The organism is Polaromonas sp. P1_G1, from assembly GCF_056405595.1.
The window spans coordinates 1-53,072 of record NZ_JBFUBU010000033.1; the positions used below are offsets into that span (position 1 = coordinate 1).

Sequence of the window (53,072 nt, forward strand, 5' to 3'; positions counted from 1 at the left end):
GGCCGCGCGCTCCCTGCGCGCGCGGCCGGGTTGCTGGTTAGGCCTTGCCGATCAGGACCGTGTATTTGCTTTCGTGGTTGCGCACCTCTTCGACGTAGCCGTTGAATGCGTCTTCGATGGCGCGCTCGGCGCGCTCCAGCTCGTAAAAGAATTTCACAGAGCCGGAAGCCAGGCGGTACTTCAGCCGCGCAGTGAGGGCATAGCCGCCACCGTTTTTGAAGATGCGCACGCCCAGCGTGAACTTCTGCGGGATCTTCATTTCGCCGTTGGCGCCGGCGGTCGCGTCGATGACTTCGTTGTAGGTCAACTGGACCTGGCCGTCCTGCAGGCGCTTTGCAGATGCGAAGTTGATACCGGTGCTTGCCTGGATGGTGGTCGCCACGTTGAGCAACATGCCGGCGTCATCGCCGGCGATGTCGGCAAAGTTGTCTTCGATGAACTCGGCAAAGTCGGTTTGCGACATCGGCTTGCCGCTGTTCTCCAGCCAAAGCTTGAACTCGGGCGTGAGTTCGGCCTTGAATACCGCACGGTGGTCGCGCCAGCCCGGCATTTCAACGCCGCGATGGTCATTGAAAACGGCGGTGATCGTGCGCGCGTCCACGTCGGCGTAGACGTAGCCGTTGTTGGGCTTCGCCTGGTCGGTCAGGTATTGCAGCAAGCTCGGCACGTCGCCCAGGCAGACCGTGCCGCTCTTGCGCTTCGGCGTCGGGTTGGCCTTCTCGATGGCATTGGTGATTTCCTGCTGCTGATAGCCAGAAGGCAGCACCAGGAAATGGGCTTCGCCAATTTTGTGCGGTGCCATCGAGGCCGCCATGAGGGTGGCGGCCAGCGCGGCGGCGTCCTGCTTGATGATTGGGGTATCCATGATTTAGGAAGCTTTCTTGAGGTTGGCGGACGTGACGCCGTTGGTGGAGCCCACTTCGCGCAGCTCGAGGCTGTGCTGACGTGGGTGGTTGCGGCTGGTTTCACCGTCTTCGGTGAGCCAGAAGAAGTCGCTGGGCTGCTCGGGTTTCGGCAGTTCCAGCTTGCGGTCGGCGGTGATCGTGATCTTGTCGACCGATCCCGCAGAGCTGCTCTTCGTGGCTGGGGCCACTTTGACCTTGAGGGTCAGCGAACCGCCGCGGCCCGTGTTTTGGACGGTGCGCAGCAGTTCGGCCAGGTCGGCGGTCAGTGCCGCGTGCGTGGAGCCTTCGTTCAGCTCATTGAGCAGAACGGAAAATGCCTTTGAGGACATATGTGCTTTCGGTAGTGGAGAAACGGTTGAGGAATCCGCGCTCAGGCTTTAGCGCGGGAGGAAATGGAGCCCTTGCTGAAGACGCGCACGCCCGGCAGGTTGGTGTTGGCACCCAGGCCCTTGACGTAGGCGCGCATCTTCACGCTGTCCACAGTCACGAGGCTGGCCAGCGCTGGGTTTTCAGCGATGTGCTTCACCAGCTTGGCGATGTCCAGCAGCTCCCAGTCGTAGGTGACCGACTTGCTGACGCCGGCGACGCGGGCGGGCGCGGAGTAAGTCGAAACCATGCTGGTGCTGGCCGTCGATGCCGCGCGCAGGTTCGCGGCCTGCACGGTGGCCTGTTCGTCAATCTGAGCGGAAAGCTGGCGCTCTTGCCGGGAGGCGAGGTCGCCGGTCTCCACCAGCATGCCGATTTGCTCCTGGATGGCCTCCACCTCTTCGGCGTTGCCACTCTGCTGAGCTGCAACGGCCTGTTGCTCAAGCTCTTCGAGCTTTTTGGCGTCTTCGCGGGTACGGTCGGCCGCAATGTCAGCCAGCCGCTGACGCTCGGCGATGGCGCGGGCCTCGACTTCGCGCGCCTGATCGTCAATGATCTTTTGCGCGGCGGCGGCTTCTTCATCCCGCTTCTTCTTCTCTGCGGCCGCCTTGCGCTCTTGCTCTTCGCTGAACGCCAGCATGGATGCCTTCAGCGTTACCTCGGCCTGTTTCAACAGCGACATGGGACCCTTGAAAAGGGCGTTGATGGCGTCCAGTGCCTTGTTCATGGGGCCGGTGATGGACGTGCGCTGCGCTTCCATCTTGTTCCACTTGCCCTTGATCGAAGCCAGCTCTTCGGCCGCCAGGGCGAAGTCTTCCTGGCTGGTGATGACGAAGCCTTCGGCCATGCGGACGGCGTTGTTGGCGGTGCGCTGGGCCGCCATGGTGTCGGGCATTGCCAGGGCTTTCACGGGCGTGAAGATGTCGTCGGCGGGTGCAGCGGTATTACTGTTGGCCGCAACTGGCGCGTCCAGGGTGTCGGTGGTCATAGGGAGTGCCTTTCTTTGAAGCGATACACGTTGAGGAGGGAGAGGAAGACGGCGAGGTCGCTGGGTTCGAGGAACTCCCACAACTTGTATTTGCCGTCTGGGAAGAGCTGCAGCGCGCCGCGGCGGGCCTTGCGTCGGTCGCCCCTGGCCCGCAGCAGTTCGCTGTAGGCAGCCGTCTGGAGGCCCACAACCGGGCTCATGGCGACCGTGCTTTTCAGGTCGATGTCCCACAGGTCGCGGTTGATCGTGTAGCGGCGGTCGATGGTGCCGGCGTAGTGGTGGACGGGGTGATGGAGCTGGGTTTCGTTCTCGAGCACCACGGGGCGCAGCTCGGCCTTGAACTTGACGTAGCCGGCGAGGTAGCCCGCGATTGGCTCCAGCCCCGCCTTGCCTTCTTCCGATTCCTGGTCGAGGTCATCGTTGTCCAGCAGTTCGCAGGCGCGATGCACGGCCGTGCCCAGCGCAGCCTTGGCTTCCAGCACCTCGGCCGGCACGCCGTGGAAGGAATAGAGCGGCTTCAGGATCTGCGTGACGCTGGGCAGCACCACGCCGTCCACCGTGTACCGGTGGCTTTCCGCATCAAAGTGAAGCTGGCTCATTCCATTGCCAGCAGTTCGGCACGCACGGTGTCGAATTGCTCGAAGGTGAGGTCATCAAGGGACAGTGCGCCCAGGCGCAGCAGCATGGCCTGCACTGCGCTTTCGGGAAGCTCCAGCGCGGCGATCTTGGTCTTGATGAACTTGACCTGGCTGTCGGTAGGTTTTGAGAGTTCACCGGTGCCCTTGTCGGCGGCGGCCGCGGCGTTGGTGAAAAGTTCACCGGCTTGGCCTGTGGTAACGGGCTTTGCTGCAGGTTCCGACGCTGGCGCCGCCGGCGCTGCTGCCGGTGCGGCGGCGCTGGCGGCCTTGGCGGACTCGCTCTTGGAACGTGGCGCGGGTGCGGCGGTGCCGGCGGCTTCCTTGGCGAAAGCCTGCTCTGGCGTGGTGTCGCCTTCCTTGATGGCGGTCATGAGGCCGCGCAACGTCACCAGGTGTTCGAGGGTAATGTCCTCAATGCCGGCAATCTCAAGGCGCTCGTAAATTTGGGCGGGCAGGATGCCGAAGCGCTGGAAGCGGGCAATCGCATCAGAGCGGCGATTCGCCAGCGTCTTGATGTCACCCATGATGCACTGACGGGCGGCGTCGTACATATCCGCCCAAAAGGCCTTCGGCACGCCCTTCAGGATGGCATTGCGCAGCGCGATGGAGCATGCCGCGTTGGCAGTCACGCCGATCATGTCGGACTTGTAGCGCTGCCCGTTCGCGCCAGTGATGCGCCGCTGCACTTCGTAAGTGATGGCGACGTTGCGTTCGAGGTCATGGAACACGCCTTGAGCGGTCACAAAATCGCCCTGATCGCTGACGACGCGGGCGCCGGCGCGGCTGTTTCCCCAGGCGCTGGCAACTACCTCGGCGAATCGGGCGCTCGGGCCTTCAATGGTCTTGGTCACCCACTGGTTGGTGTCCTTGTCCTTTTCCTTGCGCGGCAGGGCGTAGACGCATTCACCGGCTATCTGCTCGTTGAGCGTCACCATCTGCAACACCTCGTTGCGGAACCTCACCACGCTGCGCGGGTATTTGTGCGCGGTGGCAATTTGCATGTCGATTTCGCCCTTGTTGAGCAGGGCCACGGTGCCGCCATCGGCCGTGAGGATGTCGTTCTCTTCCATTGGGGAGCCTCGGTAGTTGATGGGGTCAGTTGAAGGTGGGGGGATTGCGCGAATACGCGGTCTTCTTGAGCTGCGGCTTGGCGCAGTAGTCGATGGCGTTCTGGACCGTGACCAGGTTGTCGGCGTCCCAGTCGGGGATCTCGATGCCGAACTCGTCTTCGAGTCCCATGATGGTTTCCACGCGGTCCAGGCTGTCGCCGTTGGTATCTGGCGCAGGCGAGTTCAGCGACGCGGTGTTGACGATCAGTGCTTCGTCCACGGCGTGCTGGTTTGCCAGCACCTTGCGGACGCGTTCTTCTATTGATGGCGTTGCCATGGGTTCCTCCGGTTAAAAAAAGTGGCGATACAGGCCGATGCACAGGCCGCCGGCGGCGCCCACGGCAACGAACAGGGTCATGGGCGGCACGCGGCGGTACCACGCCTGCGCGACGTAGCGCACGTCGAACGTGGGCTTGAAGGTGGAGGGCAGCCGGGGAGGCGCCTGCTTGGTTGTGGGCGCGCTCATAGCACCGTCACCGTAATGACCCGGGCGGCCGGGTACTGCCTGTTGGCCTCGGCCCAGGCATCGCCAGACGAGGCGAACAGGTCAATGCCCGCCATCACGCGGTCGCACAGATAGACCTTGATGCGACAGAGCTTCATGACTCTTCGCCTTCCAGGCTGGTGGCACCTGCCAATGCAGCAGCGTCGGCGCGCATAGCGTCGGTCAGCACGACGGGCTGCGTTTCCTCCCGGCCCATGTCAACGCCGATCCAGGGCTCGGAGCCGTCTTCGTCCACGTCGTCGAAAATGCTGCGAGTGCCGTCCGCATTCATGAACGTGCCGTCAGCAGCGAAGTAGCTGCCCTGGGCGTTTACGGGCTGGCCCGCCACAACACCCGGAGGCAATGGCTTGCCCGTCCTCACGTTGACCGCGCTCATTAGTAAACGCCCCGGCCGTAACGCGACTTCGCACCCGTCAACAGATCATCTTCGTATTGACGCTGGGCGCCGCTCGTCTTGTAGCGGTGCATCGCCATGTCGATGTCGATGCGGTCTGCATTGCCCAGTGCCTGGTTTGGAAGCGCAGCTTCACATGCGGCCTGACTTACGCCGCAGCGGGCCTGCAGGTCTTCGAGCATGTCGGCCGCTTCGTCAGCCAGCAGCGGATCGTTCAGGCATTCGATCTGCTCGGTGTTCAAAGGCTCATGCCCCTTGGCCATCAACTCTTTGTCGATTTCCTGGTGGTTGACCACCACGTGGTGAATTTCGCTTTGGGGTGGCGCGAAGGGTGCGAGTGCTGCGCGGATGGCATTGGGTAAATGGCAGTTGGTGGGCGTCACTGCCCGCACTGCTTCTGCCTCCTTCAGCGTGTTGAAGAGCGGCGCCGTGGGCGCGCCGTCTTGAGCTGCTGTGTCCATTTACTGACCTCCGAAAGAGCCCGGGATTGGGCGTTTCGGTAAATTATTCCGCAAAGAATAAATCTAGTCAAGCGTAAAAGAATAAATGGGAATAAATCTTTACAAAGAACGACAAAAAACCCGCCGCAGCGGGTTGGATGGTCAGGCGCTATGAGGCGCTGGAAGCGGGCTAGACCAGTGCCAGCAGCACCCAGCCCAGGAATAGGCCGCCAACGGCCCCTACGGCCACGCAGGGGGTAGTCTGGTAGCTCTTGGCCTCGGAGTAGGCGAAGCCGGCCACGGCTCCGATGATGAGGAATATCGCGCCATTAGCGCCGCCTCCGCCGGCCGACTCAGAAAGTGCCTCATCCACGCCGTACCGATCGGCAAAGCAAAGTCCGCTAAGCAGCGCCAGATATGCGAACGTTGCTATTTTTTTCATAGCTTTCGACCGTTCCAGACCCACACCACGCGGCCCAGCACCTCCACACTGTGTTCGCCGTCCAGCACGTCCACGGTTTTGACGTTGGGGTTGTCGCTGCTTATCTCGTAGCCGCCGCCCAGGCGCTGCCGCACGCGCTTGATGAAGAGTCGGTCTTGAGCCTGCAACACGAAGATGCCATCGACATCCACTGTCTTCACGCCGCCATCCACCAGCAGCACGTCGCCGCTGGAGAAGGTCGGGAACATCGAATCGCCGTAGGCATTGATGAAGCGCAGGTTGTCCGGCTTGCTCAGCTTGCGGATGGACTCGTGCACCCATGTTTTTGAGAGCTGCAGGGCGCCGACCATCACGTCCTCTATGTGGCTGATTTCACCTGCGCCCATAGAGGCACGCACAGAGAGTAGGGGAACGGTGAGCGAATCGCCTGGCGTGTCCTGTTTCGCCTTGGCCGGCTGAGCCGGCGCGGTCTGGCTTTCCCACTCGCCGTCGCCGACATCGAGCCAGTAGGCATTGATCTTCAGCGCGCGGGCGAGCTGCAGCAGGCTGGAAGGCTTCTGAACGGTGCCGCGTTCGATCTTTGATATGTCCGACTGCTTGACGCCGGATAAGTCGGCGAGCGCGTCCTGCGATAGGCCGCGGGTCTTCCGGGCGAATCGTAGGCGCTGCGCGAGGGTTTCGAATGAGTCAGGTGAATCCACGGGCGCATTTATGCACACTTGCATATTCATAAAAGACTACCTAAAATAGTCTCAAAGGAATAATTGCATGGAACCCAAAGACTTGGTACTTGCCATACGCGCACACGGGCTCACCCAGAGCCAGATCTTCGAAAAGACCGGTATCCCCCAGCCGACGGTCTCCAAGATCGAGCGGGGGGAGGTTGACGACGTCATGTCGCGTAACTACCGGGCGCTGGAGTCGCTTCACGATGAACTCGAGCAAGCGGCCCGCGTGAAGGCTGCCGGGCTGGCAACGGCACAGCAGGAGGGCTGACAAATGGACGACGACGTGATGTTCTCCCGGAGCGCGCCGGGCGAAAAGACAGAGGTGCGCTTCATGCTGCCCAAGCCGCTGGCCCAGGCGCTGGACGCACTCGCGTTCGCTGACGACAACAAGGGACGCCCTGAACTCATAGAGCGTGTTTTGAAAGAGTTTGCTGAAAAAGAAATTCATAAGTCGATCATCCGTGTCCGCATGCTCCGGGGCAATCCAATGCTCACGGAGTCCTCCGGAGAGCAGGGGGAGTTGTCGCAATGACGGCCTTGGTTTCAAAGGGGCAGTGGTTCCGGTTGCCCAGCGGCAAGGTGGTCGAGGTGTGCGGCACAAAAGGCCCGCGTCACGTCGAAGTGGTCTTGCGCTACCTGGATGACGACGGCGCGATGGCGCCTGGCGAGTTCCAGCTTTCCCTCGAATTCCTTCTCAAGCACGGTAAACGCGTCGTGGTGGCGCCGCCGGTCCTCGTATGAACCAGTGGCTCAACAAATGTCACTTCGGTGATGTGCGCGATGTGCTGCGCCAGATGATCGCTGCCGGCGTCAAGGTAGACACCATCATCACAAGCCCTCCCTACTGGGGCCTGCGCGACTACGGCGCCGAAGGGCAGATTGGCCTTGAGCCGACCATCCACGATTTCATCAGCACCATGACTGAGGTGTTTGCGCTTGCTAAGCAGGTGCTGGCAGATGATGGCACGGCCTGGGTCAACATGGGCGACTGCTACGCCACGTCGGCGGGCAAGGTCAACACTTCGCCGGGTGGGGGCACGCAAGGTGAACGATGGGCAGGCGTTCGACCGGACGCTCGGCGAGACCATGGACGCCCCACGATGAACGGCCGTGGCGAGCCTCAGACCCAGCGCACGGCGGAGCGGTCAGGCCATGAGGGTAAGCATGCCTTCCGCATTGGCCCCCTAACACAGCCAAACCGCATGCCTCAACCAGGCTTGAAACCCAAGGACCTGGTGGGGCAACCATGGCGCCTTGCTTTTGCCTTGCAGGACGCGGGGTGGTGGCTCCGTAGCGACATCATTTGGAGCAAGCCGAACCCCATGCCCGAGAGCTGCAAGGACCGGCCTACGAAGTCCCACGAGTATCTGTTCCTGTTGGCGAAGTCCGAGCACTATTACTTCGACTTCGATGCCTTTCAAGAGCCGGTCAGCGGCGGCGCAAAGCCCCGGAAGAGCATTCCGCCAACGGCTGGATGGATGAGCGGCAAGGGGGCACACGACACCCTGGTGCACAACACGCCGAAGGCGGCCGCCAGCACCGGAGTCGGCTTTGGGCGCGGGTTCGACCAGCAGCCAAAGGCCAGGGTCAAGAACAACGCCAGCATGGACGCCGCACTGTCTGGGACATCCCCACGCGGCACCCGCAATCGCCGCACTGTCTGGGACATCCCCACGCAGGGCTACAAAGGCGCGCATTTCGCAACCTACCCCGAAGCGCTGGTAGAGCCCTGCATCCTGGCCGGCTCCCGTGTGGGCGGCACGGTCATGGACATCTTTTTCGGTACCGGCACGACGGGACAGGTCGCTCAGCGTCTGGGCCGCAACTGGATCGGCATCGACATCAACCCGGCGAACAAGCCCCTGCAGGACGAACGCCTGCGGCATGGCCCTTCGCTGCAACTGGAGGCAGCATGAAAACAGCAGTCACCCGGACCAGCATCGACAGCTACCACGCCCACAAGGGAAACAACTACGCCGGTCAGTTCGAGACCATCTTGGCCACGATGCAGCCGGACAAGGTCTATAGCCGCCGACAGATCGCAGTCCTGACGGGCATGGAGACCAGCACCGTCGCGGCCCGCGTGAACGCCATGGTTGCCGATGGTCGCATTCAGGTGTCTGGGCGCATCAAGTGCCCCCACACCCACATCAACGTGGAGGGCATCAAGCTGCCCGCCGTTCGCATGCCTACAGAGCAGTTGGAGTTCCATGCCTAGCCGCATCATTCGAGAGTCCATCTTGAGCAGCGAAAGAGTCGCCATGCTCAAGCCCGCGGAGGAGGTGTTCTACCGCCGCCTTCAGTCCATCGTGGACGACTACGGCCGTTACGAGGCCAGGTTGAACCTGCTGCGGCCGAAGTGCTACCCGCTGCAGGTCGATAAAGTCAGCGAGGACGACATCGCCGGGTGGCTGGCCGCGTGCCAGGCCGCCGACCTTATCCGCGTCTACGAGGTGGCCGGCAAGCAGTACCTGGAAATCCTGCGCTTCGGTCAGCAGCTCCGCTCAAAGAGCAAATGTCCTGATCCGCCATCAATTGATAGCAACCGTGAACAGCCGCCGGCAGTTGTGCACTTAGGCGTATCCGTATCCGAAGTCGTATCCGAAGTCGAAGTCGTAGTCGAGAAGAAAGGTTCGCGCAAGCGCGCACCGGCTTATGACGCGGCGGGATATGCGATTCCGGACTGGCTGGACGCGGACACATGGCAGCGCTGGTGCAAAGACCGCCGGGAGCGCAAGAAGCCGATCACGGAAGAGGGCGCCCGGCAACAGGTCAACAAGCTCGATGCGTACCGGCTTGCAGGCGTCAAACCCGAACTGGTGCTGAACCACGCCATTGAGGGCGGGCACCAGGGCCTGTTCTACCCCATGCCGGGCCAGGGCAAGGGCGGTGCCGGCGGCAGCAGGCACGGCGCTGCGGCGGCCGCCATCTTCGACCATGGCTTGCAACGGGGAGCCCCAGGTGCTTAAGCCCGCCCACATCACCGACCAGCAGTTCCAGGCCGCGCAGCAGCCCGTGGACGAAACGACCGTCAACAACGTCTTCAAGGTCATGCACGGCTACTACGGCAACCTGTTCCTGTCCAAGTTCGCAACCGGTGTCGTTGATGACCGTGGTCGCGACAAAGGCGTGGGCAGCGCGCGCACGGTTTGGGCGCATGCCTTGCGGGCCTTCCCGGACGGCGTGGTACTGACCGCGCTTGAGCGGTGCCAGGTCCAGCATGCGGACTTCCCGCCCAGCCTGCCGCAGTTCGTGTCGCTGTGCAAGGCGTGTGCGCCGCGCAAGACCTATCAGCCTGAAGTGCCGGCCATCGGCATGAGCCAAGAGCTGCGCAGCCGCAACGCCGCAAAGGCTCGGGAAATCTTCGAGCGCCACGCCGCCCGCGCTGCAGGTCGCCCGGTCGGCGCTGCCACGGAGCAGGGATTGCCGGGCCTGAAGGCACTCATTGCCGGCGCCGTGGCGGCCGCCGGTGGCGACGAGGTTGCCGAGCTGCGGCGCCTGGACCGCATGTATGCCACGGAGGCTGCATGAACGGAGTCCTTACGACCGACGAACAGTTGCAGCTCCGCGCGCTGCGCCTGCTGCACGACGGCCTGCCGCATGACCCAGCCGCGGTGCAGTGGGCGCGCGTCTTGGTCTCGCCCGAGCTGACGCCCGGGCCATCTTATGAACTTCAACGCGCCGGCTTCACGCTGCGCGAAATCAGCCTGGGGGCACAGTGACATGCAGAGATTGTTTAGCAGCACGGGACACGGACGGCCTCTGGTGGCTGTACGACAGCCCGAAGTGCCTTTATTGCACGGCGCGGTTGATTCAGCGCATCGGCAAGACCAGATCCCCGACGAGCGCAGAAATCGCTGCACGCCGGCGTGTCGTGCTTGCGGATGCAGTCGCCTGGGGTCACAGCGAGGCGGAGATTCGGGAGTTGGCCAGCAAGAAGGTGCTGGCGGCCGAGCCGCTGCCGGAGGGGAAGCGTAAATGAGCGAACACCAGTCTCAGAAGGCGTTCTTCGAGTGGGCCGCCTACCAGCGGTTTCCCGGGATTGAGCTGATGCACGCCATACCCAACGGTGGGGAGCGGCACGGCGCAGTGGCTGGGAAGCTGAAGGCCGAAGGTGTTAAGGCCGGCGCACTGGATGTGCAGTGGCCTGTGGCGCGCGGTGGATACATCGGCCTGGCTATCGAGTTTAAGCACGGCGATGGCGTGCCCACCAAGGAACAGCGTGACCGAATTACCGGCCTGCAGTTGGCAGGCTGGTGTGTGGCTGTCTGCTGGGACTGGCAGGCGGCCGCGCGCGTGGTCAGCGGGTACGCCGGGATGCTCTATGTCTATCAGGCTCCAGCGGAGACAGGTAAATGAACGCTTCACAACTCCGCCTCTCGCGGGGCCACCGCGCGCGCGCGGCCACTAATCGCGCCAAGCTGGAAGAGCACATGGTGAACCGCGTGCACCTGCGGTCCACAACGAGGCAGTCCATCAGCCTGCCGAATGGCGTGCGCCTGATTGATTCCAGCTTCACTGACTTCGGCCGGGAGTTCAACGTGTTGATCGAGGCGCCCACGCACATGGAGTTCATTACCAAGTCCGGTGACTTCTTCGAGGTCATCAGCGTAGAGCGGAGGCGTGGGCAATGAGCGAAATCATGCTGGTGCGCCAGCCTGACGACACCTTCATCCCTGAAGCGGACAAGGCGGCCGCCCGCCGGCTGATCTTCGGGATCATCGACGGCCTGGGCGAATTCGGCCAGAAGCAGTGGCGCCGGTTCTGGAACATGGTCTTCCGGCTTGAGCCCGGGGAGATGGTCGAGATTGAGACCCACAAAGAGCGCCTTGGGTGGTTTCACCGTAAGCACATGGCGATGGAGCAGCGCGTGTTCGAGGCTCAGGAGAAGTTTGAGACCTTTGACGACTTCCGCGTGTGGCTGAAGGTGGGCAGCGGCTTCGTGAACTGGTACCCCGGCCCAAAAGGCGGCGTTATCCCGGTACCGAAGTCCATCCGCTACGCCAAGCTCGAGCAGGGCGATATGGAGCAGGTCCACGACGACATGGTGAAGTTCCTGCGCAGCGAGCACGCGGGCAAGACGCTTTGGCGGCACCTCCCGCCCATGCAGCGCGTCGAAATGATCGAGACCATCTTGGGGGGCTTCGAGTGGCAGCACTGAAGAAGCGCCGGCCTGTGGTCGGCCTCAACCCCATCGAGCGGGCCCTGATCGCCCGCGAGTGGCAGCACACGGCCCTGGAAGCGCAGATCCTGTCCCTGGCCGGCCAAGACGCCGACAAGCTGGTCAACAAGGCCGGCCGCATGCTGTTCGTTGTGCTGGGCGCCTGCATCGCCGAGGGCGTGGAGGCCAACACCCCAGAAGTCCGCATCTTGCGCGGCGCCGTCAATGCCGTGCATGACCAGGCCGGCGAGAAAGTCATCCCGGCCCTGCGCCGGGCCTCCATCGTCAACGGCCTGCAGACGGCCGCGGCGCTGATCCCTGAACTGAGCCGCAAGGCTTTGGTGGACGCCGCGTGCGACCTGGCGCTGAAGCTGCGCGCCGGCGACGTTCGGCTGTCCGATTTTGAAGCGATTCTCAACCCAGCAAAGGAGCTTGCACTATGACTACCCCTGTACTCATCAAACCGACTATCGGCCGCCGCGTCTGGTACTGGCCGGCCCAACACGAGGGAGCACACAGTCACCATAGCCACCTCCCGCCGTTTCACGTTCATGACCCATTGCAGCCGCATGACGCCGGCATTGCCTTGGTGCACGGCGACAGAATGGTCAACCTCTCTGTGGTGGACCACGCCGGCAACACTCATGCCCGCATGTCCGTTCTGCTGTTGCAGGGTGACGACGAGAAACCCGCCTATGGGATGGCCTACGCCCAGTGGATGCCGTACCAGGTCGGCCAGGCCAAGGCGGCGACCTAACCATGCAGTCCAAGAACAAGGCATCGCAGACGGTGGCCGAGCGTGAATATGTCCGGCTGGTCAAGCTGCTGCCTTGTTCCGTATGCGACTGCGGGGGCGGGGAGGGCGCGCCCAGCGACGCCCACGAAATCAAGCAGGGCCAATGGTGGACCTGCATTGCCTTGTGCGTGTCGTGCCACACCGGCGCCCTGATGGGCTGGCACGGCCAGAAGCGCGCCTGGCTGCTGCGAAAGATGGACGAATTGGACGCCCTTGCAGTTACGATCGCGCGCCTTTTTGCCGTTAAAAAACTACCACAAGGAGCGAGACAGTAATGGAAGATGACCAGCAAGTCGCCACCTTCACGAGCGGCACCGCGGCTCTGAGCTTTGCCTACCGGCACAGCCACGGCGACTACCCGCCCAACATGCTTCACCGCATGCAGGTAGCAGCCGCGAGGCAGATGGGCAAGCCCCAGATGATCCGCACCGCGCTCGACGCGGCCGTAACGGCCGGATGGATTCGGCACATCATCGAAGGCGGCCACGGTGTGCCAGGCCTCCCGGAGCCATACCGGAGCGTGATGCTGGCCAAGTTCGCTGTGGACTCTCGCATCAACCTGACAGCAAAGCTGGAGGTGCTGGAGCACGTGCTGGCGCTGGCGTTGGGCGAGGGTCTGCACAAGCGTCGCATGGTCGACCTGTGCGTCCAGCGCTACTTCGGCGGCACCATCATGGGCAGCGACGGCGTGCGCCGGCCCATTCGCCAGCACCAGGTGGCCGACTGGTGCGACGTGAGCCAGCAGACCGTCAGCGCCACCTACGTGAAGATCAAGGGCTGGTTGGAGGCGCGGGAGACCGTCGCCATGGGGTTGGTTGAGCACGAGCTACGCAGGAAAGGACGGATTGCATGAAAGTCATCTTTAGAGACTTGAACCCGGCCGTGGTGGCCGCCGTTGCCCAGGCGCTGCCCGAGTGGGACGCGGCCGTGGGCAACATCCTGACCGCTGGACCTGCCGGCGCCATCGTGAGCCCGGCTAACTGCATCGGCCGCATGGACGGTGGGATTGACCAGGCCTACATCAATCACTTCGGCTGGCGCCTGCAGGCCGCGCTGTGCTGGATTCTGGTGGACCGGCATGGCGGCCGCCTGGAGGTGGGCGAGGCTGTTTCTGTGCCGACCGGCTTGCACAGCGACATCCCCCTCATGATTTCAGCGCCCACGATGGACTGGCCGCCGGGCGATGTCAGCACCACGGACAACGCCTACAAGGCCTTCAACGCCGTGTTGCACGTCGCCAAGGCGCTGAACCTGCAGTCGCTGCTGTGCCCAGGGCTCTGCACGCTGACGGGCCGCATGGAGCCGGCTGTGTTCGCCGCCCAGGTCAGGCGGGCTTGGGACGAACATCAAATGACGGCAATTGAAAACAGGTGATAGCAAATGATTGCAAAGAAACTCACCTTGATCTGTCTGGCCGCGCGTGGCGCGCTGCGTGAGCTGGGCCGGGAGCGCAACGCGGTGCACGAGGCGCACCAGCAGGCATGCGCCGATGGCTTGGCCTTCCAGAGGCAGCACTACACCGAGGCGGGTGAGCGACGCAGGCGTGGGTTGGACTGGACGTCTGCTGAGATGAGGCACGCAGCCAAAGCGGACAGGGCGACCAGCGGCATGGAGATTGCGCGTCGGTACCGTGACTTGACAGGGCCAATGGTGGGCGATTCGACCCCCCTTGAATCGACTGGTAAAAGCGGGCCAAATTCAGGCTAATTTTAGTAGTGCTGGGACTGCCCCCAGCGCCTTTTGGTGTGACGGTAGCTCAGTTGGTAGAGCCCTGGCTTGTGATGCCGGTGGTCCTGGGTTCGAGCCCCAGCCGTTACCCCAAAGTGCTTTGTCCAACCGTTTTCTGTCCACCAATGTTGGACGAGTCCGGGCATTGGACAAACCGCCAGATCCGCTATGGCAAGGAACCCCGCCGCCAGCCACGGCATACCTGAAGGAGTGCAGTGATGAAGCAAAGTTACCTGTCCCGCGGCTTTTTGGCCGTTGCCATGCTGGGCTGCGCGGTCGCCGTCGCCTGCTACGAGCGATTGCAGCCCTTGTTCGCTGTGGTGGCCGCAACCGGCCGCGCGCTGAAGAACATGGTGCTCGACGGCTTCAAGCTCGCCGCCGGCGCCAAGGCCGAGAGGGAGCGCTCGGTGCTGCCCTTTGTCCAGGCCAAGGCCTTCAAAGCCCGCAAGGACAAGCGCGAACGCCCCGAAGTGTCCGGCTCCTGGCGGATGTGCCCCTCAACCTGATACCGGCCCACAAGGCCATTGAGAAGAAAAGGCCCGGCAACCCCGGGCCTTTTGCATTCACGAATGTTGGTTCTGGCGGCGGGGGGTTATTACCTGTCGTCTTAAAGGACCAGAGCCTGCATTTGTGAGTGGTGAGCCGAAGATGTAGGCAGCACTAGGCTGACAGACCTGACGTGTGCTTACGGCCGAGCGGGATTCATTGGCCCCCGGTCCCTCCATACGCAGCGCCACGAGGCGGGCGAGTCTGTTCACGGTGGTTTTGCTCATGATGTGGCCGAAAGGCCTTAAGCCCGTCTGGTTTGCTCCAGGCGGGCTTTCTTATTTGGAAGAGGTGGTTGCTATGGCGAAGAAACCGCAAGCACCTGCGAAGACGCGCGCACCCGCCAAGAAGGCAGCGGTGGCGCCCAAGGCCGTGAAGGCCGTAGCAGCCCCAAAACAGGCCGCTAAGTCCACCAAAGCACGCTCAGTGAGCACTTCCGCGCCGCTGAAGGCCCCGAAGACCCCCGTTAAGCCGGCAGCGCGCGCATGGGTGAAGCCAGCGCAGGGAACGCCAGCATCCGCGATGGTGGAAGCGCCGGAGGCGGCAAAGCCGGCCGAGAAGGACGAGCTGGGCCTGCTGACGGTGAAGCAGGAGGCCTTTGTGATGGCCTACATGGAGAGCGGCAACGCCAGCCGCGCCTACAGGGAGGTGTACGACGCCGAGCACATGAAGCCCGGCACCGTCTGGACCGAAGCCTGCCTGTTGCTGCAGAACCCCAAGGTAGCCAAAAGGGTGCGAGGCCTGCGGGACCAGATCACCGAGCGCCTGCTGATGACGAAGGCCGACGTGATTGCCGAAACGACCAAGCTGGCGACTTTCGACGTCCGCCGGCTGTTCGACGCAGACGGCGCGCCCATTCCTTTCCATGAGCTGGACGCTGACACGGCCGCCTGCATTGTCGGGATCGAGGTGTTGGAGGAATTCGAGGGCGTGGGCAAGGACCGCAAGTTCATCGGCTTCACCAAAAAGTACAAGGTGGCCGACAAGAAGGGCGCCCTGGACATGCTGGCGAAGCATCACGGCATCTACGAGAAGGACAACGAGCAGAAGCTGAACCCGCTTGTTGAGCTGCTGAAGGGCATGGGCGGCAAGTCCGCGTTCCCCGTGGTGAAGGACGCGCCCAAGTGAGCCAGGCTGTCAGCACGGGCATCCCGCTCGACTTCATCCCAAGCACGCCCGAAGAGCTGGCCGCCTGTCTGGGCGACTACAACTGGCGCGTCGGGAGCGGGCAGCTCTACAAGATCATGGTCAAGACGGACCAGGACGACCAGGGCACAGTCGTCCCTTTCAAGCCCAACCGTGCCCAGCGCCGGCTTATCTCGCGCCTGTGGCACCGCAACATCATCCTGAAGGCCCGCCAACTGGGTTTCACGACGCTGGTTGCCATCTTGTGGCTGGACCACGCCCTGTTCAACGACAACCAGCGCTGCGGCATCATCGCGCAGGACCGCGAGGCAGCCGAGGTCATCTTCCGCGACAAGGTGAAGCTGGCCTACGAGAACTTGCCCGTGGCCCTGCGCCTGGCTATGCCCCTGAAGCGGGACAGCGCGGCCGAGCTGCTGTTCGCCCACAACAACAGCAGCATCCGCGTGGCCACCAGCATGCGGTCTGGCACCATCCACCGCCTGCACGTGTCCGAGTTCGGCAAGATTTGCGCGAAATTCAAGGACAAGGCCAAGGAAGTCATCACCGGCTCCCTGCCGGCCGTGCCGCTGGACGGCATTGCCATCATCGAATCGACGGCCGAGGGCCAGGACGGCGAGTTCTACGACATGACGTCGCGCGCCATGGCCCAGGCAGAGCTGGGCACGCCCCTCAGTGAGCGCGACTACCGCTTCCATTTCTACCCATGGTGGGAAGAGCCCAACTACCGCATCGTGTCGAACACGATCATCCACGCCGAGAAGGACAAGGAGTACTTCGAGGCCGTTGAGTTCGCCATGAACACCGTGCTGGACCACGAGCAGCGCAACTGGTACATCGCCACGCGCGACGCCGACTTCAGCGGCGACCCGGAAAAGATGTGGCAGGAGTACCCCAGCACGCCGGCGGAGCCATTCCAGGTGTCCACCGAGGGCACCTACTACGCCGAGCAGCTCATGGCCGCCCGCAAGTCGGGCCGAATCGGTTTCTTCCCTCACGTGGACGGCATTCCGGTCAACACCTTCTGGGACATCGGCGCCGGCGACGGCACGGCCATATGGCTGCACCAGCGCATAGGCGGCGAGAACCGCTTCATCGGCTTTATCGAGGGCTGGGGAGAGCCGTACAGCTTCTTCACCGGCAAGCTTCGCACGCTGGGCTACGAGTGGGGCACCCACTACCTGCCGCACGACGCGGACCACAAGCGCCAGCAGGGCGACCAGGTTGTCGCGCCCGTTGATGAGCTGCGCAAGTCGGAGCTGGGCGGCCGCTGGGACGTCGTGCCGCGCGTTGGCGACGTGGTGCACGGCATTCAGGCCATGCGCTCCGTGTTCGGCCAGTGCACGTTCAACGAAGCCACCTGTGGCCCCGGCCTGATCCACATGGCCCGCTACCGCAAGGAGTGGAACACCCGCCTTGGGTGCTGGAGCCAGAAGCCCCGCCACGACGAGCACAGCGAAGCCGCTGATGCCATCCGCCAATTCGCGCAGGGCTACACGCCGCCGCGCATGGTGCAGCGAAAGAAAGCCCGATCAACCAATTGGAGGACTGTATGAGCGCAACACTTCTAGGCCCGCGTGGCACCCCTTACGTCGAACTTGGCGGCGAACGCGCCTGGCGTCAATTCACCAAGGGCGACATCGTGGTGAGTCTGCAATGGATCGACCTGCAGGCGCAGGACCCGAACTTCCCCGAGGCCGGACCCATCCCGTGCATGTGCATCTTCCACGCCTTCAGGCGCATGGAGACCGGCGCGCACATCATCCCGCAGCGCTATGCCTACATCTACGGCGCCAGTGAGGGCAAGCCTACCGACCACTTCTATCGGGCTGTCATCGACGCCTGCGAGACCGTGGGCTTTGACCGCAACGACAAGGCCGCCCAGTTCCGGATGATGGACGCGGTACTGGAGGCCATGCCCGACCTGATCCGCATGCCGAGCGACATGCCCGACGCGTTGGGCCTGAAGAAGCTCCGCCTGGGCGGCGTGGAAGCCACCATCAAAGTCAATGGCCGCGTGGCCCACCAAGAAAGGGTCTGACCATGTTTGAAGCCCGAGCCAGCACCGCGCGCGCGTCGCAAACCGTTGACGATGACCAGGTTGCAGAGCCGACCGAAGACGAAATCACGGAGCGCCGGCACCACGCCTTGATGGAACTGCTGAAGGATGAGTCCGAGCTGCAGGCTGAAGAGCGGCTCCAGATGGCGATTGACGAGGACTACTACGACCACCTGCAATGGCGGCCGGAAGACGCCGAAGAGCTGATCGAGCGCGGCCAGGCTCCCGTGGTGTTCAACGAGTCCCGCCAGACCATCGACTGGATCTGCGGCATGGAAAAGCGCATGCGCAAGGACTACAAGGTCTTGCCGCGTGAAGAGGGCGACGAGAACGGCGCCGAGCTGAAGACCAAGCTCATCAAGTACACCGATGACGTCAACATGACCCATTGGCACCGGTCGCGGTCGTTCAAGCAAACCGTCACCGCAGGGCTGGGCTGGCTGGAAGAGGGCATCAACCCTGATCCCGAGGCCGAAATGATCTTTTCCGGCACCGAGGACTGGCGCAACGTGTTCCGCGACAGCCGCGCGCGTGAGCTGGACATGGCCGACGCCCGCTACCTGTTCCGTCGCAAGGTCACGGACCTGGACTATGCGATTGCCCTGCTGCCCAAAGCTGAAGAGTACCTACGCACCAGTGCGCGCCTGTTCAATGACCACGGCGATGAGGACGACGTGTGGTACCTGGGCGAGAAGCTGACGGGCGCCAGCGAGACCCAGTGGGCCGACACCGCCGCGAAGTTCGGCGACCGCGCCGCCTACGTGAAGCGCAACGGTCACTACGACAGCGGGCGCCGGCAGTCGGTGGAGCTGCTGGAGTGCTGGTACCGCGTGCCCGAGAGCGTGAAGGTGTTCAACGAAGGCCCCATGCGCGGGAAGATTTACGACCCGAAGGACAACTCGCATGTTGCCGCGGCCGTGGGCGTGCAGATGTACAGCGCCGTGAAGATGCGCATGCGCGTGATGATCGCCACGAAAGAGCGCTGCCTGTGGGACGGCCCGAGCCCCTTCAAGCACCAGAAGTTCCTGCTGGTCCCGATCTGGGGCTATCGGCGCGCGCGCGACGGGCAGGTTTACGGCCCGATGCGCGGCATGCGCGACATCCAGGATGACCTCAACAAGCGCCGCTCCAAGGCCCTATACGCCCTCTCGACCAACCGCATCGTCATGGACGATGACGCCGTGGAGGACGTGGAAGAGCTGCGGCAAGAGGCGGCCAGGCCTGACGGCATCATCAAGAAGAAGAAAAACTCGACGCTGACCTTCGAGAAGAACGTGGCCGACTTCCAGGGTAATCTCGAGCTGGCAGGCCAGGACAGCCAGATGCTGCGCAACGTCGGCGGCGTGACCAATGAGAACCTGGGCCGTGAGACTCCAGCCCAGTCTGGTGTCGCCATCCATGCCAAACAGGACCAGGGCTCCCTGACCACCTCGGAGCTGTTCGACAACCTGATGCTGGCTATCCGGCTGGCCGGGCAGATCCGCCTTTCCCACATCGAACAGTTCTGGACCGAGGAAAAGGCCGTGCGTATCGCCGGCGAGAACAAGCCCATCGAGTGGGTCAAGGTCAACGCGGTGGACCCGGTGACGGGCGAGGTGCTCAACGACATCACGGCCACGCAGGCCGACTTCATCGTGGACACCCAGGACTACCGCGCCAGCCTGGCGCAGGCCGCCATGGACAACATGTTCGAGCTGCTGGGCAAGATCGCCACCTTTGCACCCCAGGTGGTCATGTCCGTGCTGGACCTGCTGGTGGAAGGCGCCGACATCAAGAACAAGGACGAGTGGGTGGCACGCATCCGCAAGCTCAACGGCCAGCGCGACCCCACCAAGCCGCCGACCCCCGAGGAAATGGCCGCTGAGAAGGCGGGCATGGAGAAGCAGTCCCAGAAGGAGGCGCTGGACTTCCGAATGATGGAGGCCAAGGTGAAGGAGACCGAGAGCAAGGCCCGGCTGCTGAGCGCCGACGAGGTGTTCCGCCGCGTGGATGCCATGCACCAAGCCCTGGTTGCCGCTGGCCTGCTTGCCACCGCTCCAGGGACGGCCGCCGCAGCCGACACGATCACAGCCAGCGCCGGCATGAAGGATGACCAGCCCGGCGGGCTTGCTGCATCTGGTGCGATGGCTGGCCTACCAGCACCAGCGCCTGCAGCAGTTCCGCCGCAGGCCGAGCAGCCCGGCATCGCGCCGGCCGGCGCAATCGAGCAACCAGTTGTTTAACCACGCCGCAGGGCGAAAAGGAGTGAGTGATGGGAAACGCAATCGCATCCGCCCCCAAGGGCGATGACAGCTACGACAAATGGCGCGCCAAGGATGACATGCGCACCGTTCTTGAGGCCGAGCGCATCAAGAAAGACCCGACGCGCATGAAGCACGTCAAGCGCTGCGCCAAGGAAGAACTGGCGGAAATGAACGCCATGAAGACCCTGGCCAACAGCTAATTTTTTTTCAACTACAGGAGAGCAAGATGCTTAAAGGCTTTACGGAAGAGGATCTGGTCGGGCTGAGCGCGGCGGAGCGCGCGATTCTCGAAGGCGACGACGACAACGACGGGGACGGCAGCGAAGATGAGCTGACCGCCCTGGCCGGTGGCGACGGCGAAGAAGGAAATGACGGCTCTGATGCCGACGCCGGCGGTGAAGGCGGCGAGGGCGCGGATGGCGACAAAGGCAAGGGAAAAGAGGGGGCCGATGGTGACGACGGTGCCGCCGCGGGCGATGCTGACGGCGAGAAAGACAAAGGCGGCGACAAGGCAAAGCCCGATGACAAGGGCGCCGACAAAGGAAAGGCCAAGGAAACCCCAGAAGACGACGATCCGGGCGTCGATACGGGCGTGACCTTTACGCCTCAGACGCCGGCGGATGCTGAAAAGCAGCGTGAACTGCTCAACACGCGCAAGGACGAGGCCTTCGCCAAGCTCATGGAAGGTGAGATTGACGCCGCTGAGTACAAAAAGGTGGAGAAAGAGGTGGACGGTGAGCTGCAAAAGCTCCTTGAAGCCCGCATCACGGACAACGTGACCAACACGCTGACCACGGCCAATATCAACAAGGCCTGGAAGGCCGAGGTATCGACCGCGCTCAAGGCCGCGGCTTCCGATGGCATCGATTATTCGAAGGACGAGGCCAAAATGAAGGAGCTGGACCGCCTGATCCGCGTGTTCGGTGCCGAAGCCACGGAAGCGGGCATGACCGATGACGGGCTCAAGGCCTCCAAGTGGGCGCTGGGCCAGGCCCTGGACACCATGAAGCGCCGCCACGGCACGGCCAGCCCGGCAGCCGGCGAGGGCAAGTCGGGCACGAAGCCGGCAGCACCCAACAGCAGGGCAGGGAAGGCGCCGGACCTGAGCGCCATCCCGCCGGGCCTGAGCAAAGCGCCGATTGCGGCCGGCGCTGACGGCGGCGGCGACGAGTTTGCGCACCTGGCAAGCTTGAAGGGCGCCGCGCTGGAGAAAGCCATTGCCAGGATGACGCCTGAGCAGCAGGACCGGTACCTGGCATGAGCAACACCCGTGTCCTCACGCGAAATATGAAGGTCAGCGAGACCATCACGTTCGACAACGGCCGCATCGTCGTGCGGCTGGAAGAGCGGACTGGTAGATCGTCGGCCCGCATCCGCTTTGAGCTGAGTTCCGACGTGGTGGTCACCAAGCCGGGCGAGGCTCCGGCCAAGCCCGAGGACACGGTGACTGTTGCGCCAACGAGATAGAAATTCGAGGGTACTTGTTTTCGCATTTGCGTTTACTTACCCTCGGAGTTCTTAAATGGGCCATTAGGCCTGCCACCGGGGCAAACCGGTCATATGCGCAAGAGCGCTTTTTCAACTTGATTGAAGGAGTGCGATATGCGTACCTTGATTGGTGTAAACGACCGCCAGACGGTCAAAAAGTGGGCCACCATGCTGTCGGTGGCCGTCAACAAGGCGAGTTACTTCGCCCGCAAGATGACCGGCGAGGGCAAGGAATCCCGCCTCCCCATCCAGCGCATCGATGACCTTGAACAGGGCGCCGGTGATGAAGTGACCGTTGACCTGCTCATGCCGATGAACATGGAGCCGGTTGTCGGGGAAGAAACCCTCGACGGCAAAGAGCAACCCCTGAAGTACTACACCGACCGCCTGCGGATCGACCAGGTGCGCGGCGGTGCTGATCTGGGCTCCCGCATGACCAAGAAGCGCACCCTGCGCAACTTGCGCCAGGACGCCAAGCGCGTGTCTACCGACTGGTGGAAGCGCCTGATGGACGAGCTGTATTTCATCTACCTGTCCGGCACGCGCGGCACGGGCACCGGCTATGTCTGGTCTGCCAACAACGCCTTCTTCAGCGTCAACCCGCTGACGGCGCCCGACTCCATGCACATCATGTACGGCGGCACGGCAACCAGCAAGGCGACCGTCACGGCCGCTGACGGCATGAACCTGCGCCTGATCGACAAGGCTGTGGCAAAGGCCGAGACCATGGGCGGTGACGGTACCGACGAGCTTTCGATGTTGCCCATCGACATCGACGGTGGCAGCCACTACGTCGCGCTGATGCACACGTACCAGTACGACGCGATGAAGTCGAACACGAACACCGGCCAGTGGCTGGACATTCAGAAGGCCGCTGCCGCTGCCGAAGGTCGCAAGAGCCCGCTCTTCGACAACAACGGCGGCATGTACGCCGATGTCGTGCTGCACAAGCACCGCAACGTGATCGGCTTCAGCGATTACGGCGCCGGCACCAACCTGCCAGCCCGCCGCGCCCTGTTCCTGGGCTCCCAGGCCGCCTTCGTGGCCTACGGCTCCGGTGACGGTGAAACCCGCTTCTCGTGGACCGAAGAAGAGAAGGATCACGGCAACAGCGTCGCCATCGGTACGCACTCGATCATGGGTGTGAAGAAGGCGACCTACAAGTCCAAGGACGACGCCGTTATCCGCGACTTCGGCGTGATCGCCATGGACACCTACGCGGTCGACCCGAATGCCTGATGAGTAGCGCCTGGCTCCGGCCGGGCGCACTCCTTCCAAGCACCAACAGTCCCAATCTTTCAAGGAGCCAAAAATGGCACGTACCCTTTCCGATTACATGACGGGCAAGCGCAATCTGCCGCAGCCCAATGGCGCACTGGTCACGAAAGTGCCCGTGTTCATGGTCCTGCCGGCAGCCCTGGCCGCTGGCGACCTGTTGGCCCTGCTCAAGGTGCCCGCCGGTATCCGCGTGGTGGACTTCGACATCTTTGCCCCGCAGCTCGACTCCAACGGTGCGCCAGCTCTGGCTCACTCCATCGGTGTCGAGAACGCTGGCGGCACTGACCTGGCTACGGTCTACGAAGCTGGTCTGACCTTCGGTCGCACCGCCAACGGCAGCGCATCCCGTTGCACCACGGCCGTCGCGCCACAGGACGCGGGCTACACCGCTGAGCGCGTGATTTCGCTCAAGACCACGACCATCGCGGCCACCGCTGCGCTGGCGGGCAAGACCATCCTGGTCCTGCTGCACCTCGTCAGCTAAGCCGGCTCCGCCGCCTTAGAGGGCATTGCGTAGGGCCGCCTTGTGCGGCCCTGCTTTCTCCCCCAACCAAGGAATGCAAGATGCTGATTCACGCCTACCGCCGCAAGGACGCCACGCCAGTCCATACCGGCAAAACCAATATCGAATTCAAGGTCAATGACGCCGGCGACGTGGTTGCCGAAGTTGCCGACCAGGACGACATCGACGTGCTGCTGGCCATCCCAGAAGGCTACCGCGCCTACCAGGGCGGGAAGGTCGCTGAAAAGGCCGTCAAGACCCCAGCGCCCAAGGCTCCTACCGCGGCCGAACAAGCTGCTGCTACTGCCGCCGCTGCAGGCCCGAAGACCGGTGGCGATGGCGCAGGTAGCGGCGATGGCGCCGGCACTGGCGAGAAGCCTTTCCTGCTCAAGGGCGAGAAGCCGGAAGACGACATCGACCTGGGCGCCATGGACCGCGACGCGCTGAAGGAGTTCGCGAAGACCAACGACGTGCGCCTGCACCACACCTGGTCGGATGAAAAGGTCCGCCAGACGCTCTTTGAAGCCTTCGCTGCGGAGTAAATCCCGTGACCACGGCGCAGGAAGTCATCGACCTTGCCCGTGTCCCGATGAACGATGCCGACAAGGATCGTTATAAGGACACGGACTTCCTGCGCTTCCTGAACGCAGGCCTGCGCCTGCTCAAGCGGAGCCGGGCCGACCTCTTTATCGGGTCCCTGTCCACCGCCAACGTCGATCTGGCACTGGGCGACATCCTACCCACGCCGGACCACGTCGACCAGGCGCTGGCCGATTACCTCACTGCGCGCGCCATGACCACCGACACGGAGGACACGGAGCGTGTCGGCGCCTTCTTCGCCCTTGCCGGAGGTCAGCTATGAAGGCCTGGGCCGAGTTCTACGACACGCTGCTGCCGGATCTGCCCGGCTGCACGCCGAGCATGGCAAACGTCGCACTGCGCCACGCTGCGCGCGAGTTCTGCAGCAAGACCTTGGCCTGGAATGAGTGGCGCGGGCCGCAGGACACCAGCGCAGCCAGCATCGAATACGACTTTGACGTCGCAACCACCGAGAGCGTGGTGAAGCTGCTGGGCGCAACCTTGGCAGGCAACGACCTGCATATCCTGGCCCAGAACGACCTGCCACTGGACTGGCAGACCGCGCCGGCGTGCCGCAGCGGCATCGTAACCATCGATCTGCGCTCCTTCTTCGTCCTGCCCCAGCGCGCCGCCGGCCTGGCGATTCGCACCTGGATCGCCCTGCAGCCGTCCAAGAAGGGCGCCGGCGTGCCCGATGCCCTGTTTGACCAGTATGAGGAAGACATCTGTGCCGGCGCAAAGGCCCGGCTGATGTTGAGCCCCAAGAAGCCCTATACCGATGCCGGCCTGGCGGGCACGCACCGCGCCGACTTCGACACGCGCATTGCGCGCGCGACCCGGGCGGTCGAGAAATCATTCAGCCGCGTGCCTCGGCGCGTGGTTGCGAACTTCTTCTAAGGCCTGACATGACCACCCCAGGCGCATATGCACTGACCATCTACCAGGGCGCAACCTTCGAGCTGCGCGTCATCTGGCAGGACTCCAATCGCGCCCCCATCAACCTGACGGGCTACACCGCGCGCATGCAGATTCGCGAGCGGCTGTCTGCCACTACCACGCTGGCGAACATGACCAGCGAGAACGGCGGTATCACCCTCGGCGGCTCGACGGGCACGATAGACCTGCTGCTGACCGCTGCCGAAACAGCCGCAATCAACGCCGTGCGCGGGGTTTATGACCTCGAGCTTATCTCGCCCTCCGGGGTGGTCAGCAAGGTACTGGCCGACGAGGTGGACTTCGTCAAGGAGGTCACGCGGTGATTACCGTCGAAGAGCCTACCGTTGTCGTGGTCCAAGACCCTCCCGCGCCGAAAGTCGTGGAGGTGCAGGCGCGCGGGCCTCAAGGACCGGCGGGCACGGTGGCCGTAGGCACCGTCGTGACAGGCGCGGAAGGCTCAGACGTCATCGTGACCAATTCCGGCACTCAGACCGCCGCGGTGCTGAACTTCTCCATCCCGCGCGGCAATACCGGAAATGCTGGCCTGGCCGCCACGATTGCCGTGGGCTCTGTGTCCACCGGTGCGCCGGGCTCTGCCGTCACCTTCACGAACGTGGGCACGGCCAACGCTGCAATCTTCAATATCTCCATCCCGCGCGGCGACACCGGCGCTGCAGGTAGCAACGCCTGGGCCGCTATCACCGGCAAGCCAACGACCATCGTCGGCTACGGCATCACGGACGCCTATGCCAACCCGATGACCACCGCCGGCGACCTGACCGTGGGCGGCGCCCTCGGCGTGCCGACGCGGCTTGCCATCGGCACGAATGGGTACTTCCTGAAGGTTCTCGCTGGCGCCGTCACGTGGGCAGACTTCTTTGCCGAAGTTCGCGCTGCGACGCTTACCGGCATTTCCTTTGCCACTGGCACGGCCATCACGGCTGCTGACACCGTGCTGTCCGCACTGGGCAAGCTCCAGAAGCAAATCACCGACCTGCTTACCGCCACCTACGCCACGGGCGACATGGTGGACACGTTCGCAACCACCGCGCGGGCAGGTTTTGTGATGGGTGCGGGCAAGACGATTGGCAATGCCGCCTCGGGCGCAACGGAACGTGCCAATGCCGACACGCTGCCCTTGTTCACGCTGCTCTACAACTCGATGACGAACACTGAGGCGCCAGTGTCCGGCGGCAGGACTACCAGCGCAGCGGCTGACTTTGCCCTGAATAAGACCATCACGCTTCCGGATCTGCGCGGCCGTGTTGCCGCAGGCAAAGATGACATGGGCGGCACTGCAGCGAACCGCATCACCAGCGGTGCTGCAGGCTTCGCTGGCAACGTCCTTGGTGCTTCTGGTGGCACGCAGACTCACACGCTTTCGCAGACGGAAATGCCAAGCCACACCCACGCCGTCAGCGACCCGACACACGCGCACGGCATCGCCGGCTCGATGCAGAACTACGGCGTTCTGAGTGGTGGGTCATCGGTCATCACCCAGATTGCCAGCATGGTTACCGGAGCGTCAGCAACTGGCATCACGAACAACTCGACGGGTGGCAGCGGGGCACACCTGAACACGCAGCCCACGTACATCGTCAACAAGATCATCAAGCTGTGAGGTGCGACGTGAAACTCTCTTGCATCGTCCCCGACAACGTGATCGTGATAGATGGCGTCGCCCGCAATCCTGTGGGCTTCATTTACCCGCCGGGCGTGCGCGCGGTTCAGTGGGACGGGACGGACGGCTTTGTCGAATACGACCAAGGCGCGCCGCAGCACTTCAGTGATGTCGCCTTCCTTGATGACTTTGTTGAGGCACATGCCGATGCTCCCGAAAGCGGCGGGCCAACGGTCCCACCGCTGACGCCTCAAGAGGCGGCCCAGGCGGAGATTAACTCTCGCCTCGCTGAGGTGGGCTTGACCCAGGAATGGCAGCTTCTTTCAGCCATGGCCGGAATGATCGCCCTCGGGGCGTCGCAGGGCAAGACAGAGCCGCAGACCTACACCGAAAACACGGGCTACAGGAACGCCAAGAACCTGTTCACCTGGATCACGGCAAAAAAGCTGGAAGCGGGGATCGAGCCGTGAACTACCTCGCCTGGCTATGGACCCTCTTTGTCGTCGCGCCGTTGCTGATGCTGGTGCTTTATGCCGCCGGCATCCAGTACGAGGCGGGCGGCTGGATGCGTTGGTGGCTATTGCCCCTGGTGCTAGTAGCTGCGGTGCTCGATGTGCTCCTGAATTACACGGTGCTGGCTGTCTACACGGCCGATTTCCCCTTGCGGGGCGAGTTCACCTTCAGTCAGCGCATGCCGCGGTTGATTGAGGCGGGCGGCCGCGTTGGAAAAGTCTGCCTGCTGCTCGCACTCGCGCTCAACGTCCTGGCGCCAGGAGGCGTCCACATCAAATTGAAAGGGTCTCCAAATGGACAGTAAAGACATCAGCATGCCGCTTGCAAAGGCCTCTGCCGCGATTGCATCCGCCACGGGCGCCCAAGCCCTCGACGGTGCCGCGCGCACCGGTTCTTTCATTGCCGATTTGCTTGTTCCAACCTGGCCGAACATCGCCTCCGCATTGGCTGCGCTGTTCAGTCTGTGCCTGCTGTCGGAGTGGTTCTGGAAGAAGGTGTGGCGCCCGCTTTTCGAGCGTTTGGGCTGGATCAAGCCTAAGCCCCACCTGGTGCTGACGGCACGTGAGTGGGCCGAACGCATTGCTCAGGAAGAAAGCGACAGGGCTCCGCTATGAACGCCAACCCTACCATCGTCCGTCGCGCCATTGCCGGCTTGACCTTGGGCAGCGCCGCGCTTATCGGGGCGATGCACCAATGGGAAAGCCAGGAACTGGTCGCCTATGCGGACAAACTCGCCGGCAACCTGCCTACCTATTGCAGTGGGGCCACGAGCTGGGCCGTGAAGCCCGGCACCAAGTTCACCCAGGCCGAGTGCGACGCCGTAGACGCCGCCACCGCCAGCGAGTACGGCCGCGCGATCCTGGCCTGCATCCCGGCGGACAAGCTCGACCAAAACAGCTTCGACGCAATCACGCTGTTCGCCATCAATGTCGGCAAAAAAGGGGCATGCGGCTCCCGTGCGGCCACCTTGATCCGCGCTGGCAAGCGGGAAGAGGGCTGCCACGCTTTGTCGCACGGTCCAGACGGCAAGCCGGCGTGGTCTTTCGCTGGCGGCGTGTACGTGCGCGGCCTGCAGAACCGGCGCCTGTTTGAAGAGAACTGGTGCCTGCGCGCAGCGGCGGGAGGTCAACCATGAAGCTCTGGCACAAGGCATTGCTGCTGCTGGCCCTTGTGGGCGTGATGGTCGCCGGCTACCAGTGGTGGCGGGACGCAGTGCGGGACGAAGGCGTTGTTGCCGGCCGCGCCGAGGTTCAGAAGAAGTGGGACGACGCGACGCTGGCCCATCAGCATGCCGTCATCGAAGAAGCCCACGCCAACGCCAAAGAAACCCAACGCCGCCTCGAACGGCAGAAGGAGAACCAAGATGCTCAAGACAAAGAACTCGCCATTGCGCGTGCTGCTGCTGATCGCAACGGCATTGCTGCTGACGAGCTGCGCGTTCAGAACGCAGACGCCGCCAAGCGCTGGAGCGCCACCCTCGGCGATTCCCCCACTGCCGGCGACCTCGCGGCAGCCGCCCAGACCATCGGAGTGCTTGCCGACGTGTCCGGACGCGCTGATCGCCGAGCGGGCGTCCTGGCCAGCTACGCCGAAGCCGCCCGAGCGGCCGGCCTCAAGTGTGAGCGGGACTACGACGCCCTGACTGCACCAAAACAATAAGGAGTCACCATGGGCCAGAAGATCAAAAACAACGCTCGGGCCTTGCTGTTCGGGTCTATCTCTGCGCTAGACACTTCGCTGACCGTGGAGGCCGCGAAGGCTGACACCTTCCCTGTTGCCACGACCACCAACTGGCTTACGCCGCTCGATTGGTACAACGCGACCATCCAGGACAACAGCGGCAACATTGAAATCGTGAAGGTCGGCGTTCGGAACTCGGGTAGCGGTGTGATGTCCGTGCTGCAGCGCGGCCAGCAAGGAACCACGCCGCGGGCGTTCGCTGCGGGCTCTGTCGTTGAGCTGCGCATCACCGCCGAGGACGTTGAAGCGGCAATCGCCGCTCCCGTGGCCTTGCTGGCGGCATTGACGCCGCTCCTTGCCCCAGTCGGCGGCATTATTCTGTATGACGGCGTTCTCGGGGACTTGCCCGGGCAGTGGGTTGTTTGCGATGGCAACAACGGCACGCCGAACATGACCGACAAGTTCGTCATTGGCGCAGGGCCAACCTACGCCAAAGGGACCACCGGCGGCTCCAAGGACGCGGTGGTTGTCTCGCACACCCACACGGCCGCCTTTACGGGCGATGCGCTGGGTGCGCACGGCCACGCGATCAATGACCCCGGTCACTCCCACACATTGCCGGGCGTGTACGACACCTACGGCGCATTTCCCAACGTGTCAGCGGTGTTGGTCCAGTCGGGCTCCATCAATACCAGCCACGTGGGCACCGGCGTGACGGTTGCTGGTGCCTCCGCAGGCACCCCGACTGGCACGGTGGCCGTGAATAGTGCAGGCGTTTCTGGGACCGACAAGAATTTGCCCCCTTACTACGCGCTGTACTACATCAAACGGATCGCCTAATGACCGCCGTGAATGTGAAACCCTTTCGTGGTCAGGTGCCGCGCATCAGCGACCGCCTGATTGGGGCCAACCAGGCCAAGTCGGCCATGAACTGCAAAATCACCGCAGGTCGGATCGACCCCATACGCGGCCTTGGCCTGGTGCACACGTCGTTGGCCGCTTCCATCAGCACAATGTATCGGTATCGTCACGCCGGTGGGGACGACTGGCTGGTGTCAACAAAGGTTGTCGACTTCGTCAAATCCCCCACTGCGCAGGACTCGCTGGGACGCGTCTATTGGGCGGGTGACGGTGAGCCGCGCATGTCCACCGCGGCGCTGGCAATCGGCGGCCCTGGCCCCTATCCAAACGCCTGGTATGTGTTGGGCGTGGTTGGGCCAAGCGTGGCGCCTGCGCTGGTCGTTACGGGCGGCGCGGCGCCTGTAGAGATCCGCTCTTACGTCTACACCTTCAAGACAGCGCTGGGTGAGGAATCCGCCCCAAGCCCAGCCGTTACCCTGTCCGGCAACATCAGCGGCAGTTGGGATCTGTCGGCCCTCCAGACCGCGCCGCCGAACAGCGGCACTATCAGCGCGGCCGTGACCGTGGCAACCGGTGTTGTTGAGGTGACATTGGACACCGTGCGCGGCCTGCAGGCCTTCGAAGAGGTGGTCTTCGCCGGGGTCGCTGGCATGACCGACTTGAACGGCAAGCGCGCGCTTCTGGAAGTGAACGCCGGCACGAACAAGGTCAAGGTGGCGCTGGACACTCCGCAGGTCTACATTGCGGCCGTGGACACCTGGACGCGCGTGGCGCCGCACAACATCGTCGGCATGACGAAAGTCATCTACCGCACGGTGGGCACGAACCTGGATTACAAGCGTGTCGCGGAAATTCCAGTGGCGAACACCACGTACAGCGACACGGTGGCAAGCACCGCGCTGGGCGAGGCCATCCCGACCATTGACAGCTTCACGCCTCCCAAGAATCTGCACAGCATTGTTGCGCTGGCGAACGGCTCCATTTCCGGCATTGCCGGCAACCAGCTCTGCTTCAGCGAGCAGTACAAGCCTTATTCGTGGCCGATTGGCAACCGCTATGCGTTCGCCGGCGTCGGCGTGGCAACCTGTGCCGCCGGAAACTCTGTGATCCTGCTGACAGACGGCAAGCCCATCGTTGCGACTGCGACCGTGCCCGAGGCCGTGAGCATGGCCGACCTGCCCACGGAGGCGCCGTGCGTGTCCAAGCTGAGCGCGCGCGACGTGGGCGGCGCCTGCCTGTACGCCTCGAATGACGGGCTGTATCTCGCCAGCCCGGCCGGTGTGCGCAACCTGACCAATGACCTCTTCCGAAAGGACGAGTGGGTGCTGATGCGACCGGAAAGCTTCAAGGCGGCATTTTTCGACCAGAAGTACTTCGCCATGCACGACGCACCCGGCGACAGCAGCTCAAAAATCATGGTGTTGGACCTGGCCGAGCCAGACAGCATTGTGGAAATCGATGAGCAAATCGACGCCATCTACAAGAACCCGATTGAGGGCGGCCTGCTGTACATGGCGAAGGGCCAGCGGATCTACGAGTGGGACAGCGACGACACCAACCGCTACCTGAGCTACTGGGCAAGCCGGGAATACCAGTTTGGCGCGCCTGTCAACTTGACCGTGGCCCAGGTGCACGCGGAGTACTCGCAAATCGTTCCGCCCAACACCTCGATATTCGATGCGAACACCGCGCTGCTCCTTGACGCTGACAACGTGGACGGCGCCCTGTGTGCGGCCGCGGTGAACACCTTCGCGGTGAACGGTTCGGCCTTGATCCCGGTTCCCGATGTGACCACGCGGCGCGTGCAGTTCTCTCTTCGCGTGGATGGCGAAGTAGTGTTCACAAAGCGGGTTGTGTCCAGCAAACCCTTCCGTCTGCCGAACGGCTTCAAGTCCGAGCTGCAGGGCTTCGAGATTGCCTCTTCCATCCCGGTGCACAGCGTTTCCATGGCCCAGTCCGAAAAAGAACTCGGGCAGGTGTCGCAATGAGCGGGAAGACCAAGGCCGCAGCGGTGCCGCAGGTCCAAAGCGGCCTGCCGGCCGTGGACCGCTTCGCCGAGGTGGTCAAGCAGAACCTGGACTGGATGACTGGGCAGCACGTCAATGCGCCGAAGCTTAAAACCCTCCCCAGCACCGCCACCCTGGCCGAGGTAATTGAGCAGGTGAATGCGCAGCGTGAGCGCCTGGAACGCGGCTGACCCCCCTTTTATTTTGGTCTGTGGATGGCTACCCTCTGACGATGCGCCAACAGCTCATTCATGCCCTTGCCGCACGGCTGGGGGCGACCATCAACCGGGAGACCGCGCTAGACCTCGTGAATGCTCTGTTCCCCGATCTGAGCTGGAAGCCGGAGCGGTTCGGCGTTTGTGAGTACCAGGGCTACACCCTGCAATGCGAGGCGCTGGCTGCCGTAATTCCCGAGCTGCATGCGCTTCATGATGCGCACTATGCGGAGACTGAAAAGTACCGGGCCGGCATCCCGATGGACCCTGACTACGAGGGTATGACAGAGGCGGAGCGCGGGGGCCGGCTGATCCAGTTCACGGCCAGGGACGAAGTGACGGGGGAGCTGGTGGGCAACATGCGGGTGAAGATTTACCCGAGCAGCCACACCCAGACGCTGGTTTGCAAGGAAGACACACTGTATTTGTTGCCTGCGCACCGTGGCGGGCTTCTGGCGGTCAAGCTGTGGCAATTTGTGGAGAACGCGGTGGTCAACGTGGTGGGAGTCCGTGAGGTGCGGTTCACCTCGAAGACGGCCAACAAGGCCGACAAGATGGCTCTGTACATGAAGTACGAGCCCGTCGGCACCGAGTTCGTTAAGACCTTTTTCTGAGCCGGGACGCCGGCACGATGCGCAAGAGCGCTACACCTCGCAAGGAGTAGCGACGCTATGAATATTCTCGAGCTGAAGCGGCAAGGCCTAGGCCACCATTACCGCTGCTCCGACGCGCCCGACAACAGCGGTATGAACGCCGCCGCCGTGCAACAGGCTGCCCTGTCGGCGGAACAATTGGCCTGGGCCAAGCAGGTCTATGCCGAAACCGCACCAGATCGGGCGGCCGCCGCCGCGCGCGCCGCGCAGGTTTCCGACGCTCAAATGGCGTCGATGAACACCCAGACCGCGCTGGCAAAGGACTACGCAGACTACCAAAAGAACACCTTCCGCCCTCTGGAGCAAGGCATTGTTGCCGATGCAGCGAGCTACGACACGCCGGAGCGACGCGCCGCGGCCGCTGGCCAGGCCATGGCCGACGTAGGCACCCAGGCTGATGCCGCGCGTGAAACTATGGCCCGTGAGGCGATGGCGCGCGGCGTTGACCCCAGCTCAGGCAACTTTGCAGCCACGCAGGGCGCGTTTGGCGTGCGCGCGGCCGCCGCAAAGGCCGCCGCCGGAAACGCCGCAAGCACACAGGTTGAGACCATTGGGCAGGCGCGGAAGATGGACGCTGCCAACCTCGGCCGCAACCTTGCCAGCAACCAGGCCACCAGCGCCGGCTTGGCATTGACGGCAGGCAATAACTCCACGTCTAACGCGCAGGTGCCGCTCCAGGTCGCCCAGTCTGGTGCGAACCTGATCAATCAGGGATATTCGGGCGCGCAGCAGGGCCTGGCTGGCGCCGCACAAACCTACGGTGCCATGCAGGGCGGTGCAAGCAACGACGCGGCGATGTGGGGCGGTATCGGCTCAGCCGCCGGTGGAATTGCGATGGCTATCTGATGATGAACTTAGACGCCGTCGATCAAGCCACCGTGGGCTGCTTGGAACTGGGCATTCGTGTGCTGCACGCGAACCTATTTGCCGAAACGGATGAGCTTCACATTGCAAGGCTGCTTGAGCTGATGGACCCGCCCGAGGGTGCGGTGGTGCTGGACGCCGGCTGCGGCGTGGGCGAGGTGGCGCGGATGATGAAGGAGATCCGGCCGGACCTGACTTTCGTGCTTGTCAACGTCAGCCGCGCGCAACTCGACCAGTGCCCACAGGATATGGCCTTGATAGAGGCGGACTTCAACAGCATGCCCCTCCTTGACCGGTCGGTTGATGTGGTGATGTTTCACTACTCGATTTGCCACTCGGCCGACTGGGTGGCAACCCTGCGCGAGGCCCGCCGCGTCCTGCGCGACGATGGCGCGCTGTTCATCAATGACATGAGCCGGGATGGTGGCAACAACGCGCTGATGGTGCCGACACTGGGCGCGGCGGTGCATCACGCCGGGGACGTCGTTGACTGGGCTAAGCGCGCGGGCTTCGACCTGCAGGAGGGGTACTTTCACACCCCCGTGGTGCAGCGCCTGCGCGGGGTGTTCGACTCCAAAGAGTTCTACGACAGCCTGTTCAAGCACGTCCTGCCGGCAACCTGGCGCTTCAGGCCGCGTGTCGCTTCCAGGCCTATCGCTGATGCCTTCGAGCGGCACGAGCGCATCGGGTTTCAGTTTTCGGGTGGCCGCGATTCCACGGCCGCGCTCTTTCTGTTGCGGCCGTACTGGGACCGGATGACGATTTACCACCTGGACACCGGCGACCAGTTCCCGGAAACGAAGGAAGTGGTGCGCCTGGTCGAGGCGCTGACCGGCCCTATGGTGCGGGTTCAAGGCAACGTTGCCGGTGTGCGGGAGCAGTTCGGCATGGCTACCGACCTGGTGCCGGTGGACAACACCCCAGACGGCCGCCTGGTGTCCGGGCGTGAAGTGAAGCTGATCGGCCGGTATGAGTGCTGCTACCGGTCACTGATGGAGCCGATGCAGCGCAGGATTGAGGCTGACGGCATCACCCTGATCGTGCGCGGCCAGCGCGATGATGAATATGCCAAGCAGCCCATGCGCTCAGGCGACGTTCAGCGCGGCATGGAAGTGCTTTACCCCATTCAGTCGTGGACCGGTGAGCAGGTGTCAGCCTTTTTGACCGAAAACGGGCTGCCTATAGCGCCGTTCTACGAACGCGGTGTCAGGCGCGCGCCGGAGTGCATGGGCTGCACGGCATGGTGGGACGAGGGCCGGGCGAAGTACCTGCGCGACTACCACCCCGAGGCTTATGGCCGCTACAGCGCCCAGATGAAGATCATCAGGATCGAGGTGGACAGGCAGTACGGAATGCTGGACGCCTAGCTGCAGGCGAACTGAACTTCAGCCGAAGCGTATTTGCCATATGAAGAGTCTTGCGCCGTCGAGTTGCCAGGGACGAGCTGCTTGCCCGATTTCGCGCAGAACGCGGCGGCCTCTTTCCACAGTTCGGCCTTGACCTGGCTGCCGGAGAACGTGGTGAATTCGCCCATTTTCGATGCCATGTATTGGCCGCTGCCGATAGGCACGATGCCGGTGCTCGGGGTGGCGCAGCCCGCGAGTCCAGCCGCAAACGCGATGAACAGAAATTTCCGCATGTCTTCCTCCGTCAAAAAGTGGAAGTGTATGCCCGTTTCGACCCCCCTTGTTTTTGACCTCTCGCGCTGCGCATCATCGGTGAATCCGAAGTCCGCAGTGTGCACCCCACACCACTGAAAGGCAGTATCAAATGAGCAAGAATGCAATCGCGTTTCTGACTGGTCTTGGCACCGGCGCAATGACCCAGTACGACAAAGAGTCCAAGCAGAAGCGAGAGGACGAGGACCGCGCGCTTCGCAACGAAGCCGCACAGCTCCAGATTGACGCTGCCAAGAAGGCGGTCTCCGATCAAAAAACCATCGCCCAGGCGGGTTTGCCCGTTGAAATGGTCGAAGGCGCGGGCGGCATGGTCAAGCCCGACACCATGGACAACCGCGACGTCGGCTTGCCCGAGAATGCGGATCTGCCCAACCAGGGCCTGCAGCAGGGCGGCTACAGCGTCGGCGGGAAGGCCTTCACCGACCCGGCTTCTGCTCAGGCTGAGCTGACCGCCCAAAACAGCCCGGAAGCCCGCAGCAAGCGCGTGATAGCGGCCGTGTCAGGCATTGACCCCATGAAGGCGCTGGACCTGGAGAACCAGCAGACCCAGCGCGGCCGCGAAACCATCAAGTTCACCCAGGAACAAGAGGCCTACGCCAAGAAGCTGAAAGACGAAGGCGCCATCGATGCCTTGAAGGCGCTGCGCATTGGCGACGGCGCCGGCATGACCGCGGCTTTCAACAAGGGCGGCGAGTTCAAGATTCTGGGGGAACCCGTGCTGAAGACCGAGCAGCGCGACATCCCTGGCGTCGGCACCATCCCCACGTTCTCCGCCACCTTCCAGGTGCAGGGCAAGGACGGCCAGCCCAAGGAAATGACGGTCAACTCGCACGACCTGGGCATGAGCCTGATGCCCTATGAGAAGTGGTATGACGCCCAACTAAAGGGCGCGAAGGAAGGCCGCGAAGGCCGAGAAACTGATTCCAAGGTCAAGCTGCAGAACGCGCAGGCAGGCTACTACGATTCCGCCGCCGGCGCGAAGGACACGGCTGCCAACAAGATGTCGGAAATCGACAAGTCCACGCTGAACAGCATCAATAAGCAGCGCGAGACCATCAACACCGCAATCACCAAGGCCCAGGCCGAGGGCAGCTACGACCCCAACAGCCCGGGCACGAAGGCGCTGAGCACGAAGCTGGCCGCGCTGGCGCTGCAGGAATCGCAGCTTCAGGCCCGCTATGCCGGAGACCCAGGCGGCGCGAAGCCTGACCCGCTGGGCGTGCGCGGCGCGGCACCATCTGGCGGCGGTGGACCGCTGAACAATCCGGCCACCCAGCCCGCGCGCGACGCGGAGGCGGGTGCGATCCTCATGCAGGAATATGGCGGCGACGTGACCAAGGCCCAGGCCGCGGCAAACGAGCTGGCCGGAGAGGTGAAGCGTGCCAAAGGCGACGCCAAGGCCATCCTGCAAAGCCAGCTCAACCGGTTGCAGATTGGAATTGCCAACGCCAGCAAGGCGCCGGCGCCGAACGCTGCCGCCGGCGGCCTGCCACAAGCAGCAAAGCCGGCCCCTGCTGCACCTGCACCCGACGCTCCATCTGCTGCGGCTCCAGCGGCCGCCCCGGTGGACGAGGCGGCCATGCAGGCAAAGATTGATGCCGAGCACCTCGAAATGGGCTACGGCAAGCGCATGAAGTACAGCCCGGAAGTCAAAGCCTATCTGGACCAGAAGCGCGACGAGAAACGTAAGGCCGACCAGGCCGCTTCCAAAGCATACCTTGAGCGCGAGGCCAAGCGCGCCATCGCTGCATCGAAAGGCCTCTCTTAATGCTCTCAATTGCCGACATCAAAGCGAAGTACCCGGACCTCGGCGGTCTGGACGATGACCAGGTTGTAGATGCGGTTCACGAGGCGTTCTATCAGGACTTGCCGCGAGAACAGGTAGCCGCCAGCCTGGGCGTGAAGCCCGCGCCCGCGCCGCTGGAGCCGCGTTCGCTGCTGCGCACGGTCGGCGATGTCGGCATTTCCGCATTGAAAGGCGTCATCGCGGTACCGGAGGCGGTCGTGGGCCTTACCGACATGGCGACAGGTGGGCATGCCGGCCGCGTGGCCGAGGCTGTAGGCTTCCGGCCCAAGGAGGCCAAGGCCATGCTGGACGAGGGCTACTCGGATCAGCAGAAGGCGGCCTTCCAGAAGGTGCAGGCCGCGCAGGGCCTGGGCGACACGTTCATGGCGGCGGTGCAAAACCCGTCTGTGGTCGCGCATTCCGTAGTGGAATCGCTGCCATCCATGGCCGCCGGCGGCGTCCTGGCGCGCGGCGGCTTGGCGCTGGCGCCCAAGCTGGCGCCCGTCCTGGCCGGCGCGCTGGGTGAGGGCGTGGTGGGCGCAGGTTCCGCTGCTGAACAGATCCGGCAAAGCACCGGTGACGGGCTGCTGACCGCCAAGCAAACCGGCCTTGCCGCCGCCACGGGCGTGCTGACCACCGGTTTCGGCATGCTGGGCGGCAAAATCGCCAAGAAGCTGGGCATTGCCGACGTGGACACCATGCTGACGGGCGCGGCCACCTATCCGGCGATGCGTAAGGGTGTGGTGCGCAGCGCGCTCGAAGGTGCCGTAGCCGAGGGCGTGCTGGAAGAGCTGCCTCAGTCCATCAGCGAGCAGGTGCTGCAGAACATGGCGCTGGACCGTCCGCTTGACGAGGGCGTCAACCAGGCGGCCGTGCTGGGCCTGCTATCGGGCGCGGCCATGGGCGGCGGTGCCAACGTCATGCACGGCTTTAGCGGTGACCACCCTGCCGCTGGCGTGGCTCCGGCGAAGCCTGCCGGGCCGCTCGCGCGCGCCGCGACTTCGGTTGAGCCGGGCACTGGCGCGGCCATGGAAGCCGCCGCCGCGCCGGCGGCGAAGGTGGAGCCCATCCCAGAGCCGGTGGATGACCCCATGGTGGACCGCATCAACGCACTGCCGGACGGCACGCGCGAAGAGGCTCAACGCGCTTATGGCGTGGTTGCACGTGACGACGTCGCCAAGGGCGTGAAGGCCTACAACAAGAAGCTGCTGGACCGCCTGCTGTCGGAGAACGACACAGCCGAAGGCACTGAGGCGGTGAAGGCAGGGGCGCAGCCGACCATCGACCGCACCCGCAGGGTGGACCCGGAGACCGGCGAAATCATTACCGCCTACGACGAGCGCAACGCCGACGCGCCAAAGCAGCTCGAGGGAGACATCCTCAACGCGCAGAACAAGCCGTTCACGAACATGGGCGCGGCCAAGAAGACCGCGCAGGCGCTGGGCACCGACTTCGCGCCTATCAAGCTGAACGCCAACGCCTTCGTGGTACGCAAGAAGGAAGCCGAGCAGGCCCCGGCCGCAACCGGCGACTGGGCAAATTTCGAGCCGCAGACCGGCACGAAGGGTATCCCGCGCGCCGACATGCCGCAGATCAAGGCCGAGCACCGCGGCGCCATGGTCAATTTCCTCAACGCGCGCGGCATCACGCACGAAGAGGTGGAAGTGCCGCCCGCCAGCCTTAAGCCCACGCAGGCGGAGTACTCCTTCGAGAAGGTGCGCCAGGCCATGGACTTCACCGGCGGAGACCGGTCGATCCTCATTTCCAGCGACAACCACGTGCTGGACGGCCACCACCAGTGGATTGCCGGTGGCGAAAAGGGTGCGGCGACCGTCAAGGCCATCCGCCTGAACGCGCCCATCGAGCAGCTTATCGAGACCGTGAAGGAGTTCCCCAGTGCAGAAACCTCAGAAGGTGCGGCCGCCCAGGTTGATACGCCTGCAGCGGCAGATGGTGCAACGCCTCAAGACAACGCCGGAGCGAGTGGTGCTGCTGGAGCGGACGGCAAGCGCGCCGGCAAGCCCGACGCTGCACTGAAAGCCTACCCAGCGCGGGGAGTCTCGGAGAAGGCCGACATGGAGCACCTTTTCGGCATACCCGAAAAGCGCGCCAAAGGCCTGGCGCGCATAGCCAAAGGGACGGCCTACTTCCACGACAAGGGCAAGGCCGACGCCTGGCTGGCAGAGCATGACCTGGGCGCGACCCATGAGGTGGTGCCCAACAAGAAGCGTTTCGACATCAAGGCGAAGGCCGAACCGGCAAAGGGTAGCCCCAGCCACCCAACGCACTCGCAAGACCCTGTGGTCTCGGACAAGGACATCGAATTCAACCGGGCTTTGGCCGCCGAGCAGCAGGCCGAGCGGGAGAAGGATTCCGGCTACAAAGTGCCAGATGACGTCGGCGCCGCGCTGCGAAAGCTGGGCGCAATGCCAGACTCCAGGACCAAGGAGACCGCCTGGAGCATGCCCACGAAGGTCGGCGGACTGGGTGATGTGCTTGTCAACTTTGACCCGAGGACGAACGAGGCAACCATCATCGCCCAGCACATGGGCAAGACCTACGACGAGCGCAAAGCCTCTGGCGCTGCGGCTATTTCCGCCGCTGTTGAGCGTGCGCGTGATGGCATCGACGCCGGCGTAAAGGAAATGGCGCGCCGCACGGCCGCCAACCGGGATAAGAAGCAGCAGACGCGCCGCATCACAAAGCCGGACGGCAGCTACTTCAACGTCGATGTCAGCGACCAGTTTCTCAATTACGAAAAGTGGATTGCCGATGGCAAAGCGGTGCCAGCAGGGATGCGAGAACAGATCGCAGCCGATACGCGCCTCAATGATGGCGAGGCCGACCGTCTGCTTGCCAGGGTGGACCTTGAGGCCAAGGCCGCAGCGCCCGCCGTCAGCAAGAACACCGTGTTCACCGAGGACGCCGCTGCAGCAGCGCGCGCGGTGCTCAAGAAAAAGCTATCCGGCACCCTGAACAGCGGCATTGATCCCGAGCTTCTTCAAGCTGGATTGACGCTTGCCGGTTTTCACATTGAAAAGGGCGCCCGCACCTTCGCCGCCTATGCCAAGGCCATGCTGGCCGACCTGGGCGACGACGCAAAGCCCTACCTGAAGAGCTGGTACATGGGCATCAAATACGACCCCCGGGCCGCGGCATTTGATGGCATGGATGACCCGGCGGCCATGGACGCCGTGGACCTTGACGCATTGAGCGCGCCAGCGGCGGCCGCGTCTGGTGCTGGCGAAACCCCCGCCCGCGCCCAAGCGCGCGACCGCGCCATCCGCTACATCAACTGGTGGCGCGGCAGCCATCCCAAGGCAGGCCTCGACCAGTTGATGGGTGGCATCTACGAGGGTGCCAGCTTCCAGGTCGGCGCCGGCGGGGCGCCGTTCACGAAGGCCGGCCAGATCATGGTCGACGTGGCTGGCCTGAAGGACCGGGCCGAAGGCATCTTCAAGTTGAAAGAGCTGTGGGACCAACCCGCACCGCCCAAGCCCACCCAGGACGGCTCTATTGAAACTGGGGTGAATAGCCCCGATACTGGAGGACCGAAAGATGGAAATGCAACACGGCAACTGGATCAGTCAAGCGCGGGATCACTGGAAGGAGCACCTTCCCAAGATGTACGCGCGCCTGGAGAAAGCCGGGACGCTGGAGCAAGCCCTGACCGAAGCGGCGGACGCGACGGCGGCGGGGATGCGCGTGCTGGTGACGCAGGGAGCGACGCAGCAGGAAGCGTGGGAGCAGGTGAGGGAGCGGTACCTGTTCCTGCCCGAGGAGCCCGAGCAGGCGCCCAAGATGTCAAAAAGCCAAGGGTACCGCGCGCACGCCGAGCTGATGAAGGGCCTGGGCTCTTTGGGGATGCCGGAGGAATAACGCCGGAAGCTGGGGTCAACCCAGCGCCCAATGCGCCGGCCATCGCCGCCCCGCAGGTCAAGGCTGAAGACTTCACCATCACCGACGAGCTGGCGCTGGGTGAGGGCGGCCAGAAGGCCAAATTCAAGGACAACGTTGCCGCAATCCGGCTGTTGGCTGAGCTGGAAAGCACCGGCCGGCTGGCGACGCCCGCCGAACAGGAGGTGCTGGCGAAGTATGTCGGCTGGGGCGGCCTGCCGCAGGCCTTCGACGCCAGGAACGCTGACTGGGCCAAAGAGCACGCCGAACTCACGGCCCTGATGAGTCCTGAAGAGCTGGCCGCCGCGCGTCAGTCCACCCGCTACGCCCACTACACCAGCCGCGAAATCATCGCGGACGGGATCTACGCTGCCTTGCGGCGCTTTGGCTTCAATGGCGGCAAGACCCTGGAAGCTGGCGCCGGCGTCGGCAACTTCATGGGCCTGATGCCTGCGGACATGCGCAGCGCTGGCCGCTTCACAGCTATCGAGCGTGAGCCTTTTTCGAGCGCGATCGCGCGCCAACTTTACCCACAGCAGAACGTCCAGCAGGCCGACTTCACCGAGTTTCGCGGCACCGACGCCTACTACGACGCGGCCGTGGGCAATCCGCCATTTGCCAGTGACGCGCAGACCGACCGCAGCGGCCGCAAGCATTTGTCGGGCCTGAGCCTGCACAACTACTTCTTCGCAAAGTCCGTCGATATGCTGCGCGAGGGCGGCATCATGGCGCAGGTCATCACCAACGCCTTCATGGACAGCAAGACGGAGACCGCGCGCAAATACATCGGTGAGCGGGTGAAGTTCCTGGGCGCCATTCGGATGCCCAACAACGCCTTTTCCAAGAACGCCGGTACCGACGTAACCACCGACCTGGTGTTCCTGCAAAAGCGGCCGGACGGCGAGATTGGCGGCAAGGCCGCGCGTGAGGATGCCAAGCGCTGGCTGACCGTGGGCCAGACCAAGGACCGCCGCGGCAGAACCGTGTCGCTGAACAAGTATTTCATCGACAACCCGGGCATGATGCTGGGCGAGTTCGGCGCGTTCGGCGGCATGTACGGCCCGGACACGACGTCGCTGCAGGCCCGGCCCGGCCAGGACACGCTGGCGCTGCTGAAAGAGGCGGTGGGCAAGCTGCCGGAAAGCATTTACCGCAGCGTGGCCGAGACCGGCACCGCCGAGCACACCCAGGCCGCCATCACGGCACTGAAGAGCCCCAGCGTCAACGAGGGCGGCTATTTCATGGAGGGCGACAAGCTGATGCAGCGCCTGCCGGATCTGGCGGGCGAGGCGCGGGGCGTGCAGGTCACCCCCGAGACCCAGTGGACCGAGAAAACCAAACTGGGCGACACGGGCTTCGAGCGCATCAAAGCGCTGGCCGGCATGCGCACTACGGTGCGCGGCCTGATTGCCGCTGAAATGGGCGACGACGCCAAGGCCATGAAGTCCCTGCGCGCGACGCTCAACGGGCAGTACGACGCTTACCGGGCAACCCACGGCCTCATCAACGACCCCAGCACCTTGCGCGTGTTCGAGGATGACCCGGACTTCCCGTTGCTGGCCTCTCTGGAGCATGGCTACACGCCAGGCATTGGCCTGGCCGCGGCAAAACGCATGGGCGTGAAGCCCACGAAATCGACGGCCCGCAAAGGCCCCATCTTTACCCAGCGCGTGGTGGCAGCGCGCGAGAAGGTCCAGAAGGTAGACACGCCGGCCGACGCCCTGCAGGTGTCGATGGCCGAGCGCGGCAAGCTCGACGCTGGCTACATCGGTGAGCTGCTGGGGATGGAGCCGGAGGCGGTGCTGAAGTCCTTGAGCACGGGCGAAAAGCCGCTGCTGTTCCGCGACCCGGCCAGCGATGAATATGTGCTGCGCGACGCCTACCTCTCGGGCAACGTGCGCGCGAAGCTGGCGCAGGCCCAGGCCGCCGGCATGTTCGCCAATGTGGCTGCACTGGAGGCGGTGCAGCCGCCCGAGGTGGCAAGCCATGAAATCGTGGCGCGCATCGGCTCCCCGTGGGTACCTACGAGCGTCTATGCCGACTTCGCCAATGAGCTGTTCGGCGAGGATGCCAAGGTCAGCGTCACCTACCTGAAGGCCAACAGTTCCTACCAGCTCTGGGTGAGCGGCGGCAACTCGCTGGCCCTGAGCAACACCTGGGGCACGCCGGCCTACCCGGGCGACAAGATGCTCAACGCACTGTTGAACAACCGCAGCATCAAGGTCACCTACATCGACGGCGAAAAGAAGACCCGCACCGACGTGGAGGCCACCGAAATGGCCAATACCAAGGCACAGGAACTCAAGGACCGCTTCAACGACTGGCTGTTCAGCGACCCGGAGCGTTCCGAACTGCTGACCAAGGCCTACAACGAGACCAACAACAACTACGTCACGCGGGTGTACGACGGCTCCCACATGACCTTCCCCGGCAAGGTGCCTGACAGCATCATCAAGTTCCGCCGGCACCAGCGCAATGCCATAGCGCGCATCGTGCAGGACCGCACCGCGCTGCTGGACCACGTGGTCGGCTCCGGCAAGACCTTTACTGTGGTGGCGGGCGCCATGGAGCTGAAGCGCACCGGCTTGGCGCGCAAGCCCATGGTGGCTGTGCCCAACCACCTGGTAAAGCAGTGGGCCGCCGACTTCTACCGCCTATACCCTGGCGCCAACGTCCTGACGGCCACCAAGAAGGACTTCGAGAAGGCCAATCGCCGCAAATTCCTGGCCCGCATCGCGACGGGCGACTGGGACGCCGTGGTCATAGCCCACAGCAGCTATGGGTTCATCAAGCCGGCGCCCGAGTTCGAGGCCGACTTCAACGCCGAGCAGGTCAAGCAGATCATGGCGACCATCCAGAGCGTGGAGGTCAGCGACGGCGAAAAAGCCACCAAACGCCGCACGATCAAGCAACTGGAGGCCATGAAGGAGCGGCTGGAGAACCGCATTCGCAGCCTGCGCGACAAGCCCATGGATGACCTGCTGGACTTCGAGCAAATCGGCGTCGACCAGCTTTTCGTGGACGAAGCGCACATGTTCAAGAACCTCATGTTCAGCACCAAAATGCAGCAGGTGCAGGGCCTGGGGGACAGCGCCGGCAGCCAGCGCGCCTATGACATGTATGTGAAGGCACACCAGGTGTACGCCAAGAACGGGCGCGGGCAGGGTGTGGTTTTCGCCACCGGCACGCCGGTCAGCAACTCGCTGGCCGAGATGTACCACATGATGCGGTACCTGATGCCATCGCAGATGAAGGAGCTGGGCTTCGAGTCGTTCGACGCCTGGGCCAACACCTTCGCCAGCGTTGAGCAGGTATGGATGCAGGCGCCCAGCGGCGACGGCTTCAAAGCCAGCAACCGCATGAGCAACTTCGTCAACACGACCGAGTTGCTGAAGATGTTCGACCAGGTCTCCGACACGGTGACGATGGACGACATCAAGAAGGCCTACACCGAGGAAAACGACGGCGCCGCGTTCCCCCTGCCCAAGCTCAAGGGCGGCCGGCGCACGCCGGTGTCCTTGGATAAGTCCAAGGCCCAGGACGACTACATGGCGGAAATCGCCAAACGGGCGCAGGCCATCGAGAAGCGCCGCGGCCCGCCGAAGAAGGGCGACGACAACATCCTGGTTGTTATGGGTGACGCCCGCAAGGCCGCCATGGACATCCGCCTGGTTGATCCGGAGGCCACCGAGCGCGAGAAGGGCGGCCGCATCGACACGTCCAGCGACCGCGTGCTGGAGCGCTACCACCAGTACGAAAAGTGGAAGGGCACGCAACTGGTGTTTTCGGACATGGGCACGCCCATCAAGCATGCCAAGGCCGAGCTGAAGGAGTACGAGGCCCTGCAGGCACGCATCCAGGCCGGCAATGAGGATGTGGCCGCGTCCGCGACGCTGGGCAACGAGGCTGCCATGGGCATCATGGAAGACGTAGAGGCCGCCCAGGCTGAGCTGGACGCCAAAGGCCAGGACTGGCTGAGCGCCGTGCAATCCGCTCTGCGCGGGTTCAGCGTCTACGACGACTTCAAGGCCGCGCTGGTTGAAAAGGGCATCCCAGAGCACGAAATTGCCTTCATCCACGACTACAACACGGATGACCAGAAGGCCAACCTGTTCCGCAAGATGAACGCTGGCCAGGTGCGCGTGCTGCTGGGCTCCACCCAGAAGCTGGGCGCCGGCACCAACGTGCAGGAGCGGCTGGTGGCCCTGCATCACCTCGACGTGCCTTGGCGCCCGTCCGACGTGGAGCAGCGCGAGGGCCGAATCGAGCGCCAGGGCAACATCCTGATGACCGAAATTCCGGGCTTTGAAATCGAAATCTTGGCCTACGTGACCAAGGACACGCTGGACATGCGCATGTGGCAGGTGCAGGAGACCAAGCTGAAGATGATCAACCAGCTCCGGTCCCGCCAGATCAGCCGCGAAATTGACAACGCCTTCGAGGACATGGAGCTGAGCGCCGGAGAAATGCAGGCCGCCGCGACCGGCGACATCAACCTGCTCAAGGAAATCCAGATTCGCAACGACGTCAAGAAGCTGGAGCAGAAGCGCCGCAGCTTCGAGGCCCAGCGCAACGACCTCATCAGCCGCCGGCGCCGTGTGCAGACCAGCCTGACCGACTTGCCGGGCCGGCTAGAAAAGGCCCGGGCGGACGCCGCCCAGGCCGACAAATACCTGTCGGACCTGGTGAATAACCCGCCCGAGTTCAAGATGGAGATTGACGGCAAGGTCTACACCGATGCGCATGAGGCCCAGGCCTATCTGCGCGACAAGACCGAAGCCAAAGTCGAAAGCACCGACGCCGCTGGCGAGAAGACCAGCAAGGCAGCGCCTGTGTCCATCGAAATCAACGGTGAGACCTTCAAGAGCCGGGCCGCTATTGCGGAGGCATTCTCCGAGGCGCGTGGCGACCTGGAACCCATCCGCTGGGCCTTCAACGGTACCGAATACCGCCGGCGCGCCAAACTCGCGACGGCGCTGCGCCAGAACATCGTTGACTCCATCGCCGACGAGACCTTGAAGTCGCTGGGCACCATTGCGGGCTACGAGGTGCAGGTGGAGGGTCAGGTAGCAAAGAATGGCAACATCGACCTGGACCTGACCCTATCGCGCGACGGAAAGGTTGCGCTGGAGAAAACCGTGGTCGCCGACCAACCCGCGCACGCGCCCGAGCGTGTGGTGCGCGTGGTCGAAAACCTGCTCCACAGCGCCGTGAGTGAGGTGGACTGGCTGCAGCGCAACCTCGACCGCGCCAAGAAGGAAGCCGCCGAGCTGGACTCCGTCACCGACGCCGGCGCGTGGCCGGAGGAAGCCAAGCTCGAGGCCGCGCGCGCGGCGCACAAGGCGGTGCTGGCGCAACTGAAGAAGAAGGATGGCGGCACGGCTACTGCAGCCGCGCCGGCTGACCCAGACGACGAAGTGATGTTCAGCCGCAGCGCCACGGCGCCGGCGGCCCTGAAGCCCATCGTCACCCCCGTGGGCACGGCTTTCCAGAGCGCTGACGTGGTGCTGGGCAAGCCTCGATTGAACGTGCGGCAGCCGGGCGGCGCGGTAACCCGCATCGACTATGAACTGCGCGACCCCGTGGAGTTCGCCAAGGCCCGGGCGGAGGGCCTGGACGCCGCGGCGGCCCGGGACCGGTCCAACGTGGGCATTTTGACGATGGATGTTGACAAGGCGGGACAGTTCAAGTCCTTGCGCAACATCGAGATTTTCCAGTCCAAGCGCGGTAGCGGCATGGCGGAAAAAGTGGTGGGCGCCATCATGGGTAGCCTGCCTGAAACAGCCAAACTTCACATCCATGACATCCTGCCCACGGCCGTGGGCTTCTGGGATAAGATGGGCGCGAAGTTCCCCCGGTCGGAAGACTATATGGAGGCGTTTTTGACGCCTGCCCAATACAGGAGCGCATATGACACCCGCACCAGTGCTGCAGGAACGAAAGGATCGCCAGGAGAGCAGGGCGAGGCCCTATTCTCCCGAGGAAGAGAAGGCGGATCTGGAAATGATGGAAAAGCTGGCGCCCAAAAAACCGGAGCCAGCCAAAGCGTAGAGGCCGCGCGCGCCACCGCCGAGGTGGAGCGCTATGTTCAAGCCATCACGTCACGCTGGGCCAACGCGCCCGAGGTCGTTGTCGTCTATGACATGAGCGACGAGCGGATTCCCGAAAAGGTCCGCCAAGAAGACCATAAGCTGCGCAGCGGCGGCACGGAAACCAACCCTGACGCCTTCTTCCACCGCAACAAGGTCTATCTGGTCGCGTCCCAGATTCCGACCGCCCAAGTTGCTGCTGAAAAGCTCTTTCATGAGTCGCTGGGCCACTACGGCCTGCGCGGCAATTTCGGCGGCGCACTCAAGCCATTGTTGACCCAGTTGGCAGTGCTGCGCAAGGCCGACATCGAGGCGAAGGCCAAGGAGTACGGCCTGAATCTGGACGTGCCCAACGAGGTCGCCCAGGCCGCCGAAGAGGTGCTGGCCGAAATGGCCCAGAGCCGCCCCGAAATTGGCTACGTCAAGCGGGCCATCGCCATCATTCGCACCTGGTTGCGCCGCAACGTCCCGGGCTTCAAGAACCTGAAGCTGACCGATGAGGAAATCATCAACAACTACATCCTGCCGGCGCGCGGCTGGGTGGAGCGCGCGGCGGCCGCGAACGATACCAAAGTGTCGAAAACCCCTGCCAGCGATAGCAAACTTGCTCCAGAAGTCGCTTTTAGCCGCTCCCTGCCGCAGGCCCTGGCCGGCGCGATGAACAACGCCCAGGACGTGAAACTGCCCGCCGGCTACATCGTCAACGACTTCTTCAAGGCCAACGGGAAGCTGAACTGGTGGCACAAGACTGTCGGCACCCAGTACAACCTGGCCGAGCGCAACCCCACCTTCAAGAAGGTGTTCGACGGCGTGCAGAGCTTCATCAACGACGTGTCCTTCTACGCCAGCGAGGCGGCCGACCTGGCGCCCTCGATCCTGCCGAAGATGGAGTCGTGGAAGGACATCACCAAGTCGCCTATCTCCGCCGCTGACAACAAAGCCATCGCGGCCCCCATCTTTGAGGGCACGCTGGTCTGGATGCGCGACGGCGCCGGCAAGCCGGTCAAGGCCTCCGTGATGGAAGAGGCGGCCGCCAAGATGACGGCCGACGACAAGGCCCAGCGCCTGTTCCGCGAAGACAAGATCAGCGAGGGTGTGCTGAAGATGTGGCGCGGCCTGCCCATTGAGCAGTACGAGAGCATGGTGGACGGCAAGTATGAGCGCGAGTTTCTCAAGCCGGGCATCGTCTTCACGCCGGCGGAGCTAAAAAGCTTCTTCAAACTGACCGACCGCCAGGTGGAGCTTTACAACGAGTTCCGCGCAGCCACCGACAAAAGCCTGACCAACATGGCAGTGGCCGACATGGTGCGCTTCGGCGGTACCGACGTGGAAGAGGTGCGAGACCAGGCGCTGGCCATGGGCGACGTGGACGCCGCGGCCGTGCTGCTCCGCGACCACCTGCTGGAGCTGAGCGAGGGGAGCGAGCGCGCCGGCGTGCTGCAGGACACGGCCAGCCGCATGATCGACAAGGCCGACCGCGCCCGCGACCTGATGGACCGGGGCTACGCGCCGCTGTCCCGCTTCGGCTCCAACTCGCTCGACGTGGTGGACGAGAACGGAGAGCGCGTGTATTTTGGCCTGTTCGAGTCGAAGCCCGAGGCCAACAAGATGGCGCGGCAGATGCGCGCCAACTTCCCGAACGCCACGATCAGCCAGGGCACCATGAGCGACGAGGAATACAAGCTCTTTGCCGGCGTGAGCCCGGAAACGGTAGAGCTGTTCGGCGAAATGCTGGGCCTGGAAGCGGGCGGCGACGACGCGGCACACCAGGCGTTCCAGCAGTACCTGAAGCTGGCAAAGGCCAACCGCAGCGCCATGAAGCGCCTGATCCAGCGCAAGGGCATTGCGGGCTTCAGTGAAGACCCGGGCCGCGTACTGGCTGGCTTCGTCTACTCGAACGCCCGCCAGACCTCCAGCGGCCTGCATATGGGCGCCATCACCCAGTCGGTGAAGGACATACCCAAGGGCCAGGGCGAGTTGAAAGACGCCGCCATGCAGCTCATGGACTATGTGAAAAACCCACAGGAAGAGGCGCAGAAGATCCGTGGCCTGCTGTTCGCGCAGTACCTGGGCGGCTCCATCGCGTCGGCGCTGGTCAACTTGATGCAGCCCCTGAACATCACCTTCCCGTGGCTGAGCCAGTACGGCGGCATCGCCAAGGCCGCGATGCAGATGAAAAACGCTGTGGGCGACGCCCTCAAGAAGTCCACCGGCGACAAGGCGCTGGACGCGGCCCTGAAGAAAGCCGAGGAAGACGGCATCGTGTCTCCGCAGGAGGTGTTCCAGCTCATGGCCCAGGCGCAGGGCAAGGCCACGCTGAAGCCGGGCGACGGCACCACGGCCGGCGACGCGGCCGCTACAGCCAGCAACGCCATGTCCAAGCTGTCCCTGGCCTGGGGGAAGGTGTTTGGCCTGGCCGAGCAGTTCAACCGCCGCACGACGTTCATTGCCGCCTACCGCACCGCCGTGGACCAGGGCATGTCCGACCCGGCCGCCTTCGCCGAGCGCGCGGTTCAGGAGACTCAGTTCGTCTACAACAAAGGGGCGAAGCCGAAGTGGGCGCGCGGCGCCGTGGGCGGCGTGCTGTTCACCTTCAAGAGCTATTCCATCAACTATGTGGAAATGCTGAGCCGCATGGCCTCCAGCGGCCAAGAGGGCCGCAAGGCCGCGCTGCTGGCGCTGGCCGTGCTGTTCTTGATGTCCGGCTCAGGCGGCCTGCCGTTCGCTGAAGACCTGGACGACGTGGTGGACGGCGTGATGCAGCGCCTGGGCTACAACTTCAGCTCGAAGCAGGCCAAACAGGAGTTCTTCACCGGCTTGCTGGGCCGCCCGGGTGCCCAGTTCGTGGAGCGCGGCATATCCGGCCTGGCCGGCGTTCCCATCGACGTGTCTGGCCGCCTGGGTATGGGCAACCTGATCCCCGGTACCGGCCTGTTGACCAAAAAGCAGGACCACAGCCGCGATTTGCTCGAGCTGGCCGGCCCGGCCGGCGACCTGGGCAAGCGCGCCTTTGACGCCGCCGGCAAGCTGGTCGACGGCAATATCACCGGCCGCACCGGCGCCCTGGCTACGATGTCGCCAACGGCCGTGCGCAACGTGATTCAGGCGGTGGACATGGCGAACACCGGCATGTACCGCGATGTCAACGGCAAGAAGGTCATCGACACGGACAGCTACGACGTGTTGGCCAAGGCCATCGGCTTTCAGCCCAACGACGTGGCCCGCGTGCAGGATGCCACTCGCCAGGTGCAAAACATGGTCGGCCAAAACAAGATGCGCGAGTCGGAAATCGCAGCGATGTGGGCTCAGGGCATGTTCGAAGGTGACCAGGCCAAAGTGCAGGAGGCGCGCGACGCGCTGAAGCGCTGGAACGAGGCCAACCCTGCAGCGCCCATCAGAATTCAGATGCCGCAGATTCTGCGCCGCGTGAAGGCTATGCGCGAAGACAAGGCAACGCGGATCGCCAAGACGGCACCGAAAGAAATACGGGCCAGCGTTCGTAAGGAGTTGGCCGAAAGCCGCGATTAGGCGTCCGGCACCGGGATGCAGAGCCATTGCTGGTCCGGGCGCCTGTCGCGGTTCCGCGGCAGCCGTTCGTCGCCAAATATCTCTTTGCCGGTGATCACGATGTTGCCGTCTTCAAGGTGTTGCCGGTGCGCCGGCATCATCGGCTCCGCCAGGTCCCGCCCATCAGGCCCCGTGATGGTGGCATAGCAGCGCCTGGAGCTGCCCACGGCTGGGCAGTCAAAAGTGAGTTTTCCGCGCACGGCGCCGCGCTCGACAATACGGGTTGTCGGCATCCTTTTACCCAAATCAAAACAGACATAGACGTCGTAAAGCACTGTATAAGAATACAGTGTTTTGGGCTAAAATAGTCCCTCTCCCTGGGTCTGAACCTGGGTATTTTGGGCTGATCCGGGCAGCGGAATGTTCTTGGTCGGGTCGGCTGCTCGGTGCCTGAAAACTTCTATTGGGGGCACCTGAATCAGGGCTTCCGCCTGTTCAAGGCTGCCATGTAGCCACTCGTCCCAGCGGTCGCGCTCCAGCGGCACCACAGCCCGCTTGTCCTGCTCCGCAAGGATGTTTCCCGCCTTGTCTACCTCGGGCTTGTGCATCAGGCCCAGGAGAGGATGCCCGTCGCAATTCTGCGTGATCATGGTGTAGTTGGGCACGACTTCGCCTTCGGGAGAAATCCACTCAGCCCAGATGCCGGCCAGCGCCCACGGCTCCCCATCAGCGCGCTCAAAGCGCCAGGCAATGCTTTTGGCTTTAGGGTCGTGCTCGGGGTAGTAGGGCTCTTGAAAGGTCACCGCCGGGATGAGACAGCGCCGGCCGCTGAGCCATGCGGCCGAGTATGTTTTGCGGGTTGCCAGGGTCTCACGCCTGGCATTGTTCGTTTGCCCGAACGGCTTGGCCGTCTTGGAATCTGGCGCGATCATGCCCCATTGCCCGACTTCCGGTTTTCCGCCTGCCTTGAGGTACGGGCCTGGCTTGAGTGGGGCTACATAGCTACCCCAGGCAAGATCACGCAGATCCACACCAAAGTAATTGCTGAATACCGCTGGCGTGGGCGGGGTGTAGAGGTTGCACATGGCGTTACTGTACCGGCAGGCACCGCCCCGGGTTTGTAGTCAAATTGACAAATTAATGGAGGCAACATGGCGAAATATTTAACAGGTGCGGTGCGCTTTAAGGACGGCGAGCCTAACGAGCTGGCGGTTTACCCGATGGAACCGGACCCTGAACTAGAGGCTCTTGGGCACATGCAGATGGATTACATCGCTGATGCTCAGGAGGTCGTTGAAGACATCAAACGGGGAGACGCTTACTTCGCCCGTTTCCAGGGCACAGGCACGCTGTACCAGCTGGAGGTCGTGACCCGCAACGGCAAGGAAACCCTAGAGATTGTGGACGCGGGTCAGCCTTTGGAGTTCAAGACGCTGCGCAATTTGCCTGAGCCGGGTATGCTGAGTTAAAGGAGCAGTTATGGACAAACACAGAAAATTGATGATCCTAGGCATCAATGAATTGTTGGATCGAGGGGTAGTCTCGTTGACGGAGAAACAAGAGGTCGAGGGCCATGTTTTCTGCACGTTGGCAGGTCGCCCTAGTGTTATTAATTGGTGCAACCTCTCCGGGGGAGAGCTTCGGATTAGCGTGTGGTGGGATTTTGACTTAGCACGACACCCACAAGCAAATCTTCAAGGCAATCAGAGGGAGTGCTTCACGGGGACGATGCCCCTTGCCAAGTCTCTGCACTATCCAAAGTTTCTCGGGGCGGCGAGTTCTGGCTGGCTGGAGCGACGGACGGGCGCCTGGATTCAAGGTAAGGGCCCGAAGGGATTGGTACACAAATACTGCCGCGCCACTGAGCGCAGCTTCCTTGAGGAGTTACCCCCGCCGCTACCTAACGGATACCTGGCAGAAGGTAAATTTTTCCGGTGAGCCGTCACTGCGTGGGCACCTCGCCAGCCGGGAAATTTCCGGGAACGAACAGCCGCGAAGCCGCACCAAATCGCTATGAAATCAGCGAAAATATTCCCAAGAATCACGCCGCAGCCCGCATGTATATTGGTTTTGACCGCCAGATTGTGATTCCTGTTGTCGTGGGTTCGAGCCCCATCAGCCACCCCAGTCGCCGTGCCGTTTCTTGTACTGCGTGACATAGAAATGGCGCAGATCGTGGAACGTGAAGTTCAGCTCTTTGGTTAGCGCACCTTCCTCCCGGGCCTTCGCCTTCAGGCGGGCAAACCCCAGCTTGAAGGCCTGAGCCGTGTAGGCATTGCCCTTGGCGTTGGGGAAGACCCAGCCGGCTTCGGTGTTGCGGCCCAGGGCGCGCATGCGCTTCATCAGGTCCACAAGCAGGTCCGACATTTCCACCTCTTCTACGATTTCGGGCTGCCCGTCACGCTGCTTGGCGCGGATCAGCGTGGTGATGAGGTCACCGACCAGCGGCCAGGCCAGGGTACGGAATTCAATGCCACGGTTGCCCGCCAGTGAGGCGAACTCGGCCATGCCGGCCAGGATTGCTCCTTGGCCCTTTTGTTTCCACGCCCACTCCAGAAACGTTTGCAGCGTGGCCGGCGCCGGCGCCTTTTTGCGTGGTTTCTCTTTGTTACGGCGCACCTGCTTGCAGGGGTTTGTATCCAATTCGCCACGCTCCACGGCCAGATTTAGCAAATTCGACAGCAGGGCGAACTCACGGTTGGCCCGAACAGTCGCTTTGGCGCGCTC

Annotated in this window: 61 protein-coding genes and 1 tRNA gene (1 of these 62 running past the window's edge); 46 read left to right on the top strand and 16 right to left on the bottom strand. The window is 63.4% G+C overall.

The features are described from left to right. Positions 1–37: 37 nt before the first annotated feature. The 12 genes from AC1D1Y_RS17055 to AC1D1Y_RS17110 form a co-directional block, all read right to left on the bottom strand. Complete coding sequence (locus AC1D1Y_RS17055; protein ID WP_477683355.1) at positions 38–865, bottom strand: DUF2303 family protein; 828 nt, start codon at positions 863–865, stop codon at positions 38–40. Positions 866–868: 3 nt separating this feature from the next. Further along, complete coding sequence (locus tag AC1D1Y_RS17060) at positions 869–1,234, bottom strand: hypothetical protein (protein WP_477683356.1); 366 nt, start codon at positions 1,232–1,234, stop codon at positions 869–871. Positions 1,235–1,275: 41 nt separating this feature from the next. Further along, on the bottom strand, positions 1,276–2,259 hold the full coding sequence (locus tag AC1D1Y_RS17065) for a hypothetical protein (protein WP_477683357.1): 984 nt from the start codon (positions 2,257–2,259) through the stop codon (positions 1,276–1,278). Next, positions 2,256–2,858: a hypothetical protein gene (locus AC1D1Y_RS17070; RefSeq protein ID WP_477683358.1), complete on the bottom strand. Its 603-nt coding sequence runs from the start codon at positions 2,856–2,858 to the stop codon at positions 2,256–2,258. Before AC1D1Y_RS17070 ends, AC1D1Y_RS17065 begins: the two co-directional genes overlap by 4 nt. Next, positions 2,855–3,967, bottom strand: coding sequence for a hypothetical protein (locus AC1D1Y_RS17075; protein ID WP_477683359.1), 1,113 nt, complete (start codon positions 3,965–3,967; stop codon positions 2,855–2,857). Before AC1D1Y_RS17075 ends, AC1D1Y_RS17070 begins: the two co-directional genes overlap by 4 nt. Positions 3,968–3,992: 25 nt before the next feature. Next, positions 3,993–4,283, bottom strand: coding sequence for an acyl carrier protein (locus tag AC1D1Y_RS17080; RefSeq protein ID WP_477683360.1), 291 nt, complete (start codon positions 4,281–4,283; stop codon positions 3,993–3,995). Between the two features lie 12 nt (positions 4,284–4,295). After that, positions 4,296–4,472: a hypothetical protein gene (locus AC1D1Y_RS17085; RefSeq protein WP_477683361.1), complete on the bottom strand. Its 177-nt coding sequence runs from the start codon at positions 4,470–4,472 to the stop codon at positions 4,296–4,298. Beyond that, complete coding sequence (locus tag AC1D1Y_RS17090) at positions 4,469–4,609, bottom strand: hypothetical protein (RefSeq protein WP_477683362.1); 141 nt, start codon at positions 4,607–4,609, stop codon at positions 4,469–4,471. The genes AC1D1Y_RS17085 and AC1D1Y_RS17090 overlap by 4 nt, the downstream gene beginning before the upstream one ends. Beyond that, complete coding sequence (locus AC1D1Y_RS17095) at positions 4,606–4,854, bottom strand: hypothetical protein (RefSeq protein ID WP_477683363.1); 249 nt, start codon at positions 4,852–4,854, stop codon at positions 4,606–4,608. The genes AC1D1Y_RS17090 and AC1D1Y_RS17095 overlap by 4 nt, the downstream gene beginning before the upstream one ends. 32 nt (positions 4,855–4,886) lie before the next feature. Then, positions 4,887–5,366, bottom strand: a complete 480-nt coding sequence (locus AC1D1Y_RS17100; RefSeq protein ID WP_477683364.1) for a hypothetical protein — start codon at positions 5,364–5,366, stop codon at positions 4,887–4,889. Between the two features lie 169 nt (positions 5,367–5,535). Beyond that, positions 5,536–5,787: a hypothetical protein gene (locus AC1D1Y_RS17105; protein ID WP_477683365.1), complete on the bottom strand. Its 252-nt coding sequence runs from the start codon at positions 5,785–5,787 to the stop codon at positions 5,536–5,538. Then, positions 5,784–6,488, bottom strand: a complete 705-nt coding sequence (locus tag AC1D1Y_RS17110; RefSeq protein ID WP_477683366.1) for an XRE family transcriptional regulator — start codon at positions 6,486–6,488, stop codon at positions 5,784–5,786. The genes AC1D1Y_RS17105 and AC1D1Y_RS17110 overlap by 4 nt, the downstream gene beginning before the upstream one ends. 67 nt (positions 6,489–6,555) lie before the next feature. Here AC1D1Y_RS17110 and AC1D1Y_RS17115 point away from each other — a divergent pair, with 67 nt between their 5' ends. The 43 genes from AC1D1Y_RS17115 (at position 6,556) to AC1D1Y_RS17325 (ending at position 34,754) form a co-directional block, all read left to right on the top strand. Then, positions 6,556–6,783 (top strand): helix-turn-helix domain-containing protein, encoded by a 228-nt coding sequence (locus tag AC1D1Y_RS17115; protein ID WP_477683367.1) that lies wholly within the window; start codon positions 6,556–6,558, stop codon positions 6,781–6,783. A gap of 3 nt (positions 6,784–6,786) precedes the next feature. Continuing rightward, complete coding sequence (locus tag AC1D1Y_RS17120) at positions 6,787–7,047, top strand: hypothetical protein (RefSeq protein WP_477683368.1); 261 nt, start codon at positions 6,787–6,789, stop codon at positions 7,045–7,047. Beyond that, complete coding sequence (locus AC1D1Y_RS17125; protein WP_477683369.1) at positions 7,044–7,256, top strand: hypothetical protein; 213 nt, start codon at positions 7,044–7,046, stop codon at positions 7,254–7,256. The genes AC1D1Y_RS17120 and AC1D1Y_RS17125 overlap by 4 nt, the downstream gene beginning before the upstream one ends. After that, positions 7,253–8,431, top strand: coding sequence for a DNA-methyltransferase (locus tag AC1D1Y_RS17130; protein WP_477683370.1), 1,179 nt, complete (start codon positions 7,253–7,255; stop codon positions 8,429–8,431). Before AC1D1Y_RS17125 ends, AC1D1Y_RS17130 begins: the two co-directional genes overlap by 4 nt. Next, positions 8,428–8,733: a winged helix-turn-helix domain-containing protein gene (locus AC1D1Y_RS17135; protein WP_477683371.1), complete on the top strand. Its 306-nt coding sequence runs from the start codon at positions 8,428–8,430 to the stop codon at positions 8,731–8,733. The genes AC1D1Y_RS17130 and AC1D1Y_RS17135 overlap by 4 nt, the downstream gene beginning before the upstream one ends. Positions 8,734–8,755: 22 nt before the next feature. Then, positions 8,756–9,484 carry a hypothetical protein gene (locus AC1D1Y_RS17140; protein ID WP_477683372.1) on the top strand — a complete coding sequence of 243 codons (729 nt, stop codon included), beginning with the start codon at positions 8,756–8,758 and terminating at the stop codon, positions 9,482–9,484. Beyond that, on the top strand, positions 9,477–10,046 hold the full coding sequence (locus AC1D1Y_RS17145) for a hypothetical protein (RefSeq protein ID WP_477683373.1): 570 nt from the start codon (positions 9,477–9,479) through the stop codon (positions 10,044–10,046). The genes AC1D1Y_RS17140 and AC1D1Y_RS17145 overlap by 8 nt, the downstream gene beginning before the upstream one ends. After that, positions 10,043–10,237: a hypothetical protein gene (locus tag AC1D1Y_RS17150; protein WP_477683374.1), complete on the top strand. Its 195-nt coding sequence runs from the start codon at positions 10,043–10,045 to the stop codon at positions 10,235–10,237. The genes AC1D1Y_RS17145 and AC1D1Y_RS17150 overlap by 4 nt, the downstream gene beginning before the upstream one ends. A 256-nt stretch (positions 10,238–10,493) precedes the next feature. After that, positions 10,494–10,874 (top strand): hypothetical protein, encoded by a 381-nt coding sequence (locus tag AC1D1Y_RS17155; RefSeq protein ID WP_477683375.1) that lies wholly within the window; start codon positions 10,494–10,496, stop codon positions 10,872–10,874. Then, positions 10,871–11,149: a hypothetical protein gene (locus AC1D1Y_RS17160; protein ID WP_477683376.1), complete on the top strand. Its 279-nt coding sequence runs from the start codon at positions 10,871–10,873 to the stop codon at positions 11,147–11,149. Before AC1D1Y_RS17155 ends, AC1D1Y_RS17160 begins: the two co-directional genes overlap by 4 nt. Beyond that, positions 11,146–11,676 carry a DUF1367 family protein gene (locus AC1D1Y_RS17165; RefSeq protein ID WP_477683377.1) on the top strand — a complete coding sequence of 177 codons (531 nt, stop codon included), beginning with the start codon at positions 11,146–11,148 and terminating at the stop codon, positions 11,674–11,676. The genes AC1D1Y_RS17160 and AC1D1Y_RS17165 overlap by 4 nt, the downstream gene beginning before the upstream one ends. After that, positions 11,664–12,119 (top strand): hypothetical protein, encoded by a 456-nt coding sequence (locus AC1D1Y_RS17170; protein ID WP_477683378.1) that lies wholly within the window; start codon positions 11,664–11,666, stop codon positions 12,117–12,119. Before AC1D1Y_RS17165 ends, AC1D1Y_RS17170 begins: the two co-directional genes overlap by 13 nt. Before the next feature lie 161 nt (positions 12,120–12,280). Further along, a complete protein-coding gene (locus tag AC1D1Y_RS17175; protein WP_477683379.1) occupies positions 12,281–12,433 on the top strand; it encodes a hypothetical protein in 153 nt (50 codons plus the stop codon). A 2-nt stretch (positions 12,434–12,435) separates the two neighbouring features. Further along, on the top strand, positions 12,436–12,747 hold the full coding sequence (locus AC1D1Y_RS17180) for a hypothetical protein (protein WP_477683380.1): 312 nt from the start codon (positions 12,436–12,438) through the stop codon (positions 12,745–12,747). Continuing rightward, positions 12,747–13,325 (top strand): hypothetical protein, encoded by a 579-nt coding sequence (locus tag AC1D1Y_RS17185; protein WP_477683381.1) that lies wholly within the window; start codon positions 12,747–12,749, stop codon positions 13,323–13,325. The genes AC1D1Y_RS17180 and AC1D1Y_RS17185 overlap by 1 nt, the downstream gene beginning before the upstream one ends. Then, entirely contained in the window at positions 13,322–13,846 is a 525-nt protein-coding gene (locus AC1D1Y_RS17190; protein WP_477683382.1) for a macro domain-containing protein, read from the top strand. Before AC1D1Y_RS17185 ends, AC1D1Y_RS17190 begins: the two co-directional genes overlap by 4 nt. Before the next feature lie 371 nt (positions 13,847–14,217). Continuing rightward, a tRNA-His gene (locus AC1D1Y_RS17195) sits at positions 14,218–14,293 on the top strand. Between the two features lie 125 nt (positions 14,294–14,418). Further along, positions 14,419–14,706, top strand: coding sequence for a hypothetical protein (locus AC1D1Y_RS17200; protein ID WP_477683383.1), 288 nt, complete (start codon positions 14,419–14,421; stop codon positions 14,704–14,706). Between the two features lie 265 nt (positions 14,707–14,971). After that, entirely contained in the window at positions 14,972–15,874 is a 903-nt protein-coding gene (locus tag AC1D1Y_RS17205) for a terminase small subunit (RefSeq protein WP_477683384.1), read from the top strand. Then, positions 15,871–17,445, top strand: a complete 1,575-nt coding sequence (locus AC1D1Y_RS17210; RefSeq protein WP_477683385.1) for a terminase — start codon at positions 15,871–15,873, stop codon at positions 17,443–17,445. The genes AC1D1Y_RS17205 and AC1D1Y_RS17210 overlap by 4 nt, the downstream gene beginning before the upstream one ends. Continuing rightward, on the top strand, positions 17,442–17,930 hold the full coding sequence (locus tag AC1D1Y_RS17215; protein WP_477683386.1) for a hypothetical protein: 489 nt from the start codon (positions 17,442–17,444) through the stop codon (positions 17,928–17,930). The genes AC1D1Y_RS17210 and AC1D1Y_RS17215 overlap by 4 nt, the downstream gene beginning before the upstream one ends. Before the next feature lie 2 nt (positions 17,931–17,932). After that, positions 17,933–20,170: a portal protein gene (locus AC1D1Y_RS17220; protein WP_477683387.1), complete on the top strand. Its 2,238-nt coding sequence runs from the start codon at positions 17,933–17,935 to the stop codon at positions 20,168–20,170. A 29-nt stretch (positions 20,171–20,199) separates the two neighbouring features. Further along, the gene (locus AC1D1Y_RS17225; protein WP_477683388.1) at positions 20,200–20,391 is read left to right on the top strand and encodes a hypothetical protein; all 192 of its coding nucleotides are present in this window, start codon (positions 20,200–20,202) and stop codon (positions 20,389–20,391) included. 26 nt (positions 20,392–20,417) lie between these two features. After that, complete coding sequence (locus AC1D1Y_RS17230; protein ID WP_477683389.1) at positions 20,418–21,452, top strand: hypothetical protein; 1,035 nt, start codon at positions 20,418–20,420, stop codon at positions 21,450–21,452. Then, positions 21,449–21,658 carry a hypothetical protein gene (locus AC1D1Y_RS17235; RefSeq protein WP_477683390.1) on the top strand — a complete coding sequence of 70 codons (210 nt, stop codon included), beginning with the start codon at positions 21,449–21,451 and terminating at the stop codon, positions 21,656–21,658. Before AC1D1Y_RS17230 ends, AC1D1Y_RS17235 begins: the two co-directional genes overlap by 4 nt. Positions 21,659–21,793: 135 nt before the next feature. Continuing rightward, positions 21,794–22,918, top strand: a complete 1,125-nt coding sequence (locus tag AC1D1Y_RS17240; protein WP_477683391.1) for a N4-gp56 family major capsid protein — start codon at positions 21,794–21,796, stop codon at positions 22,916–22,918. A gap of 73 nt (positions 22,919–22,991) precedes the next feature. Beyond that, a complete protein-coding gene (locus AC1D1Y_RS17245) occupies positions 22,992–23,441 on the top strand; it encodes a hypothetical protein (protein WP_477683392.1) in 450 nt (149 codons plus the stop codon). Positions 23,442–23,521: 80 nt separating this feature from the next. Next, complete coding sequence (locus AC1D1Y_RS17250) at positions 23,522–24,001, top strand: hypothetical protein (RefSeq protein WP_477683393.1); 480 nt, start codon at positions 23,522–23,524, stop codon at positions 23,999–24,001. 5 nt (positions 24,002–24,006) lie between these two features. Next, positions 24,007–24,321 (top strand): hypothetical protein, encoded by a 315-nt coding sequence (locus AC1D1Y_RS17255; RefSeq protein WP_477683394.1) that lies wholly within the window; start codon positions 24,007–24,009, stop codon positions 24,319–24,321. Continuing rightward, positions 24,318–24,935: a hypothetical protein gene (locus AC1D1Y_RS17260; protein WP_477683395.1), complete on the top strand. Its 618-nt coding sequence runs from the start codon at positions 24,318–24,320 to the stop codon at positions 24,933–24,935. Before AC1D1Y_RS17255 ends, AC1D1Y_RS17260 begins: the two co-directional genes overlap by 4 nt. Positions 24,936–24,943: 8 nt before the next feature. After that, a complete protein-coding gene (locus AC1D1Y_RS17265) occupies positions 24,944–25,297 on the top strand; it encodes a hypothetical protein (protein WP_477683396.1) in 354 nt (117 codons plus the stop codon). Further along, a complete protein-coding gene (locus AC1D1Y_RS17270) occupies positions 25,294–26,595 on the top strand; it encodes a hypothetical protein (protein ID WP_477683397.1) in 1,302 nt (433 codons plus the stop codon). The genes AC1D1Y_RS17265 and AC1D1Y_RS17270 overlap by 4 nt, the downstream gene beginning before the upstream one ends. Positions 26,596–26,603: 8 nt before the next feature. Further along, positions 26,604–27,065 carry a hypothetical protein gene (locus AC1D1Y_RS17275; RefSeq protein WP_477683398.1) on the top strand — a complete coding sequence of 154 codons (462 nt, stop codon included), beginning with the start codon at positions 26,604–26,606 and terminating at the stop codon, positions 27,063–27,065. Then, positions 27,062–27,412, top strand: coding sequence for a hypothetical protein (locus AC1D1Y_RS17280; protein ID WP_477683399.1), 351 nt, complete (start codon positions 27,062–27,064; stop codon positions 27,410–27,412). The genes AC1D1Y_RS17275 and AC1D1Y_RS17280 overlap by 4 nt, the downstream gene beginning before the upstream one ends. After that, positions 27,402–27,722 (top strand): hypothetical protein, encoded by a 321-nt coding sequence (locus tag AC1D1Y_RS17285; RefSeq protein ID WP_477683400.1) that lies wholly within the window; start codon positions 27,402–27,404, stop codon positions 27,720–27,722. Before AC1D1Y_RS17280 ends, AC1D1Y_RS17285 begins: the two co-directional genes overlap by 11 nt. Then, entirely contained in the window at positions 27,719–28,243 is a 525-nt protein-coding gene (locus tag AC1D1Y_RS17290) for a lysozyme (RefSeq protein WP_477683401.1), read from the top strand. Before AC1D1Y_RS17285 ends, AC1D1Y_RS17290 begins: the two co-directional genes overlap by 4 nt. Further along, a complete protein-coding gene (locus AC1D1Y_RS17295; RefSeq protein ID WP_477683402.1) occupies positions 28,240–28,767 on the top strand; it encodes a DUF2514 family protein in 528 nt (175 codons plus the stop codon). Before AC1D1Y_RS17290 ends, AC1D1Y_RS17295 begins: the two co-directional genes overlap by 4 nt. 9 nt (positions 28,768–28,776) lie before the next feature. Then, positions 28,777–29,628, top strand: a complete 852-nt coding sequence (locus tag AC1D1Y_RS17300; RefSeq protein WP_477683403.1) for a hypothetical protein — start codon at positions 28,777–28,779, stop codon at positions 29,626–29,628. Then, on the top strand, positions 29,628–31,637 hold the full coding sequence (locus AC1D1Y_RS17305; protein WP_477683404.1) for a hypothetical protein: 2,010 nt from the start codon (positions 29,628–29,630) through the stop codon (positions 31,635–31,637). Before AC1D1Y_RS17300 ends, AC1D1Y_RS17305 begins: the two co-directional genes overlap by 1 nt. Continuing rightward, positions 31,634–31,846, top strand: a complete 213-nt coding sequence (locus AC1D1Y_RS17310; protein WP_477683405.1) for a hypothetical protein — start codon at positions 31,634–31,636, stop codon at positions 31,844–31,846. The genes AC1D1Y_RS17305 and AC1D1Y_RS17310 overlap by 4 nt, the downstream gene beginning before the upstream one ends. A gap of 41 nt (positions 31,847–31,887) precedes the next feature. Then, the gene (locus tag AC1D1Y_RS17315) at positions 31,888–32,484 is read left to right on the top strand and encodes a GNAT family N-acetyltransferase (protein WP_477683406.1); all 597 of its coding nucleotides are present in this window, start codon (positions 31,888–31,890) and stop codon (positions 32,482–32,484) included. Positions 32,485–32,541: 57 nt separating this feature from the next. Next, positions 32,542–33,369, top strand: coding sequence for a hypothetical protein (locus tag AC1D1Y_RS17320; protein WP_477683407.1), 828 nt, complete (start codon positions 32,542–32,544; stop codon positions 33,367–33,369). Beyond that, a complete protein-coding gene (locus tag AC1D1Y_RS17325) occupies positions 33,369–34,754 on the top strand; it encodes a phosphoadenosine phosphosulfate reductase domain-containing protein (protein ID WP_477683408.1) in 1,386 nt (461 codons plus the stop codon). Before AC1D1Y_RS17320 ends, AC1D1Y_RS17325 begins: the two co-directional genes overlap by 1 nt. Here the strand turns inward: AC1D1Y_RS17325 and AC1D1Y_RS17330 are convergent. Next, a complete protein-coding gene (locus AC1D1Y_RS17330; RefSeq protein WP_477683409.1) occupies positions 34,751–35,026 on the bottom strand; it encodes a hypothetical protein in 276 nt (91 codons plus the stop codon). The genes AC1D1Y_RS17325 and AC1D1Y_RS17330 overlap by 4 nt on opposite strands. A 131-nt stretch (positions 35,027–35,157) precedes the next feature. Here AC1D1Y_RS17330 and AC1D1Y_RS17335 point away from each other — a divergent pair, with 131 nt between their 5' ends. Together AC1D1Y_RS17335 and AC1D1Y_RS17340 are read left to right on the top strand one after the other, a co-directional pair. Further along, a complete protein-coding gene (locus tag AC1D1Y_RS17335; protein ID WP_477683410.1) occupies positions 35,158–36,834 on the top strand; it encodes a hypothetical protein in 1,677 nt (558 codons plus the stop codon). Then, complete coding sequence (locus tag AC1D1Y_RS17340) at positions 36,834–50,366, top strand: PLxRFG domain-containing protein (RefSeq protein WP_477683411.1); 13,533 nt, start codon at positions 36,834–36,836, stop codon at positions 50,364–50,366. Before AC1D1Y_RS17335 ends, AC1D1Y_RS17340 begins: the two co-directional genes overlap by 1 nt. Here the strand turns inward: AC1D1Y_RS17340 and AC1D1Y_RS17345 are convergent. Both AC1D1Y_RS17345 and AC1D1Y_RS17350 read right to left on the bottom strand, forming a co-directional pair. Next, positions 50,363–50,638, bottom strand: coding sequence for a hypothetical protein (locus AC1D1Y_RS17345; protein WP_477683412.1), 276 nt, complete (start codon positions 50,636–50,638; stop codon positions 50,363–50,365). The two genes, AC1D1Y_RS17340 and AC1D1Y_RS17345, sit on opposite strands and share 4 nt — an antisense overlap. A 66-nt stretch (positions 50,639–50,704) precedes the next feature. Further along, positions 50,705–51,430 (bottom strand): SOS response-associated peptidase, encoded by a 726-nt coding sequence (locus tag AC1D1Y_RS17350; protein WP_477683413.1) that lies wholly within the window; start codon positions 51,428–51,430, stop codon positions 50,705–50,707. Between the two features lie 66 nt (positions 51,431–51,496). Between AC1D1Y_RS17350 and AC1D1Y_RS17355 the strand changes: the two genes are divergently transcribed. Further along, entirely contained in the window at positions 51,497–51,814 is a 318-nt protein-coding gene (locus tag AC1D1Y_RS17355; RefSeq protein ID WP_477683414.1) for a hypothetical protein, read from the top strand. 646 nt (positions 51,815–52,460) lie between these two features. Here the strand turns inward: AC1D1Y_RS17355 and AC1D1Y_RS17360 are convergent. After that, on the bottom strand, positions 52,461–53,072 hold the 3' portion of the coding sequence (locus AC1D1Y_RS17360) for a tyrosine-type recombinase/integrase (RefSeq protein ID WP_477683415.1). It continues 357 nt past the right edge of the window; only the last 612 of its 969 coding nucleotides appear in the window; its start codon lies off the right edge, out of view; the stop codon is at positions 52,461–52,463.

Bases quoted from the DNA above. Each gene is read 5' to 3' on its own strand.
- AC1D1Y_RS17055 (WP_477683355.1), bottom strand. From the start codon at position 865: ATGGATACCCCAATCATCAAGCAGGACGCCGCCGCGCTGGCCGCCACC.
- AC1D1Y_RS17060 (WP_477683356.1), bottom strand. From the start codon at position 1,234: ATGTCCTCAAAGGCATTTTCCGTTCTGCTCAATGAGCTGAACGAAGGC.
- AC1D1Y_RS17065 (WP_477683357.1), bottom strand. From the start codon at position 2,259: ATGACCACCGACACCCTGGACGCGCCAGTTGCGGCCAACAGTAATACC.
- AC1D1Y_RS17070 (WP_477683358.1), bottom strand. From the start codon at position 2,858: ATGAGCCAGCTTCACTTTGATGCGGAAAGCCACCGGTACACGGTGGAC.
- AC1D1Y_RS17075 (WP_477683359.1), bottom strand. From the start codon at position 3,967: ATGGAAGAGAACGACATCCTCACGGCCGATGGCGGCACCGTGGCCCTG.
- AC1D1Y_RS17080 (WP_477683360.1), bottom strand. From the start codon at position 4,283: ATGGCAACGCCATCAATAGAAGAACGCGTCCGCAAGGTGCTGGCAAAC.
- AC1D1Y_RS17085 (WP_477683361.1), bottom strand. From the start codon at position 4,472: ATGAGCGCGCCCACAACCAAGCAGGCGCCTCCCCGGCTGCCCTCCACC.
- AC1D1Y_RS17090 (WP_477683362.1), bottom strand. From the start codon at position 4,609: ATGAAGCTCTGTCGCATCAAGGTCTATCTGTGCGACCGCGTGATGGCG.
- AC1D1Y_RS17100 (WP_477683364.1), bottom strand. From the start codon at position 5,366: ATGGACACAGCAGCTCAAGACGGCGCGCCCACGGCGCCGCTCTTCAAC.
- AC1D1Y_RS17105 (WP_477683365.1), bottom strand. From the start codon at position 5,787: ATGAAAAAAATAGCAACGTTCGCATATCTGGCGCTGCTTAGCGGACTT.
- AC1D1Y_RS17115 (WP_477683367.1), top strand. From the start codon at position 6,556: ATGGAACCCAAAGACTTGGTACTTGCCATACGCGCACACGGGCTCACC.
- AC1D1Y_RS17120 (WP_477683368.1), top strand. From the start codon at position 6,787: ATGGACGACGACGTGATGTTCTCCCGGAGCGCGCCGGGCGAAAAGACA.
- AC1D1Y_RS17125 (WP_477683369.1), top strand. From the start codon at position 7,044: ATGACGGCCTTGGTTTCAAAGGGGCAGTGGTTCCGGTTGCCCAGCGGC.
- AC1D1Y_RS17130 (WP_477683370.1), top strand. From the start codon at position 7,253: ATGAACCAGTGGCTCAACAAATGTCACTTCGGTGATGTGCGCGATGTG.
- AC1D1Y_RS17135 (WP_477683371.1), top strand. From the start codon at position 8,428: ATGAAAACAGCAGTCACCCGGACCAGCATCGACAGCTACCACGCCCAC.
- AC1D1Y_RS17150 (WP_477683374.1), top strand. From the start codon at position 10,043: ATGAACGGAGTCCTTACGACCGACGAACAGTTGCAGCTCCGCGCGCTG.
- AC1D1Y_RS17155 (WP_477683375.1), top strand. From the start codon at position 10,494: ATGAGCGAACACCAGTCTCAGAAGGCGTTCTTCGAGTGGGCCGCCTAC.
- AC1D1Y_RS17160 (WP_477683376.1), top strand. From the start codon at position 10,871: ATGAACGCTTCACAACTCCGCCTCTCGCGGGGCCACCGCGCGCGCGCG.
- AC1D1Y_RS17165 (WP_477683377.1), top strand. From the start codon at position 11,146: ATGAGCGAAATCATGCTGGTGCGCCAGCCTGACGACACCTTCATCCCT.
- AC1D1Y_RS17175 (WP_477683379.1), top strand. From the start codon at position 12,281: ATGGTCAACCTCTCTGTGGTGGACCACGCCGGCAACACTCATGCCCGC.
- AC1D1Y_RS17180 (WP_477683380.1), top strand. From the start codon at position 12,436: ATGCAGTCCAAGAACAAGGCATCGCAGACGGTGGCCGAGCGTGAATAT.
- AC1D1Y_RS17185 (WP_477683381.1), top strand. From the start codon at position 12,747: ATGGAAGATGACCAGCAAGTCGCCACCTTCACGAGCGGCACCGCGGCT.
- AC1D1Y_RS17190 (WP_477683382.1), top strand. From the start codon at position 13,322: ATGAAAGTCATCTTTAGAGACTTGAACCCGGCCGTGGTGGCCGCCGTT.
- AC1D1Y_RS17200 (WP_477683383.1), top strand. From the start codon at position 14,419: ATGAAGCAAAGTTACCTGTCCCGCGGCTTTTTGGCCGTTGCCATGCTG.
- AC1D1Y_RS17205 (WP_477683384.1), top strand. From the start codon at position 14,972: ATGATGTGGCCGAAAGGCCTTAAGCCCGTCTGGTTTGCTCCAGGCGGG.
- AC1D1Y_RS17215 (WP_477683386.1), top strand. From the start codon at position 17,442: ATGAGCGCAACACTTCTAGGCCCGCGTGGCACCCCTTACGTCGAACTT.
- AC1D1Y_RS17220 (WP_477683387.1), top strand. From the start codon at position 17,933: ATGTTTGAAGCCCGAGCCAGCACCGCGCGCGCGTCGCAAACCGTTGAC.
- AC1D1Y_RS17225 (WP_477683388.1), top strand. From the start codon at position 20,200: ATGGGAAACGCAATCGCATCCGCCCCCAAGGGCGATGACAGCTACGAC.
- AC1D1Y_RS17230 (WP_477683389.1), top strand. From the start codon at position 20,418: ATGCTTAAAGGCTTTACGGAAGAGGATCTGGTCGGGCTGAGCGCGGCG.
- AC1D1Y_RS17235 (WP_477683390.1), top strand. From the start codon at position 21,449: ATGAGCAACACCCGTGTCCTCACGCGAAATATGAAGGTCAGCGAGACC.
- AC1D1Y_RS17240 (WP_477683391.1), top strand. From the start codon at position 21,794: ATGCGTACCTTGATTGGTGTAAACGACCGCCAGACGGTCAAAAAGTGG.
- AC1D1Y_RS17245 (WP_477683392.1), top strand. From the start codon at position 22,992: ATGGCACGTACCCTTTCCGATTACATGACGGGCAAGCGCAATCTGCCG.
- AC1D1Y_RS17250 (WP_477683393.1), top strand. From the start codon at position 23,522: ATGCTGATTCACGCCTACCGCCGCAAGGACGCCACGCCAGTCCATACC.
- AC1D1Y_RS17260 (WP_477683395.1), top strand. From the start codon at position 24,318: ATGAAGGCCTGGGCCGAGTTCTACGACACGCTGCTGCCGGATCTGCCC.
- AC1D1Y_RS17265 (WP_477683396.1), top strand. From the start codon at position 24,944: ATGACCACCCCAGGCGCATATGCACTGACCATCTACCAGGGCGCAACC.
- AC1D1Y_RS17285 (WP_477683400.1), top strand. From the start codon at position 27,402: ATGGACAGTAAAGACATCAGCATGCCGCTTGCAAAGGCCTCTGCCGCG.
- AC1D1Y_RS17290 (WP_477683401.1), top strand. From the start codon at position 27,719: ATGAACGCCAACCCTACCATCGTCCGTCGCGCCATTGCCGGCTTGACC.
- AC1D1Y_RS17295 (WP_477683402.1), top strand. From the start codon at position 28,240: ATGAAGCTCTGGCACAAGGCATTGCTGCTGCTGGCCCTTGTGGGCGTG.
- AC1D1Y_RS17300 (WP_477683403.1), top strand. From the start codon at position 28,777: ATGGGCCAGAAGATCAAAAACAACGCTCGGGCCTTGCTGTTCGGGTCT.
- AC1D1Y_RS17305 (WP_477683404.1), top strand. From the start codon at position 29,628: ATGACCGCCGTGAATGTGAAACCCTTTCGTGGTCAGGTGCCGCGCATC.
- AC1D1Y_RS17310 (WP_477683405.1), top strand. From the start codon at position 31,634: ATGAGCGGGAAGACCAAGGCCGCAGCGGTGCCGCAGGTCCAAAGCGGC.
- AC1D1Y_RS17315 (WP_477683406.1), top strand. From the start codon at position 31,888: ATGCGCCAACAGCTCATTCATGCCCTTGCCGCACGGCTGGGGGCGACC.
- AC1D1Y_RS17320 (WP_477683407.1), top strand. From the start codon at position 32,542: ATGAATATTCTCGAGCTGAAGCGGCAAGGCCTAGGCCACCATTACCGC.
- AC1D1Y_RS17325 (WP_477683408.1), top strand. From the start codon at position 33,369: ATGATGAACTTAGACGCCGTCGATCAAGCCACCGTGGGCTGCTTGGAA.
- AC1D1Y_RS17330 (WP_477683409.1), bottom strand. From the start codon at position 35,026: ATGCGGAAATTTCTGTTCATCGCGTTTGCGGCTGGACTCGCGGGCTGC.
- AC1D1Y_RS17335 (WP_477683410.1), top strand. From the start codon at position 35,158: ATGAGCAAGAATGCAATCGCGTTTCTGACTGGTCTTGGCACCGGCGCA.
- AC1D1Y_RS17340 (WP_477683411.1), top strand. From the start codon at position 36,834: ATGCTCTCAATTGCCGACATCAAAGCGAAGTACCCGGACCTCGGCGGT.
- AC1D1Y_RS17345 (WP_477683412.1), bottom strand. From the start codon at position 50,638: ATGCCGACAACCCGTATTGTCGAGCGCGGCGCCGTGCGCGGAAAACTC.
- AC1D1Y_RS17350 (WP_477683413.1), bottom strand. From the start codon at position 51,430: ATGTGCAACCTCTACACCCCGCCCACGCCAGCGGTATTCAGCAATTAC.
- AC1D1Y_RS17355 (WP_477683414.1), top strand. From the start codon at position 51,497: ATGGCGAAATATTTAACAGGTGCGGTGCGCTTTAAGGACGGCGAGCCT.